Here is a 43,678-nt window from a genome sequence, read left to right on the forward strand (position 1 = left end):
TTTATATGTAATCTAGTAGAAATGAGTGAAATTGGATGAAAAAGATTTTAATCTTAACTACATCTACAGGACAAGGTCATAATCAAGCAGCAAATTCTGTTTCTCAGTCTTTTGAAGCTGCTGGTTACGTAACTATAAAACATGATTTTTTATCTAAAAGTAGTAAACTTCTAAATGACTTAATTGTAATTGGATATGAAATTTTAGCCTCAAGATTTCCAAAACTTTATGGATGGTTTTACAACTTTACAGATAAAAGTATAACTAATAAATTATTAAGAATAATATTTTTTTTCACAAAGATAAAAATTTCAAAACTAATTTATAACGTTAAACCAGATATAATAGTTGCTACGCATTCCCTTTCTGTTAATATAGTTACATCTTTAAAAAAGCAAGGATTAAATATTCCATATATTATGATTGTAACCGACTTTAAGGCACACTATACTTATATAAATCCTTATGTAGATGCATATATTACTGGAAGTTCATATACAAAACAATCATTAATAGATAAAAATATAGAATCCAATAAAATATTTCCAATAGGAATTCCTATAAAAAAAGTTTTTTATAGCTCTAATAATTCCATAAAAAAATTGAAAGATACTGAATACTTTAATTTACTACTTATGAGCGGAAGTCTTGGATTAGATACTATTTCTTTTGTATTAAAAGAGTTACTTAAAAATTCGCATAAATTAAGAATTACAGTTGTTTGTGGTAAAAATAAACACTTAGAAGAATCTCTAATAGAATACTGTGCTACTAATAAATATGAAAATAAAAAATTGCATATTTTAGGTTTTACAACAGATATTCCATACTTAATGGATTATTGTGATGTCATCATTTCAAAACCTGGTGGTTTAACAGTAACTGAAGCAATTGTAAAAAATATTCCTTTAATAATTCCATTCGCTATTCCGGGACAGGAAATGGAAAATATAGATTTTTTAGTCAATGAAGGCTATTCTATTTATATTGATAATCTAGGTAAAATTAATGATGCTATAGATAACTTAATACTTAATCCTTCAATTCTATATGAAATTAAAAACAAATTAAAACAATTATCTTCTACTTATGATCCAGATAAAATTGTTACCATATCAGAAGGTTTGATAAAAAATAAGTATGATATATAAAAATTACTTTTATATATCATACTTATTTTTTTGAATATGCCTTATTACAACATTTATTTTCTTCTTTCAATTCCATTCTTTTTAAAAATACTAATAAATTCTTTATTATCTGATGTTTTAGTTAACATATTTATAAGATTTTGTGTAACATCTTCTACACTTCCATCTCTATACATTACTTTTCTGATAGTGTATGCTACTTCTTGTTCTTCTTTAGAGAATATTAAATCTTCTTTTCTAGTTCCAGACTTGTAAATATCAATAGCTGGGAATATTCTTCTTTCTTGTAGCCTTCTATCTAAGTGAACTTCCATATTTCCAGTTCCTTTAAATTCCTCAAATATCATATCATCCATTCTTGATCCTGTTTCAATAAGTGCAGTAGCTAAAATTGTTAAACTACCACCTTCTTCAATGTTTCTTGCAGCGCCAAAAAATTTCTTTGGCATTATTAACGCTCCAGGATCTAATCCTCCTGATAGAGTTCTTCCTGTTGGTGTTATAGTTAAGTTATAAGCTCTAGATAACCTTGTTAAACTATCCATAAGTATTACAACATCCTTACCTTGCTCTACCATTCTCTTAGCTCTCTCTAATACCATTCGTGATACTTTTGCATGATTTTGAGGTTCTTCATCAAATGTTGAATATATTACATCTCCATTTATAGATCTCTTCATATCAGTAACTTCCTCAGGTCTTTCATCAATAAGTAAAACTATCAACTTAATATCAGGATAATTCTCAGATATGTTTTGTGCTACTTTTTTTAGAAGAGTTGTTTTTCCTGCTTTAGGAGGAGCAACAATAATACCTCTTTGACCTTTTCCTATTGGACAAATTATATCCATTAATCTTGATGATAAATCATTTCCATTAGAAGTTTCTAACTTTAATCTTTCTTTAGGATATATAGGTGTCAAAGTTTCAAAATATTTTCTTCCTATAGCCTTTTCTGGTTGCTCTCCATTTACTTGCTCCACAAATAAAAGTGCTTTAAACTTTTCTCCTTCTTTTGCTTCTCTAACCTTACCTTCTACTTCATCTCCAGTTCTCAAATTAAACCTTCTAATTTGAGAAGGCGATACGTAGACATCCTCACTACTTGTTAAATAATTTTTGCATCTTAAAAATCCAAAGTTATTATTTTCTAATATTTCTAAAATTCCTTTTGCTGAGTTTGATTCATTTATCATACTCTTTAATTTTTCTTGTTTAGAAACCGTTTCTTCTTTTACATTATTCAAATTATTAGTTACAGTAGGTTTTATCTCGTCCTCTACCTTAACTATCTTAGGAGCTATCTTTTCTTTTAATATCATTCCATCTTTCTCTACTATCTTAGGAGTACTTTTTAAAATTTCTTCTATTAATTCACTTTTTTTATATTTCGCTATATTTTTAACTCCTGAGTTCTTAGCAATTTCTTTTAATTTTATCAAAGTCATGCTTTCATACTCTTGTTTTATCAAATTAGCACCTCCAATTATAAACTTATTAACTTATAAATTACATCATACTAAATAGCAATTTTAATTCCAAATTTTTATATTAATAAATAATTTAGATTTGCTTCTTCTAGATAAATTTAGAATAAGTCAAAATATTTTTTTATTAGCGCATCTCCAAATAAATAACTAGTCTGTCTTCTTGTCTTTTTTATACTATACTGCGTCAGCAAATGTGCTAATAACAGTAGTATTAACTGCCTTTACTTCCTTGTCTAGTTCAAAAAATCCTAAGAATCTTTGACTAGTTATTTATTGTACAATGCCTAAGTTCTATTTTTTTAAATTACTTTTAATTTTGGGAATTTCAATAAGATTTTTCGATTAAGATATGCATAAAACTATTATTGATTACATCATAATATATATTATGTATAAAAAGCTACAAATTTTTAAGTCTGATGTACGTTATTATGTCCAATAAATATGTTTTTAAACATGAAAAACACTATTAATATTTTGATTAAGGCACATGAAATAAAATAACAATTATCTTTATTTATGATTATTATATTTATAGCCAAAGTAAAATATAAGTTTACTACTATTATAATTCCTTTTATTGTTATAGTAAATAAATATCTCTAAATATAGTCTACTATTTTATATTTAAAATATCAATTGCACTACTAATCCTCTATTGAGATTTGATTATTAAAATTATTATCTCTATTTTATTAAAAAAATAGAAGTTTCCCTTAAAAATCTAAGGAAAACTTCTTAAAATTAAATTTATTATTTTTGTTCTAAAGCAGCTCCAATAAATCCTGAGAATAATGGATGTGGTTTATTAGGTCTTGATTTTAATTCTGGATGGAATTGAACAGCTACAAACCATGGATGATCTTCTACTTCAACAATTTCAACTAATCTACTATCCGGACTAGTTCCTACAATATTCATTCCATTCTCACATATTTGTTTTCTAAATTCATTATTAAACTCATATCTATGTCTATGTCTTTCGTAAATAACTTCTTGATTATATAAAACAGAAGAATTACTGTTCTCATCTAATTTACATGGGTATACTCCAAGTCTCATAGTACCACCAAGATCTTCTATATCTTTTTGTTCTGGCATTAAATCTATTACTGGATATTTTGTATCTGGATCTATCTCAGAAGTATTAGCACCTTCATAGCCTAATACATTTCTAGCGTATTCAATAACAGCACATTGCATTCCTAAGCAAATTCCCAAGAAAGGTTTTTTATGCTCTCTAGCCCATTTTATTGCTTGAATTTTTCCTTCTATTCCTCTATCTCCAAATCCACCAGGCACTAATATTCCATCTACGTCACCTAGTATCTTATCAACATCTCCTGATTCAATATCTACAGCATTAACCCATTTTATTTCAACATTTGCATCATTAGCGTATCCACCATGACTTAAAGCTTCAACAACTGATATATATGCATCATGTAATTCAACATATTTACCAACTAAAGCAATCTTAACATCTTTTTTAAGATTCTTTATATGTTCTACCATTTGACTCCATTCAGAGTTATCAATATCTTTACATCCTAAATGTAACTTTTCACATACTAAGTTATCTAAACCTTCTTCATGTAACATTAATGGTACTTCATAAAGATTTTCTGCATCAAGATTTTGAATTACTGAATCTGGTTCCATGTTACAAAATAAACCTATTTTTCTTTTAATATCATCCGATAAGCTTTTTTCACTTCTGCAAACTATAATATCTGGTTGAATTCCTATACTTCTTAGTTCTTTAACTGAATGTTGTGTTGGCTTAGTTTTTAATTCCCCTGCTTTTCCTAAGAAAGGAACTAAAGTTACATGAATGAAACAAACATTTTCACTTCCAACATCACCTTTTATTTGTCTTATTGCTTCTAAAAATGGTTGTGATTCTATATCTCCAACAGTTCCACCAATTTCAGTTATTACAACATCAACATCCGTTTCTTTTGCTACTCTGTATACTCTATCTTTAATAGCATTTGTTATGTGTGGAATAACTTGTACTGTTCCTCCAAGGTATTCTCCTTTTCTCTCTTTTGAAATAACTGACCAATATATTTTACCTGTTGTAACATTTGAATTTTTAGTTAAATTTTCATCTATAAATCTTTCATAATGTCCTAAATCTAGATCAGTTTCAGCTCCATCATCAGTTACAAAAACTTCACCATGTTGATATGGACTCATTGTTCCTGGATCCACATTTAAATATGGGTCAAATTTTTGAATAGAAACCTTTAATCCTCTATTTTTTAACAATCTTCCAAGAGATGCTGCTGTTATACCTTTACCTAATGATGATACAACTCCACCTGTAACAAAAACATATTTAGTACTCATTATTGTCCTCCCTGCGAGAAAATATTATTTATTTTATATTGACTATTTAATTTCATAATGATATAATAGATATCACCCCATGAAAACGATCTATGGGGTATTTGTGTTGAAATAACATAGAACTTATATTAACACATAAATAAAATAATATCTAGCTTTTTTTGTGATATTATTTTATTTATATTTTTTCTATTTTATCTATATTTTCTTGAATTTCAAAATATTTTTGTCTAAAATTTCTATTTATCAACAATTTTTCTTCTGCATATCTTAAATTGTTATTTACACTTTTACAAGTTTTTACTTTTAATATCTTCATAGCATTTTCACGTTCTAAACAACTATAATTTTTTAAAAGTAATAATAATAAATATCTATTTTCTCTAAACTCTAATAGTTTTATTAGCCCTTGTTCACTAATCCCATAATAATCACATAATGCATTTAATATTCTCATGTATTTCATTTCATTTCTCATACATATAACCTCCTATTTTTAGTCTTTCCATTAAATTTAAATGTAATCATATTATGTATTAAAATAAAAAGCAATTGTATCTAAAAAAGACGATTGCTGTAAAAAATACAGAAATCATCTTTTTGCCTCAACATAGTCTTTTTTTAATGTTATTTACAAATTATACTCTTTATCTTAATTCTCATTTGTTTTTATATGTACTGAAAGATTAGTATTCATAGGAATTTGTCCTTCTATTGTCATTAAATAATTTACCTCTATTATTCCACCCTCTTCATTAATATCAATATTTAATTTTTTAGTATCAATATTAACTTGAAGCACTCCATATGGTGTTTGATATAAAGAAGTTGTTTGTTGCCTATTTTTAAAATCCATTTTAGTAGCTGTTGAACCTTTTCTTTCTAAGGTAAAAGATTTTCCTCTAACAGTTAGTATCGTTCTTGTACCGTCCATTCCTGAAATTTCAGTTTCATCATATTCAGCTTTGAAAGTATCATTATCCATATAAAAATCACCTGGAGATATTACTTCAATTAAATCGTCATTTTCCATTGAAGCATTACTTTTTATTGTAATAATCGCTCTTTTTTTCATGTTTTCCTCCTGTTGTTAGACAATTAAAAGAAAATAATAAGACAAATAATAATATAAATTCTATAATCCAACTAAAATAATGTTTATTATTTTTTATACTATCTTAATTATTTAAGTTATACATATCTAGTTCTTCTTGAGTTATTGCATTAACGCTTCTAACGTTTTTAAAATTTGTTAATGCATTTCCGTATTTAACTTCTGTACTTTCTTCATCTTTTCCTTTACTATATCTTACCGCAAATCTACAAGCTAATGTTATATCTTCTTCAGTAGGATTATTTCCTTCTGGAATTATAACCATAGCTCCATTAAATTTAGATGTGAAAAATACTATATCTTCTTTTGTTAGTATTTTTTTTAGTTCTTCTCCTTCATCTCCAGTTCTAGATACTATTATTTTAATATTATTTTTTGTCACAAAGTGTCTACCGTATTTTAATAAATCTATATCTTTTTTTGTAATATCACCTTTTCTGTTAATAACTTCCTTAAGTCTAATAGAATAGTTAGGTTCTGTTAACTTACATCCGCCTGCTGGTGATGGATAATCCTTTATATCCCATTTTTCTGCTAACTCCATTTGAATTGTTCTAGTTCTACCTGAAATATCTAATAATTCTTCTCTATTTACTAGTCCATCAAGTTCCATTTGAGTTGGATTTAAATTTTTTGCACATAAAGGACGTAATATTTTATCTGAATACCCAGACTCCTTTTTAACTATATCTAATGCTTGTCTATTTTGAGACATTGGTCTTTGATTCAATACTTCTCCAGTAATAATAAAGTCTGCATTAAATTTTTCAAGTAACTCTCCTGAATATTTCATCATCATTGAATGACAATCTATACAGGGATTCATATTTTTACCCCAACCATGTTTTGGATTTTTAACAATTCCAAGATGTTCTTCTGAAAAATCTATTGCTTCTAATCTTATTCCTATTTGCTTAGTCATTCTGATTGCATTTTCCTCATTGAAAAAATAAGATCTAAAACAAATTCCTATTACTTCTATCCCCTGATTTTTAATTAGTTTTGCTGCTAATATACTATCAAGTCCACCTGATATCATAGCTAATGCTCTTGCCATATTATTCCTCCTATAATTATATACTTAAAGTATAATTTAAGATTAAAAGATTTATATAAAAAAAGATTATCTTGCTTAAACTAATAATCATTTGATCAAAATAAATCTTTTATTACTTCGATTATTTTGAATTTTATTTTTACTTTTTCATTAGAATTTTCTTTTTCAATCTCTTGATTTATTTTATTTTCAGTATTTTCATATTGTATTTGAGCCTTAGACTCATCTACAAAACATAATGGTGGAAACATCACACACCACCAATTTCTACCTTTACCATCCCCTATAATTATTCTAAATGCTTCATAATTACCTTGGGGTAGGGTTATATTCCCATATGATTTTTCCGGAAAATTCTCTCTTGATAACTCAAGTTTGACTTTATAACTATAGTTATTATCCTTTATTACACATTCCGCAATCTTTTGAACTTCGTTCATATTATTTTTTATTATTTTTCTTGATTCTTGAAGTGAATTTGAGTTATTTAAATAAGGATATAAATAATCTATAACTTTATCTCTAATTTTCAATTTTAAATTTTGATCTTCATCAGTATCACTATTTGCAATTACATGAAATCTTATTAAAGAATCTTTTACTTCTTCATAATTCATAATTTTTGGAGTTTCCAAATTTACATCATTAGACACACTTGTACACCCACTAAGTAAATTAAAAAAAATACATATTAAAACTAAATATTTAAATTTATTTTTCATATTCTCTCCCCCTTGTAACTAAAATTCTTACCACATGGAGGAGTTTTATACATACATTAGGAATATTCAAAAAATAATAAGTCGGTATGCTAGTGTATTTTGCGTCATAAGGAAGCTCGACTCGTATACACTCGCTGAGTAAGTGATTTACACAAAATCATAGATTGCACAGTGTGAAAGTTCGAAGAACGAAATATAAAATGCTCACAGAGAAAGTTCATGTTTCCAAATATAAAATGCCCACAGGGAAAGTTCTGTTAGCCAAATACAAGATTTGGAACATCACTTTTGGACTCTCACTTTTTGGTCTCTACTCACGTCGGTAATATTAGCCTATATCTGCTATGAACTAGTATTAGCTCCTTGGCTGGAATAAAGTGAAACTTTTCATCTGGAGTTTTATACTCCCGATGAATTTAGTTGAACTTATGCCCTTAAGGGGCACCTCGTCTTAAGACAAAATGTACATTGCATTTTTGACTTGTTATTTTCTTTCATGTGCCTTAAAACTAAATCGTTCTAGTTATAAAAACATCTACATACTTTTTTTTCATATTTTCGTAACACCTTTGAGCTTTTAACATATCATCAAAGAATCCAAATACAGTCGGACCACTTCCACTCATTATACTTCCAATAGCTCCACTGTCATTAATGTCTTCTTTTATAACTGATATAACTCTATGCCGTCCTAGCGTTACATTTTCTAATAAATTTTTCATATTATTAGCAACAAATTGAAAATTATCTTTTTCAATGTTTGATATTAATTCCTCTGTTTTAGGATGAAAAACAACCTTTGATAAATCGAAAGCCTTGTAAACCTCCTTTGTAGATACTCCAAAAGGAGGTTTTACTAAAACTAAAATTTTATCTTTAAATGGTTTTAATTTAGTAAGTTTTTCCCCTATCCCTTCACACAGTGCAGTTCCTCCTACAATACAGTATGGCACATCTGCCCCTAGCTTTAATCCTAATTCCATTAATTCATTTTCTGAAACATTTATATTAAAAAGTTTATTCATAACTTTTAATACTGCTGCTGCATCAGTGCTCCCACCTGCTAAGCCAGCTGAAACCGGAATATTTTTTTCTAAATTTATACATACTCCACATTCTATCTTATAAGTTTCCTTAAATAATTTAGCTGCTTTATAAGCTAAATTTCTTTCATCAGTGGGTACATAACTCTTATTACACTTTAATTGTATTCCAGAAGAAATTTTTTCTATTTCAACTACATCATATAAATCTATACACTGCATTATCATTCTTAATAAATGATATCCATCTTCTCTTTTCCCAATAACATCTAAGGCAATATTTATTTTTGCATAAGCCTTAACTTTCATTTCTCCTTATCCTTTCTTGACATTTTAAGCACTTTAGTCATATTTTAAAAAAATAACAAGTCAGTATGTTAGTCTATTTTGTTATCATACTACGTCGGCATATTCACCTAATAGATAATCTATGGGCCAAGTATTCTTATCCTTGTGCAAAATATACATTCCATCTTTGATTCGTTACTTTCTTTTATATGTCTTAAAGAAGATAATGAGTAAAACATTCTTAGTTAATTCTAGTGATAATGTATAACTAAAAATGGATAATTATGCTTACTTATTACTTTCTTTCAAATACCTTAGTAACATTTTATCATAGGGAAAAAATCCTGTCTAATTAAGTTATTTAAGAAAAAATTTAATTTTTTTGTATCATTTATAAATTTGCTAAATTTAAATTTAAATTTGTTATTGTTTCCTTATCTTTTATGAAGTTTAAAATAGAATTTAAATCTTCATAAAATACTACAATTACATCCCCTGAATTGCTTATTGATAAAGCTTGTTTTACTGCATCTAATTCATCTAAGCATATTTGTACATTAGAATTTTTATTTTCTTTTAAGACTGCCATTTTTATCAAAGATGCTATTTCGCCTGAATTTCTACCTCTTCTGTCCTTATCTTCCTTTATTATTATCTTATCTAATTTTTTAGAACATATTTTTCCAATCTCATATGCTACATCATTTTTTCTGTCTCCAGGAATTCCTATTACTCCTATAAGTTTATTCTTGCCTTTTATATTGTTAAGTGATGATAATACTGCCTTATATCCTTCAATATTGTGACCATAATCCAATATCACTTTTTTCCCTAACACTTCATAAATATTAAATCTGCCAACATTATTATCATTTGAATTAAAACCCATTAATCCTTTTGTAATCATACAATAATCTACTTTTAATCCAACTAATGCTCCACATGCAGCCATTATATTTTCTAAATTATATTCTAATGTTCCATTATAAGAAATTGGAACATTTTTTATTGAAACTATTAAATGTTTTTTACCATTATTAATTACATATATCTTATCGTCTTCTATAAATACTGATATTCCCCCATTTAAAATATTTTGTTTTATTAAAGAATTTTCCTTATCCTTTGAAAAATATATTTTTTGTGCTTTAATTCTATGGATTATTGATTTGCTCCAATTATCATCAGCATTAATAACCACAAGACCATTTTCTTTCACTGCTTCACCAACTAATGATTTAACAAAACTTAATTCTTCCATTGAATTAACTCCGTTCAGTCCTAAGTGATCATTAGTTATATTTGTTATGACTGCTACATCTGCTACATTATAAGCTAATCCTTTACGTATAAGCCCTCCTCTAGCAGTTTCCAATACAGCAACATCAACTTCTTTATTTAATAGTATTGTTCTTGCACTATCAAATCCAGTATCATCGCCATTGTGAATACATTCATTATTAATATATATACCCTCAGTAGATGTCATTCCAACACAATGCCCCATTTGATTTAAAACATGACTTATTAACCTTGTGGTTGTAGTCTTTCCGTTGGTGCCTGTAACTGATACTATTGGAATATTTTTAGGTTCTCCATTATAAATCATTTTAAGTATCGCTTTCCCAACATCTCTTTGCTTACCTTCTGAAGGAAAATGATGCATTCTTATTCCTGGTGCAGCATTTACTTCCATAACAACTCCATGATTTTCTGAAATTGATTTTCTTATATCCATTGTGCAAACGTCGACTCCACAAATATCTAAGCCTAAAGTTTTGGCAGTATTTATACAACATTTTATATTTTCTTCACAAATTTCATTTGTATAATCTATTGCAATCCCACCAGTAGAAATATTGGCATTTTCTCTTAATAAAATCTTTTCTCCTTTTAAAGGAATAGAACTAAGTTTCAACTCATATTTACCAATACATGAAATTAATTCATCATCTATTTTAACCTTAGTTAATGGTTTTTCGTGACCTTCACCCCTTAGAGGATCTTCATTGATATTTTTTATTAACTTTTTTAAATTATCTTTTCCGTTCCCAATAACAAAAGGTGGTAACCTTAATGAAACTGCTACTACTTTATAATCAACAACACATACCCTATAATCATTACCTTGTATATATTTTTCAATTATTATGTCACTATAATTTTTTTTCAAACTATTATAGCTCTTAACTAATTCTTTTTCATTTTTAATGTTTAAAAATATTCCTTTACCTTTATTTCCATATTGAGGTTTTAAAACTAATGGGTAACCTATTTTTTCGCCTGCTTTTAATAATCCAATAATATTGAATATTTTTTCACCCATAGGAACTGGAATATTTTGATTTTCAAGTAATTGTTTCGTTAATAGCTTATCACATGAAATATCAGCACCTACACAACTTGTTTTATCACCTATTGTCGCTTCTATAATTTTCCCCATTTTCCCATACCCAATTTGATAAAATCCACTATCTCCTAATTGAGTAATTGGCATATTATATTCATTTGCTGCATTACAAATAGCTTTTGTACTAGGTCCCATTGCTTCTTGCCTTAATACCTCTTTTAAAAGAGACATTCTTCCTTCAAAATTTAATGGATTTTGTTTTATTAAAGAATTTATTAAATCTACAGCTAAGTTAGCACATTCTATAGCAGTATTTTTATACTCATATTGAAAAATACTATAATAACGATCTTCCATTATTTCTCTAGATTTTCCATAAGCAACTTCTATTCCTAAGTTATTTTGTATTGCAATTATTATGTGTTCACAAATATGTGCTAAATATGTTCCTTCTTTAAGTCTTGTAACAAATCCTCCATCTTCATCTATACCACATCTGTGTTGATATAATTCAGGTATAAGTTTTAATAAATTAAAATTAAAATTAGGTATATCTTTGCTTGGAATCTCACAATACCCTTCTAGGTCCACATCTATTCTTACACATTTTTTATGAGAATATATATTTCTTCCTTCATATATTCTTTCCTGTACTATCTTCATTACTAACTTTATCCTCCTCAAAAGGTGACTTTTTTACAAGATTGAATTTATTTCCATCAGTTAATATATGCAATTTTACATTATGCATACTTAAAATTTGATCTCCATAAAGTTCTGAAACATTTGTATATGTAATTTTGCTACCATCAATAAAATATACTGCTCCTTCTCCAATTACTTCAATTTCTCCTATCTTATTAACTATTATTGCTGTATTTTCATCTATGCCAATTCCTAAAACCTCAGGGTTCTCTGCAATTCCGGTTAATAATCTACCTATTCTACCTCTTTGTGCAAAATGTTGATCAATCATAACATTCTTTATAAATCCTAATCCCGGAGCCATCTTAAGTGTACATTTTCTTGGTGATTCTTCATCAATGCCTTGAACTATCATAGTATCACTCATAACAGATGCTCCCGCTGAAGTTCCTACAATAAATATTCCATCAGAACAAGCTTGCTTTAAAGCTGTATATACTGGGCTTCCTCCAATTAAACTTGTTATCCTTAGTTGATCTCCCCCTGTAAAAAATATTAAAGAGGAATTTTTTATCAATTCTACATTTTCCTCATTAAATGATTCTGTTCTATCATTAATATCTAATACCCTTATATTTTTAACCTTCAATTCTCCAAAAGCTCTTTTATACTTTATTGCAGCCTCTTTAGGATATTCAGTTGCAATAGTTGCAATTAATAAAATGTCTTTGTCTTTATCTATTGAAGTACATACTCTACTTAAAATTTCTTTTTTTCCTTCTTTATCTTCACCTCCTCCAATTATAATTAAATTTCCACTTAAAACTTCATTCAAACCTTATCACCTCATATCATGCATTACATATTGTTTCCACGCATAAACATAATTATTCAATAAAGAACATAAAAAAAAGCTTTAATACCACTAAAGTATTAAAACTTTTTTAGAAAATGCTATATTTTTTAGAAAATTGCTCTTCCTGGTATAATAATTTTCTTACCAACTTCAATATATTCCGGATCTTCAATATTGTTAATTTTTAATAAAGATGCTACTGTCGTATTATATTTTTTAGCTAAATCCCAAAGAGTATCTTCTTCCCCTACAACATAAATAGTTACACTAGCTTTTTTTTCTGGTGCTTCTCCATCTTGTTCGATTACATCAGATATAAATTGTTTTTTCATTTCATAACATATTTTTGCTGATAATATCACTGTAGCTTTTACTGCAATAGTATTTGCTTCTATCGTCGTGTCTATATTTTCTAAATTATTTCTTATTATTGCCTTCATTCCATCTCTAGCTCCAAATATATCAACTATTGATGTAAAAGGAATTTCTGATTTTACACTTGCTACATACTTATCTTGATCACTTGTTTTATATAAGATATCAACTTTTAGTATTCCATCTACAATAACTTTATCTATTTCAACTTGTTTATCTGTTATTATTACTGATGCATTAGATGATATTATTTGATCAGGCTTTAAATTATTTTCTTTTAATGGAATATTATCTTTAACCATTATTTCTGAACTATTAGTTCCTTGAATAGCTCCTAATTCATATTCATCTTTTCTTAGCTCAATTAAAAATTTAGGAGAATATGCATCCTTAATAACATCAATATTTTCCTTTGAAAATACCTTTACATTCGCTTTTACTAAAAATTCATTATTTATAATTCTTACTTCTCCTAAATCATCTTCTTCTAGCATCAAATCATTGTTTACTATATCATAAGAAACTGAGTACATCATTTCTGAATTAACACCCTTTAGCTCTTCCTCTTTAGATAAGTAGACATCATCCTCAATTGATATAAGTTCCCTAGAATCATCACCTTTATATAATATATTTAATTTACAGTAACAACTAAGGTATATTTTATCTTCTAAAATTTTTATTTCCTTCTTATGGAGTAACAAAGAACACTTTAAAATTTTATTAATTTGTGGCTTATCCATTCCTACTCTAATTGTAGATTTACCAGATAATTCAATTTCTTCACTTCCACTTATTCTATTAATTGTTTCTGTTTTCTTTAATATCTCAATATCATCTGTTCCTTCAATATCCTTTACAAATTCAAATTCACTGCTTTTATAAATCTCCCAATCTATTCCAAATATACCCTGTATAGATATTTTTCTTTCATTCATTATAGCAGCTTCAATATGTTCCACTTTGCACTCTACTTCGCAAACAACTTTATGTTCTCCTTGATTCAAATCAATATTACTAGTAAACTTTTCAGTGTAATTGACTGAATTTGCAACAAGTCCCTCTTCTCTAGCTAAATATAAAACTGTATACTCAACCTTCCCTTCTAATACTATCTTATCTCCAACTAGCTCCTTACTAACTATCATAGGTCTAGCTTCAACCGTTAATATCTCTTGTACATCTGGATGAGTATCTGGAATTAAGTATTCTTCTTTTAAAACAGAATTAGAATTGCTTTCTCTGATTAATTGTTCAAATCCAATACTTTCTTTTATAGCATCTATTTGTGACATACTTTATACCTCCCATAAAATTTCTACTATTTATTTATATACTTATACTTATAGATTTATGATATAAATCTAATTAATGTTTAAAAATATTTTTTAATTAATATTTCCAAGTATTAATTAAATTTAGGAGTTTTAAAATATTTGTCGTAAGTTAATTTTTTCTGTTTTTTATTAATAAATATGTTGACATATATTATAATTTGTCGTATCATAGTAATTGGTTATTGACCATATAACCTCTCATAAATTCTCAATACCCTTTTATACCATAGTTGAAAGATGGAAACCCACCATCTTTCTTTTTTTTATAACTTTTTATTTCTTATTTTTAGGCACATGAAAGAAAATAATAGACCAAAGATGTGCCTTATATTTCATAAAATACTCTATAAAAAAAACTTCGATTTTAATCGAAGTTTATATTGAAGTTGGAAATACCAATTGTACAGTCTTTGTTAATACATCTGAGTAACTATATGTCACAGTCCTTTGGGTGTCACTTTTTAACCTTATTACAAAAATACTAGGATATACACTTTCAATTACTCCATCATTAACTAAAATCTTTTTTCTTCCTCCATTAGCCTTTAAAGTAACCTTTTCTCCTATATGTCTCTCTATGTCTTTTTTTATAGAGGAAATTGTCTTAATCGTATCCATACAAACACCCTCTTTCCATCTTATATTATACATAAAAAGCATACTTTTGTCAAACAAAATTTATATTTTATCATTTATAATAGCTGTTTGTCAATGTTAAGATTTTGTAAAAAGTATCTTTTTATCGCCTTTACACCTTTTATTATCTATCTTTAACAAAATTTTATTCTTTTTAACAATTAAACTTTTTAACGATAAAATATTCTTAGTTTTATAAAATTATAAACATATTTAATAGTACTTCATTTAAACTCATTTACTAAGTATGTTAGAATAACTAAATCATAACTTTAATTATGAGTTAAATAAATGAAGACTTAGGATATCCTTCTCTATATTTTCCCCTTGTTTGTAATCCTCCAATTCCTTTTATTCCTGTTATTGTGTTTTCTATAACATCTGTAATAGATACAACCTTATCTATTCTTGTATATGCAATCTTTTCACAAACAAATACTGGATCCAGACAATGTATTAGTACTCTACTTGGAGAAGATGCAAAATTAGCACCGGCATCCAACATACACTCATAACAACTTTGACAAGCACCTGCAAAAATCACTAATTCGTCATAGCTTGAATTATAATTTCTTAATTCCTTAATAGATTCTAAATAATATCTTGAATTCCTATAATTATTCAAATCCAAATAATTCCGAGTATCTTTGAGTACACTATCATGACCTGTTATAACAACTATATCAGGCTTTATTTCCTTAACTAAATCAACTATAACGTATGGCTGTTTATCCTCAGGTACACACTTCCCTACTGCATCTAAAGATAATTGTTTATATACTTTTAGACATGTCTCCATATAATCACTATCTCCATCAACATGTAATATCTTTCCCGGCCTTCCAAACATTAATTCATCATCAGGCTTTATTTTAGGAGCTTTATTAACCTTATCTCTAAGATCTCCTCTTAATGAAATAGCTTTCTTTATAGTCGCATTTACTCTTGTATTTAAAATTTTATCCTTAGAGCCAATATGATCATCATTAACTTCTTCAAGATCTTCTGATATTGCATCAGCAATTATTCTTATGTTAATTCCTTTTAGAATAAAAATATTTTTCCCATTTTCTTTTTTAATATCAATTATTTTAAATGTTACATCCTTATCATATGACTTTCTTACAACTACATCCCCTATATCCATTTTTTCTCCTAAATATATTGTTATTAATTCATACTATGATTTTCTCATCAAAAGTTTCTACTTCTTTATATAAAAATTAGAAATAAGGGATCCTAAAAATTTAATAGTCCAATATGTTTTTTATTATACTTTGTACACAGAAGGTAAGCCCTATTAATATAAGTATAAAGAACTTAGGCACATTCAAAAAATAATAGACCAGTATGTTTGTCTATTTTGCGTCACACTACGTCGGTAAGTTCAGCCAATAGCTCGCTATTAACTGAACTTACCTCCTTGTATGACACAAAATATACGACGCATCTTTGGTCTATTATTTTCTTTCATGTGCCTTATATTAATAGGACCTTTCCTATCATATTCATTATTGTATTTTGTATTCATTTTTAAAAGCATCTAAAAATGCTAAAAACTTCTCCTTTTCTTCAATTATAGAATTTAATTTATTGGTAAATGTATTTTGTCCCCAATTTACTTCATTATAATAATATCTATTAGCTAATCTCCAATATCTTTGTGGAAATTGTAAATATGCATATAGTACTTTATATTCCTCTTTATTTAACTCAGAAATTGAATTATATGAATCAATAATAGTTTTAGCAAATTCCAAATTCCAATCTACTCTTTTTAAAACCTTTATCATAAAATTACTTATATCAAACGTTCTAACTTCTCTCTTACAATAATCAAAGTCTATAACATGTGTAACCCCCTTATCATCTAATATTATATTATGATAGGTAAAATCATGATGACAAAAACCTTTTTCTTGTTCTGCAAGCATACACAATTCATAATAGTTTGAATCCATTAATGTTGATATAGCTTTTTTACCAATCTCTTTATAAAATTCTACTGATTTTAAATAAAGCATGTCAAAGTCATTTTTAATACTTTTTTTCCTTATTATGTCCTTCATCTTGTCTAAAGACTTTGTCCTCTTTTCCATCAAATGAGGCCATCTTCCCAGATCACTCTTTAACTTAGAATTTTCTGGTGGGTCATACCCTTTAGATGCTTCATGCATGCGAGCTAAAGTTTCTGCCGCAATCCTCACTTCATCAATATTACGAAAATCACATTCTCTTCCTTCTAACCACTCAGATAAAGTATATAAATCCTCATTAACTAGTGCATATGGTTCCCCCTCTGAATTTAAATAGTACCTATCTAAACTACTAAATCCATTCTTTATTAAATGCTCCTTTGCCCCATATACGAATAACAATTTTTGAGGTCCATAGTTTATCCTTTTTAAACATCTTTCCCCCTTATTAGTCTTAAGATAGTAAACACCTTTATTAGCCTTAATTATTTCTATCTTAATATCAAATTGTCTTTCTATTTCAAATTCCCGCATCATAGTGCTCACCTCCTTTATATTTATATGTGGATATTACTTCTTTTATTAACATTTTTTATATTCTTTTAATATAATATACTAAGATAAATGCTTGGAAAGGATTAAGTAATGCGAATAGGAATAGATGGTAGAGCTGCAAAATGGTATAGGGGCACGGGTATAGGCACATATACACATGAACTCATCAGAGGTTTAAATAATATTGATTCTAAGAATGACTATTTAATTTTTATGCCTAAATTGGATTCTCTCAATAATTTAAAGAATAACTTTTCAATTAAAACTGTTGAATCTACTGCATGTGACAGCTTTTGGGATGAAATAAAAGTTCCTAATATTTTAAATAATTCAGATATCGAACTTTATCATGTTCCCCAAAATGGGATTGGAATTTCTAAAAATGTTAATTGTAAAAAAGTAATTACATTACATGATATAATCCCTTTAAGAATGCCAGAAACTGTTAGCGACAGATACCTTAAAATTTTCAATGAGGAATTACCTAACATTTTAGATGATTGTGAAGGTATAATTACTGTTTCAGAATTTTCTAAGAATGATATTGCTAAAGAATTTAAATTTCCTAAAGAAAATATATATGTTACTCCACTTGCCGCTGAAGAAATTTACAAACCTTTAAGTAAATGTCAATGTAAGAAAATTATTACTGATAAATATCATATAGAAGAAGATTTTATTCTTTATGTAGGCGGTTTTAGTCCAAGAAAAAATATTTTAGGATTAATTGAAGCTTACTCAAAACTTCCTTATGCTACAAAAGAAAAATTCAAATTAGTTATTATAGGGAAAAAAGGACCTTCTTATAATAGATATAAAGAAAGATCTGAAACTTTAGGTGTGTCTTCTCAAGTAATTTTTACTGATTTTATTCCACTTGAGGATATGCCAATATTTTATAATGCTACAGAAGTTTTGGTTTATCCATCATTCTATGAAGGTTTTGGACTTCCCCCATTAGAAGGAATGGCTTGTGGTACTCCAGTAATTGCTTCTAATGTCACCTCATTGCCTGAGGTATGTTATGAATCTGCTTTGTTAATAGATCCTAATGATATAGATGCTTTATCATATAATATTCAAAGGGTATTAGATAACAGTCTATTAAAATTAACTATGGTTAATAAAAGCTTAAATAGAAGTTCCCAATTTTCATGGGATAAAACAGCTTGTAATACTTTAAGTGCTTATGAATCAATATTAAATTAAGGACTTGACTGACTTAAAATTTATTAAAGCATTTTTTTGAAGTTATTGCCTAATTAAATTAAAAACAGCAAGATTTTAATTCCCACTTGAGGCGCATTTTACAAGCGTATTCTTAAGAATATATATATATTCTTAAGAATATTTTTTGCATATTAATACCTTACAATAATTATATAGTGTTAACTAATAAATTTTAGGAAAAGTATTTATAAATAAGTTAAGAGATATATATTATTTATAAAGATGCTACTATAATAAACAATCAATGATTTTAAACTCCCAGAGGAGTTTTATTTATCATTGATTGTTCATTGATTAAGCATTTGAAATTACTCATATCTCTATTTCTTTTATGTCTATTAACCTTTTATATACTTCTAAAAAATCTTTTCTAAATTGTTCATTATTTAGTTTTGATTTAAATCTATTTAAATAAACTTCATATTCCCATCTCTTCCTCTTATAATAATAATCTCTTGAGATAATATAGAAGTCCTTCGGAAAAGCTAACAAAATATATAATATTTCCTTTTCTTCTCTTTTTAATGGAGTAACCTTTTCATATGAATCAATTGCAAGTAGCATCTTATCTATGTCAAAAGCTGAATTTTTAATACACTTTAGAATAAAATCCCCAATATCTAGTACTCTTAAATCTAATGTTAAAAAATCAAAATCTATAATATTTACTTCTTCTTTTTTTATTAGAAAATTATGATAAGCTAAGTCATTATGACATAGTGCTACTGTTTCCCCATCTGCTCTTAAATCTTTATATTTACTTTTGCTAAGACTTGCTTTTACATTAATAATATCACTCAAATATTTGTCTACATGCGTAATAAACAAATTATCAAATTCATTTTTGTATTTATAATTTCTTACTAGCTCTTTAAAAAAAGTAAGTTCATCATATGCCCTTTGAAATTTATTTTCTAAAGATTCATCTAATAAATCTTTATTTTGCTCACTTTGTAGCACTTCTCTTAATCCTTTAGATGCTTTATGCATTAATGCCACATTTTCTGCACATAACTTAATCTCTAATGGATTTGTAAAGCATGCTTCTCTTCCATCTAAAATATCCATAACTACATAAAGTTCGCCTTTCCATTTTTTATAGGTCAAGCCATTTTTAAATTTATTATAGCTTATAATATTATTATAATTATTTTTTATATATTGTAAGCATTCATTTATTAATATTAATTTTTCCTCATCATATTCTGTTTTTTTCAGTATTTTATTACCATTATCTGTAGACATAACAAATACATTTCTTAATGGACTTATATCATTTATGTTAATTCCTAATTCATTAAAAAATTCTAAACTTAAATCATAGTCACATAAAAAATTTTTCTCAGCATATCTAATTTTATTCATAAATTTCCTCCTCTATAAGTAAAGCGAAATATTTACTAATAATATTTAATTTAAATGAATTTCTTACTTTCATATTCTATACTCTTTTTAAATTGCATTAAAAACTCTTCTTCAGTTTTTGATTTCTTATTTGCTCTATATCGTTCCCATATTCTTAAAGAATCTTTAGGATAACTATTTAACCCCTTTAAATAAAAAAAACTATCATTTGATAAATGAGATTCATATATAAAAGTCTTTATTAATTCTTCTTCATCTATTTTGCAGTTTTTTCTTTGAAGCCTTTTAATATATTTATATAAGTCCTCTTCTACTAAGTTATAAGATACATATTTAATGCTACCGATTTGAATATTGGGTTTGTTCGTTAAATTTCCTTGATCTGCTCTACCAATACAAATTTCTTCTCTATTCATACTTCTTTCTATGATGCCAAAATAATTATGATTATATATATAATCTATTACTTCTGTTGCTTGTTGTAATATTCTCTTTCCATCTGAAATAATTAATTTATCTAAATTATTTTTCATTCCGGTTTCAATTATTTTATCATAATCTTTTTGCAATCTTTTTACTTGAACCTTATAACTTTCAACTTCCTTTCCTATACTACTTCCTATTCTTGTTAAACAATTTCCCCTATATCCTAATAAAATCTTATGGAGATTAACCATTAATATAACCTGAGAAATAGCTTCTTTTTTATCTATGCTCTTGTTATATATAAAATAGTTTTCAGTAATATCTATTCCATTATTATTTAAATATTCTTTTATACCAACTTCTTTTATCTTAATCTCCTCCTTTAAAGTAGTTATCAATAAATTCTTCTCTTTCCTGAATATCTTCTAAATACAGTTTTAACTTATTAATAAAAAATTCTTCTCCCCACGATTGTTGCTCCCAATATACTTGAATGCCTAATTGCCAAAAGCTTTGAGGAAATCTAATAAATTCTCTCATTATTGGTATTTCTTTTTTGTTAATTTCAATAATTTTTTCATAGTTATTTAGTACTATATTTGCTTTTTTCTCATCCCATTTCCTACCCTTCATCACTCTTATAATAAGAGAAGATAAATCATGCAAGTGAGAATCTAATATGCAATAATCAAAATCTATTATATTTACTTCTTTCTTCTCATCTATAAGAATATTGTGATGTGCATAATCATGATGACAGAATCCTCTTAAAAACACCTCTTTTTCCATCAAACTTATATAATTATTATTTTCTAATCCTCTTATGCTTTTTTCTGCTCTTTTTATTTCATTATCTATATTATCTAAATACATTAAATCAAATTCTGACTTATATGCTTTTTGATTTATTCTGTTTTTAAAGTCTAGTATTTCATTTATCCTTGTTTTAAAAACTTCTTCCCATGAAAACCATCCAATTCTAGGCTTCATACCTTTTTTTATAGTGAAATTTTTGCTACATTCATGTAGTTCACCAAGCTTAGTGGAAATTTTAGATAATTCTATTGGATTATCATAATTACTTACTCTAGATGGAACCCATTTTGTTAAGTAACCATACTTTCCATCTATATTAATATAATCTTGTCCTAGTTTAGTCTTTATGAATTCAGGTATATTTTTAAACCCATTTTCTTGTAAGTGCTTCATTGCAGATAAAATAAAATAAAAATGAGAAAACTGATAATTAATTACCTTCATACAGTATCCCTCATCTTTTGTAATAATTTTATAACTACTTTTAACCTTATCTATTTTTTCAACTCTTATTTCATAATTTTTTTCAATATATTTCTTTACTTGAAATGTATCATCATTATTTTTCATAAAATTCCTCAAAAAATATTGTTCTTTTTTATTGTATGTTATTAAATAATTTATTGTGATTTAGATTCACAAAAATTAAAAGTAATTAATATGTTAGTTATATATGTATATTTAGAGGTGTTTTATGAAAATTGCTATAGATGCTCGTAGTGCTACCTTATATCAAGGAACTGGTATAGGTACTTATACCAATAATCTTATATCTGAAATTCTATCCACTAATTCACAAGATAAATTCACCTTATTTTGTTCTGGAAACTTTAACAAAGAATTTATTAAAGAAAATACTGATATTATATATTCTTCTGGAAAACATTCTGGTTTTTATGAAAAGTATTATATTCCAAGAATCTTGAAAGAAAAACAAGTAGATCTATATCACATTCCTCAAAATGGTATTGGATTAGAGACATCACCATCTTATAACACAATTGTTACAATACATGATTTAATACCATATATAATGCCAGAGAGTGTTGGAAAAGGATATTTAGAACGTTTTTTAAGAGATATGCCTGATATTATTTATAACTCTTCAGGTATACTAACTGTTTCTGAGTATTCAAAAAAAGACATATTAAAATTCTTTAGTGGCTATCCTGAGGAAAAAATATTTGTAACTCCACTTGCAGCAAATTCTAATTTTAAGTCTTTAAATAAAACTACTTGCAAAGAGTATGTTAAAAATACCTTTCAGATAAATGTCCCTTTTGCTTTATATATAGGTGGATTTAGTTCTAGGAAAAATGTTTTAGGCCTTATAAAAGCATTTAGTAAAACATATATGGATTTAAATATGCCTTACAAATTAGTAATAGTTGGGGGATTAAAAGATGAGGGTGAAAAACTTTTTGACTTTGTAAGAAAAAATAATTTAGAAGATAAAATTATTTTTACTGGATATGTAAAGGATGAAATTTTACCTATCCTTTACAATGCATGTGATGTGTTTGTATATCCTTCTCTTTATGAAGGTTTTGGATTGCCTCCATTAGAGGCTATGAGTTGTGGTGCACCTGTAATAACATCTAATATATCATCAATACCTGAAGTGACATCTGACAATGCTATTTTAATTAATCCTTATAGTGAGGATGATTTGAAAAATTCTTTAGTTGAACTTCTAAATAATGAAAATTTAAAACAAGAGCTTAGTGAGAAAGGACTTAAAAGAAGCTTCCAATTTTCATGGAGACAAACAGCTAAAAATACTTTAAATGCATATAAACAGATATACTTATCTTAAGGCACATAAAAGAAAATAATAGACCAAAGATGTGTCGTATATTTTTTGTATGTTTAGCCTATTAGGCATATTAAAATAAATAACAAGTAAGTCAGCTATTCTATTTTCTTTAATATGCCTTATATTCTTTCAAATTCTTAATAATTAAGCATTTGTGTTTTTATCTTTATATATTTCTCATAATCTTTAACTTCTGGAGCCTTCTCTTGCGCATTACTCATAATAACGAGAGGACTTTTCCCTTTAAAATTTTTAACTTGATCTTCAATTTCTACATTTTTATAAGTGTATAAATAGCTTGAAAAGAAATTTCCTTTTTTAATATACTTAATCGTATCTTTATTATTAGTAATTACAAATGTAATAAATTTTTGAATTAATCTTTGATTTTCATTATTTTGATCTAAAACTATTAGATTATCACCTTCTGCACAAAAAAATCTATTTGTTCCCACTTCTTTACTTGGTGGGTTAGTGCAAAACCATTCACAAGGTTTATCCAATGACATAAGTTCTTTCATTCCATTAATTGATGATATTCGTGCTAAAAATTCATTACCCTCATTTAAATTTAGAATATTATTATCTTTTAGTTGCTGTATTTTATTTTCCACTTTATTTTTAATAATATCTATACTGTTATCCTCGTCCAAGTATTGCATGATTAGTAAGCTCACTAAATCATCATAATCTTTGCCAGTAGCATTTAGTATTTTTATATTCCCATTACTTTTATTATAAATATCCTTACCAATATTTATAATATCGTTCCATGTGCTTATATCTTCACTATGATATCCATATTGATTTAACATGTCTTCTCTTAAATATAAAACTAATGGTCGTGAACTTAGTGGAACTCCTATTATATGATTGTCTATTTTAACTTCATTTAATCTAACTGTGGCAAAATTTTTAGAATATGTCTCTACTGTCTTACTTATCTCATCATAAAATTTAAAATTTTCTAGTGATATTTTTTCTAATTCTAATCTATCTAATTGAGCAATATTAGTTAACTTTCCTTGTTGAATTTGAGTATTTATATTATCTACATATTCATAATCATTTATTTCTCTCACTTGGATATTTGCCTTAATATTGTCCTCCATAAAACTATCTGCACATTCTTTCAAATACTCATAATAATCTTCGTTAACTAAAATTTCTATATTTCCTCTAACCTTTTGTTCTTTATTAGGTTCAAATAAATTAATGCTAACTATAACTATAGCTATAGCAAGAAAAAAAGTAATTCCATATTTAAATTTATTTTTCATTATTCTTACACCTCTATAATATATAATTTAAAACATTATTAAAAAAATAATAAGTTATAATTTTTATATATTTTGCTAATCATTTTTTTATTTTTAGGAGCTGTTTTAAAGTATTTTACTCTTTTTTTTATTTTCATATCTTAAATAAATTATTGCAAAAAATATTGATAATACTCCACATGTTAATTTTATCAATATATATATTGATAACACTTCTGGCGCTACACTTGCAACATATCCCATTTGTCCTCCAAAAACATATGCTCCTCCGACTGAAAAAGCTGTACAAATAACTTTTCCTCTATCATCTAAATCATCATAATTAGAGAATATAACTATTGCTGAAGCTAAACTTCCAATCAATGCTGCAATCGAATTGACATTTGTATTAAAAAGCTCACTTATTTTATTTAGAGGTTTCTTTAAAAATATTTTAATTACCTCCAACATAACATATGCACCACCAAGAAATATTGCAATTCTCCCTACTACTGTTAACACTTCATCAATAGGCATTATATTATCCAAAAGTGTTATTCCTGCTATAGAATTAAGTCCTTGAACAATTAATCCTATAATACTTATAAACATAATACCTTTGCCTATATATTGAAAAATAGTTATTAGTCTTTTTGTCATAAAAAGTATTGCAAGTGTTAAAATAACAGCAATAAATATGACTGGTAACAAATTATATAATAATATTTTTATAGGCACCTTTAAAAGAATACCGCCTATAAAAAGTCCTATTGGCATAGTTATAATTCCACATAATATACCTTTAAATACTATTTCCATTTCTTCTTTTTTAACTAATCCAATTGCAAGTGGTAATGTAAAGCTGATAGTACATCCAAAAATTGATGACATTAACACTCCAGTAAAATTAGCCATCTCACTAGATAAAGCTAAATCTTTTGATAAATTAAATCCTCCCATATCAATAGCTATTAAACTTGCTGGAAATATTGAAGGATCTAATGATAATTTCTGTACTATTGGAACTAATATTTCAGTTAAAACATTAGAAAAAAATGGAGTTATAGATAATATTCCTATCATTGATAAAGCTAGTGATCCCATAGTTTTTATTCCGTCTTCAAACACTTTTCCTAGCTTAAATTTATTTCCTTCTATATAATCAATAGCACCTAGTAAAAAGAAAAATGATACTATATATAATACTATATTTTTCATATGTCCCCCTATAAGTCACATGAAAGAAAATAACAAGTCAAATATACGATGTATATTTTGTCTTGTTGTTTTTTTGAATGTGCCTAAGTATTAAAACTATTATTAAGTATAACATAAAAAGCCTTCTTTAAAAGAAGACTTTTTATAAATAAAACTAAACTATAATAGTCTATTTTCTTAACATAATTAAATGCAATGAACTTATAAAATTATTTATTACATTCAGTGTTGCAATTATTATTACTTGTAGAAACACCTATGCACTTTCCTTCATAACTATTTGCATTTAATTGTTCATATCTTATTGTAATGTTATCTTTATATATTTTTAACATATATTTTTTATTAGGACATAAAGGTCCTAATAAAAATTGACCATATCTATCTGTAAAAGTATGAGTTAGTGGAATTGGAGTTTTATTGCATCCTGTAACTTGTAATAACTTAACTACTGCATCTGCTACAGGTGCATTAAATTCATCTATTACTGTTCCATAAATCACACATCTTTTATCCTTACATAATCTAAACACTGCATCAATTTGTTCATTTTCTCCAGTATTTAAAGAACATACGCTTATTCTTCCGCTCATTATTTTTACCTCCAAAAGTTATTTAGGCATATGAACGAAAATAACAAGTCAAAGATGCAACATATATTTGGTATCAAACAAGGACGTAATGTCAACTCATAGCGAGCTATTAGCTAATATTACCGACGCAGTATGACGCAAACTAGACTAGCATACTGACTTGTTATTTTTTGAATATGCCTTATAATAACAAAATATGAAGGCATCTTGTTTTTTGTGAATTTTTTGTTTATTTATTTATTTTTTCATATATATCAATAAATTCAACTGATAAATCTTTTAATACAATAGTAGTCATTAAATGGTCTTGAGCATGTACTAAAAGTAAAGAAAATTCAGCTTTTTGGCCTGATACTTCTCCCTGAATTAAGTTTGTTTGCGAGCTATGTGCATATCCAAGTTCCTCATCAGCTTTCTTAACTAAATCCTTTGCTCCTGCAATATCTCCCTTCTTAGCTAATGAAATTGCTTCCATGGAGTAACTTCTAGCCTCTCCACTATGCATAATTAAATTTAGTATTATTTCTTCCAAATCTAACCATCCCCTCTTTATTATAAGCTTAATTACATTTTACACTAAATTTGAATAAAAACTAAACAGTCTATTACTAATTTATTCATAATATAATATATTTATATACGTTCATAAATGACATTGATATATAAAATAAGGTGGTCTACCCAAAATGATTTATATATCATTTGAGTAAGCCACCTTATCATCTTATTATTTAGTTTTATCAGCTAATGTTACTGTTATTTCAATCTCCTTATTATCTCTAACTATACCTAGCTTAATTGTATCTCCAATGTTTTTACCAGATTTCAACTCCTTTAATTCATTAAACGTTGTAATCTTTTTATTATCAAATTTAGTTATTACATCGCCAACCTTTATTCCAGCTTTCTCTGCTGATGAAAATTCTTCAACTCCCTGTACATATATTCCTTCAGACAAGTTATATTTTTTAGCAAGATCACTCGTAATCTCTCTTACTTGAATTCCTAAATTTAATATAGGTTTTGATAATGAATCTATCTTAGTTTTTACTTCATTAATAGGAATAGAAAATCCCATACCTTCAACACTAGTTCCTCCTAGTTGAGTTCCTATTTTCATTGAATTTATTCCTATGACTTGACCTTTAGAATTAACTAATGGTCCTCCACTATTACCTGGGTTTATAGCTGCATCTGTTTGTATAAGATTTATATTTGTTCCATTCTGTCCTTGTACATTTCTGTTAACAGCACTTATAACTCCTTGAGTAAGTGTTTGTGCAAATTCTTTTGAAAGAGGTGTACCAATTGCTATAACTTGAGCTCCTGGATATATTTGATCTGAATCACCAAGTTCAGCAACTGCTGGTATAACAGTTCCACTTTCAACTTTAATCATAGCTACATCTTGTGCTTCATCATAATTTACTACTGTTGCATTAACTTCTTTTCCATTACTTAGAGTAACTTTTACTTCATTAGCTCCCTGTATAACATGATAATTAGTTAATATATCTCCTTCTTCATTTATAATAAATCCTGATCCAATTCCCTCTACTTGTTGAGGAACAAATCCATTACTTGATAACCCCTTTGTTGATACAATAACAACAGCTGGTGCAACTTTATTAAATGCATCTGTTGTTGAAAGTGTTTCTGCTGATGTATCTTCAGTAAATGTTGGTGAAACATAACTTTTTGTTGATTGATTAATAGCATTTGTGTTTTTAATCATCAAATAAGTAACTCCACTACCACTTAATCCTCCAATTATTGCAATTATCAATGCTAAAACCACATTAAAAAACATTCTTTTTTTCTTTTTGGGATTTTTATGAATCAAATTATTTTCAAATACAGATTCATTTACTTCTTCAATTTGATTTGTCTCTACATCAATAAACTTTTTATTTTCATTATCCATATAATTTCCTCCTACATATATTCAAATTCATTATTAATTACAATTAGTTCATATACTTAGTATAAAATCATTTTGTGTCAAAAACATGTCAAATATATTTCTTTCTTTAATGCTAAGGAATATTCAAAAAAATAAGATATTAATATTCACTTTTATATGCTTATTAAGGCCCATTCAAAAAAATGACAGACCAGTATATTGGTCTGTTATTTTCTTTCATGTGCCTAATATCCCATTTTTATTAAACGCTATGTTTTAACAGAGTGTTGATATTTTTATATAATAGCGAACTGACATTGAAATTTATATAACAATATCAACACGGTTTTAAAACAAAGCCTTATTAAAATAACAAGTTCTTTTTATATTTATTTTATGAACTTTTTTCTATTTTTTTAACCTTCTTTACCGTATTATTAATAGCATTGATAACAGATTCATTATCTATCATTGCATACGGTGAGTCTGATACTGCAGTTTCATATACTGTTGTCATTGACTCTTCCCCTAATTCTTTTAATTGTTCTTCTAAATTATTAGTTATTATATATAAAGGTTTTCCTTTTAACATTCCTTCACTTTGACTATGAGAATTATTTTTATATAAATTTTTAACCTCATCTGATACTGCTTTTCTGTAACTCTTATTATTTTTATGTACATTAAATTCTTCTAATGCTCCATTAGGTATGTTTTCTTCAAAAATTTTATTTTTTTCAATTATTCCTAACTTATCACATATAGTTGTTAAGTAAAAATTACTTCCTATAAATTCAAGTTCAGATTTATAATATTTCAACTTTATAGCCTTTGAATATTCTTTATTTGTAATTTCTGCTTCAGATAAAGGATTAATTAAAACCATTCCTGCTACTAACTCTGGATATTTCATTTCAAAATTTGTTGCAATTAAGCTTCCATATTCTTCTCCAACAAAAATATATGGTTCTGAAGCACCAGCCTTTCTTAATAAAGCTCTTAAGTCTTCAGCTTGTTCTGATGGTGATCTTTGTTCTCCATCATCACTAAATCCATATCCTTTCCTATTATATACAAATGTTTTCACATCAGCATTACCCTCTAAACTTTTGCAAATTTCATCCCACTGATATATATTAGTTCCTATCGACCCATCAAAAACTATTGTGTATGCTCCTGTACCTCTAATTTTATATTCTAATTTTTTTCCTTCTATTCTAACATATTTCAAATTTGCTTTAATTTTTTCACTACTCATAAAATTGCTTATTACTTGCGTTAAAAAACCAATTATTAATAGTCCTAAAATAACTATTAATGTTCTTTTACAAATTTCAAAGAAGCTAAATTTCCTTGGTTTTATTCTGTGCAAACCATTAGAATGTGATAACAAATTCATTTTCTAACCTTCTCCTAACTTTAAATTAGGTTTTGCATTTATATCAAGAGATGATATAAAACCTTTCTCATAATTAAAATATGCAGCACTTCCTATCATCGCAGCATTATCTGTACATAATACTGGTTCTGGAAACAATATTTTAATTCCTCTTAAAGATCCTTCTTTTTTTAATGTTTCTCTTAAACAAGAATTAGATGCAACTCCACCAGCTATGGCAATTTTATCAATATTCTTCTTTTTACAAGTTAAAAATACATTATCTTTTAACACATCAATAACAGCCTTTTGAAAAGATGCTGCTACATCGGCCTTATTTACTTCAACACCTTGCATTTTAGCTTTGTTTAAATAATTTAATACTGCTGATTTAACTCCACTAAAAGAAAAATCTAAAGTATCCTCATGAAACTTAGCTCTTGGAAATTCAATAGCATTTTCATTTCCTTCTTTAGCTAATTTATCAATTTTAGGGCCTCCAGGATATCCAAGTCCTAATGCTCTTGCAACCTTATCATAAGCTTCTCCAGCTGCATCATCCCTAGTCTTACCTATAACTTCAAACTCACAGAAGTCATTAACACAAACTATAAATGTATGCCCACCTGAAACTACTAATGATACAAATGGAGGCTTCAAATCCTTATGTTGTATAAAATTTGCTGAAATATGTCCCTCAATATGATTAACTCCAATTAAAGGTTTCTTAGTTGCAAATGCAAGTCCCTTAGCATATTGAAGACCAACTAAAAGAGCCCCTATAAGCCCTGGTCCATAAGTAACTCCTATTGCATCAATATCTTTTAAAGAAACGCCTGCTTCTTTTAATGCTTGTTTTACTACAAAATCTATTATTTCAACATGCATTCTTGAAGCTACTTCAGGAACTACTCCACCAAATTTCTTATGTGTGTCTATTTGTGTAGATATTACATTTGATAAAATTTCTCTTCCATTTACTACAACTGCAGCAGAAGTTTCATCACAACTTGATTCTATCGATAAAATTAATTTTTTATTCATATTTAATACCTCTTTTATATATTAAGCACATGAAAGAAAATAATAAACAAGCATACTGTCTATTATTTTTTTGAATGTACCTTAAGTTCTTCTTTTGCATTATAAAAAATAATAACACAAATATATTAATAATGTTTTACTTTTTCATAATGCCTTATATACTGATTGCCACCAATATTATACTTTATCTAACATATATTATCAATTTTTGATTGTTGTATAACTTGCCAATATACTGTATATTTTACTATATAAAAATTAATTTTTAGATACAAATAAATTAATTTTTCTTAAATTTTTATATAAATATAATATAAGGAGATTTTTAATGATAACTTATGCTAAAGTAATTGTTGCTGGCTCCCCCATTACTAAATCTAATTTTAAATTACATAACTCAAATGGACGTGCTATTTTACCTGACAGTTCTGGAAAATATCATGATAGATATGCTATATATGAACAAGAAATTGCTTTAATAGCACGGAATCAGAATCCTAATATTGTTCTTTCAGAAAGCTTAATTGCTTTATTAAAAGTTTATTATAAAAGTGAAAAACGTCATCCAGACACAATTAATATTACTAAAAGTATATTTGATGGAATAGAAAAAAGTGGGCTTATTGTGAATGATGCACAAATAACTAAAATAATTATTGAAGAATACTATGATAAAGAAAATCCTAGATTTGAATTAGAATTATTGGGAGAAAGTGAATATACTTTAAATTATACTATTTCAAAAAAAGATACTTGTAATCAACCTAAACTATATTCTTCAATTAAGAAAAATTTGTTAAAGCCAACTAAACAAAATGTATTATCACCTTCAAATATTAATAATGTTTGTAGCATCTGCAATACCATAATAAAAAATAATGATTATAAAAAAGCTGATGGTGGCAAAACATTAATATGTAAAAAATGTTTCAATAAATTATTTTAAGGAGAAATTACAATGACTAAAAATATAGATTTAATTTTTTTTGGAGATAGTTTAACTTTTGGATATGGGGTTCCTAAAAAAGATTCTTGGGTTTATAAGATTCAACAATCTACAGCATTATCAACATTAAATAAAGGATGTAATGGAGATACTACTCCTTCCATGCTTTCTCGTTACTATAATGATGTACTGATTTATACTCCACATAAAATTTTTATTATGTGTGGCTCTAATGACCTTCTTATGGGTAAAAAAGTATCTACAATAATTGAAAATCTAGAGTTAATGATTAAAGATGCCATTGAAATTAATTCTGAAGTAATTATTGGACTTCCCCCTTCAATCATTGGTACTATGGCAAATAAATTATTTTGTCCTTCTCCCTTTTATGATTATGCCGAAAAAAAAATGCTCCAATTAAATGAGGCTATAACTAACTTATGTATTAATTATAACCTTTCCTATATAGACTTTTATTCATTAACTTTAAATAATAAAGATATTTATTTAGATGGACTACATTTGAATTCTCATGGAAATTACCTTATGTATAAAAAAGCTCTTCCTTATTTTTAATGTATTTTTTTAATATAATCTGCTGCTTTTATCCCACAGTTAAGTCCATCAACTTCTTTCATTATTAGTGATAATTCACCATTTATTAAATTTCCACATGCAAAAAATCCATCAATTGATGTGTTAAAATCATTTATATTAGGTCCTAATGTTTCCTTATTAATATCTATTTTAATCATTTTAAGAAGTGTATTTTCAGGTCTAAATCCAACTGATAATAATAAAGAATCACAAAACTTTTCTGTAATATTATTATCTTTTAAATTTATAATTTTTACCCTTTCAATTCTACTACTTCCATGCACTTCAATAACTCTAGAATTTTCAATAATATTTATATTGAATCCGTCTATTATATCATCTATTTCATCATCTCTTAAAGATTCAAAATCCTCTTCAATAACTACACCCTCTACTAATCCACCTTCTATTATAAGTCGCCTTGCGACTAAAAAACCCCATTTATTTTTAGCACTAATCACAGTCCTTTTACCAGGCAAATATCCTTCTATATTAATTAATCTATGAGCATCTCCTAATGTAAATATACCTGTTAGACCATTTGTAGGAATTATAATACTTCCAGTATAAACTTCTCTAGCTCCCATAGCTAGTATTATTGCATCTGCATTTACATCGTTAATTCCTTCTTCTGAGCTTACATATGTTACTATTTTATCATCTGTGATCTTTAAAACATTTGAATTTGTTTTTATTTCTATATGTGATTCTCTTAATCTTTCTTCTATAAAATTAATATATTCCGGCCCTGTTACTTTATGTCCTAAAAATTTTTCACCAAAGCCATTATGAATACATTGGTTTAATATCCCTCCAAAGCTATTTTCTCTTTCAAGAATAAGTATGCTTTTCACTCCACTCTTTAATGCTCCCAAAGCAGCTGTCATTCCTGATATTCCTCCACCAATGACAATTAAATCATATTTTAACATGATAGTACCCTCCAAGTATAATGACTAAGGCATATTAAAGAAAATAACAAGTCAAAGATACGACGTATATTTTGTCTTAAGATAAGTTCAACTAAATTCAGGTGGAGTATAAAACTCCATCTGAAAAGTTTCACTTTATGTCAGACAAGGAGATAAAATCATCTCATAACAGGCTATGGGGTGATTTTATCGACGCAGTATGACGCAAAATAGACTAGCATACTGACTTGTTATTTATTTTAATGTACCTAAATTATAATTTTATTAAATTTGTTGATTCATTTATTATATCCACTATTTCATACATATCCACAATTTCTGTAAAGTTATTTGAAACATTTAATTTATAATACTCTAAAGATCCACGATGTATTAAAATATTCACACCTTCTTGTGATAAAAGCTTTATGTTATCTAACCTTTCAGCATTATTAGATGTATCTGCAAATATTTTTACACTTTCATTTAAAAACATAACATTTTGTGGAAGTTTTGTTGCTTCACTCAAAGCACTAAAATACTCATCCAATAAAATTTTCCCTAGTTTTTCATCTACACCAAACTTATCTGATGTTATTAATATTGAAAAGATTTTTTCATCTATAACCTCTAGGCATCCTCTTTTTTCAATCCAAATACTAAAAGATTCTTGACTTTCTTTTATTTCTACCTGATAACCTTGACTCATTGCAAGTTTAGCAATATTAGCATTATCTGTTTCATTATCAACCTTTACTAAGGCTTCACCTTCTCCAATAGAATTGAAATATTTTTTCACTTTTCTTATAGCTTTAGGAAAAGATAATCCTATACAATCTATTTCTTTCATAATTTACCCCCTAGTTTGTTTTAGACACATGAAATAAAATAACAGACCAAAGAATGTGCCTTATATCTAATACTTTAACATTATTATATCACGTTTAATTTTATATGGCTTGTTTGATTTATGTATTTATGTATAATAGAATATGTTGATTATTATAATGACAATATTAGAAGAAATAATAAATTAATATACTTATTTTTCTTAAAATTGTCTAAATTGAGGTGAATTTATGGATTATTTTAAAGACAAAATCAATTACTTCTTCAGAGAAAATATAACTAAAGATACAGTAAACAGATTTATATTGTTTTTAATTCCTTTGGTTTCTATAGTGTTAAAAGGAATTATATTTCAAGGATTTCTTACAAATGAAAATCCTTATAGTTTCAATTTTAATTCTGGATATACATCTGCTCAAAGTTTCATCAATTATTATATAGCATTTGTTTTAATATTCTTGAGTTTTTCATTATTATTTAAAGGAAAAGGTAGAATAATTTACATTTTTATAATTGATATATTATTAACTACTCTTATTATGCTTGATCTTTGCTATTTCAGAGGTTTCTTAACTGTTCCATCTATATTAATAGCAACGCAAACTGCAAATTTAGATAATTTATCTGGAGCTATATATTCAATGTTTAGTTCAATGGATTTTTTATTTATATTGGATTTTATAGTTTTAGGAATATACATTTATTTTACTAGAAATTCTTATAAAAACATAAAAAGAAGATCTTTTAAAACATTTTTATTTACTTTTATTATTCCAATATTATTCATAGGATATGTACCCTTTAACATACATATTTTAAATAATACAAAAGTGAAAGATGCGTATCTTTTTGATAATTATGATCCAACAAATACTGCTAGATATTTTTCACCTATTGGCTATCACATTTTTGACTTGTATACTGTGTACCGTGACTCTAAACCTTACAAGCTAACTAAAGAAGATAAGTCTAATATTGAAGAATTCTTCGAAATAAAAAAAGAAAATCTTCCAGATAATAATTACTTCGGTACATCCAAAAATAAGAACTTAATATATATTCAAGTTGAATCATTAGAAGATTTTGTTATAGGACGAACTATTAATGGACAAGAGATTACTCCTGTGTTAAACAAGTTAACATCAAATTCATTTTATTTTCCTAATGTTTTTGAACAAGTTAATGAAGGAACAAGCTCAGACTCTGATTTGATGGTTAATACTTCCCTATTTCCTTTAAGAAGAGGTAGTACTTTCTTTAGATATCCAAATACCAATTATAATTCTCTTCCTAATATATTAGAAGAAGAAAATTATAGTACTATCGCTATTCATCCTGATAAAGGTTCTTTTTGGAATTATGCTAGTGGTTTAACTGGAATTGGATTTGATAAATTCAATGATTCCCACGCTCTAAACATAGATGAAGCTATAGGTATGGGAATTAGTGATAAACGTTATTTTGAACAAGTTGTTCCAATGTTAAAACAACAATCACAACCATTTTATGCTTTAACTGTAACATTAACTAGTCATGGTCCTTTTGATTTACCAAAAGAATATAGAGAATTAAATCTTAATACTGAGTTAGATAAAAGTGAATTAGGTGGATATTTTGAAAGTATTCACTATACAGATAAACAAATAGGTCATTTCATAGATTTATTAGATAAAGAAGGTATGCTAGATAATACTGTTATTGCCATAATGGGAGATCATACAGGTGTTCATAAATACTACAATAATAGTGTTGAACAGTTATCAAATAAAGAAGATTGGTTTTTAAATACTGGTAACCCAACAGTACCTTTAGTAATTTATGATTCATCAATTAAAGAAGGTAAAACTTTTGATGTATATGGCGGACAAATTGATGTAATGCCAACATTACTTTATATGCTAGGTGTAGATAAATCAAAATATGAAGATACTGCTTTCGGAAGAAACCTTTTAAATACTCAAAAATCATTTGCAGTATTAACTAACGGAACTATAAAAGGTGGAGAAAACCTTACAGATAAAGAAAAAGAAATTTATAAAAAATCACTAGATTTATCAGATAAGATGATACGTGCAAATTACGCTCATAATTAGTATATATCTCACCGAAATAAGGGTCATGCATTTGTTCCGGTTGCTGATGGATTTAGCTGTGAATTTCTAACAGTAGAAGTTGAACCATTTCTGCATGCTCCCAATATATATTGGGACAAGCAAAAATGAAACTACTACTACTGAAGAAATATCTACAGCTAAATCCCCTAATGCAACACTTAACAAAAGCATGCCCCTTATTTCTAGTTTTAGGTATAATTCAAATTAGAAGTTTATCTATATTTCTTTTTTTAGAAAATTTACCAATTAGATTTATCACTTATTTGAGTGGTATTTTAATACTATATTTATCTTCTATAACAGAATCTTTAATTATAGGCAATGCTATTTTATAATTCTTGGTTATATCTACAGGTTTTAGTTCTATGCTTATTATATTCTTCTCTGGATCTTCAATTTTAGCTCTATCTCCGTCTTCTTCTATACTAGTATCTGCATAACCCTCCTTAAATAACACCACTGAATCTATCTTGGCATCTTTATAATTCCCATCAACTTTCATAGTTATTTTTGTTTTTTCTTCTGTAGCTTCAATAGACTTAATGATAGCTTTAGTTTCTTTATTTAATTGTATTTCTTGATTTACTAATTGATCTAAAGGTACGAAATTTTCATTATACATTCTGTATACATAATCTACTGTATCATAAGCATATCCCTTTTTCTTTTCATTTTCAGTAGTTTCTCTGCTTTTCTTTACTAATTTTTGAGAACTGCTATTCATTTCCTTAGGATTTATTGAACATTGATATATTGGACACTCTTTTCCATTAAAAACTTCTGTATCATCTCCTATCTCCTTTAATATAGGAGTGACAGTTATGATTTGTGTTTTCGATAAATCACTTAATATTTTAATTTTTCCTGAATATCCTTTCTTATCACCACATTCTTCACAATTATCTATATTTAATATTTTTCCATTTTCATCAGTAACTCTATAACTAATAATATCGTTAGCACCATTCCTCATATCTTTATTTTCCTCATAATAAGTACCACCATAATTTAATGTATTTCCAAATGGACTAATAACTAGTTTTTCTATTTTAAATTCATTAGCAAGTTTCCCTGTAGGAAATGAAACCTTTTTATTTATATCTATAGTTTTTGAATACTTTGAAGTACCATTCTTAGTAGTTTTAAATTTAAAATCCCAAGGTCCCTTAACATCTCCAACCCAAACAATATTTAATTCTACATCTATATTTTCTGCTAAAGTCATTTCTGATATATTTCCACATATAACAGTCTCCATAGTATTATTATCAATTTTTTTATCTGTCTCGTTATAGCCTACACTCTCTCCATTTAACTTTGGTGCTCCCATAATACCTTTATTAATAAACTTATCATTATTATCTCCTTGTATTGTCATTGTTATGGCTACTATATTATCATCTATAGCTATATCGTCAATTGTTATCTTTACCTCATTGTTATCTATAGTTTTGTTTACACTAGTTGAAAATTCCTCGAAATTCTTTAATTTATTTCCTTCAACATCATATTTAAAATCTTTAAATATAGATCCAATTATGGGAATAGCTTGAACTAGTTCTGGTTTTGTTATACTAACAATAGTTGTTAAAATAATAATTGATGCTGCCACCAATCCAAACTTCTTTATGATTTTATTTTTTCTTGATTTTACATTTTTATCTTTTTCTTTTTTTCCTCTTTCAATTCCATCTCTTATAGCTAAATCTAATTCATCAGGTATTACAATTGAGTTTTTTAATTCATCTATTTCATTCATATTAAATTAGCTCCTTCCCAAAATGAATTTTAAGTTTACTTAGTCCTTTATTTAAATAAGTCTTGGCTGTTCCTTCTGGAATTTCTAAAACTTTAGCTACTTCACTTATAGTTAAATCATTTAAATATTTTAATATAATCACTTTCTTAAGTTTTTCTTCTAGCTTATCTACTGCATATAATAAATCCAGTTTTTCATCTGATTTATTCTCTAAATGACTCATATCTTTCAATTCATTTTCTTCTAAATAAACTATTTTACTATTTTTATTAATGAAAGTTATAGCATTATTAATAAGTATTCTAGTAAGCCAAGTATTAAAATACTTAGATTCTTTTAACTTATCTATTGATATATAAGCCTTATAAACAGTCTCTTGAATTATATCTAGTGCATCCTCTTTATTCTTTACATAAGCAAATGCAGTTCTATAAAGTTGCTCTTTCTTACTATTTATTAAATAAGTAAAAGCCTCTTCATCTCCTCCCATAGCTAAACATACCTTATCTTCCATCTTGTTGCCTCCTGTATATTAAAAATAAACTAATAATTATTTTCTCTTACAACTATTAGACTTATAATTTTCGCAAATAGTTTTAAATTTTACATAAATTCTTTGATTATTCCAGATAAACAGAAAAATAGAAGGAATAATAAATTATCCCTTCTATTTTTCTGTTTATACACTTAATTTAAAAATTATTTCCCTGCTACTGAAAGTTCTTTTACGATTACAGAAGGACATCCAATACTACTCATTGGGAATTTCAAGTCACTTCCTACTTCTTCTATGTCTTTTAATAATGTAAAGAAGTTTCCTGCTACTGTAATTTGTTCTACTGGAAAGCTCTTCTTTCCATTTTCAATCATGAATCCTTTAGCAGCTAAAGAGAAATCTCCAGTTATTGCACTAGCTCCTGAATGAAGCCCTGCAAATTCTGTAATCAACAGCCCATTGTTAATTTTTTTACAAATTTCTCCTAAAGTTTTTTCTCCTGGCTTAATATAAAAATTAGTTGAGCTTACTCCTACTGGTGACGCATATGAGCCTTTAAACCCATTTCCTGTAGATTTTATTCCTGCTTTATATGCTGTCTTTAAATTGTGTAATAATGTGTTTAATTTTCCATTACTTATTATCTCTTTTTTAAATGTTGCAACTCCCTCATCATCAAATCCTGTTGTTGCAAAACCATCTTTTAAATGAGGGTCATCAATTAAAGTTAAAACTTTTGATGCAATAATTTCTCCTTCTTTTCCTTTTAATAAAGATAAACCTTTTTGTGCTTGTTCAGCATTAAAAATAGAAGAAAATGTTCCTATTAATGAAACCATTGCTTCATTGTTTATAATAATTTTATACTTTCCAGACGAAATACTTCTTCCGCCAATTCTAGAAAGTGCTTCATCTAAGCCTTGTTTTGCTAATTCACTAGGCTTTACTTCTTCTAATGAATTTGCAACAACATATCCCATACCATCATATTTTTCATCTTTATCTTTAATAATCGGCACTACATATGCTGTTAAGCTATTATTTCTATTTTTTAAGTTAAGTCCCTTTGAATTTATTATTCCATAGTTAGACTTGCCATACCCTATTCCACATCCACCAAAATTAACTACCTTATCGCATTGTTTTTTACACTCTTTCTCCATATCTAGTGCTAATGAGATAAGATCCTCAGATTTTACATTGTCTAATGCTTCTATATAACAATCTATATCCTTATATTCTTTATCACCTTCATAAATAAATTGTACATCATCATGTTCTATAGATAATGCTCCATCCTTTGCATTTTTTACAAGCATAAAAATAACATCTTGATCTAATATTTCAGTATAAGAATAACCTATCTTACCATTAATCTTTCCTCTAAACGATAATCCAAAAGTATTGTTTAAATTATATTTTTCTACTTCATTTTGATAAACATTTAAACTTAAGCTTTCTCTATCTAAATAATATATTTCACACTCATCAAATCCTGCTTTTTTAGCTTCTGTAAATAGTTTTTCTTTAAATAATTCAAAATCCAAAATAACCCCTCCTATCTTCCACCAACAGTCATTTGTTTTACTCTTATCATAGGTTGACCAACATTAGTTGGTATACTTCCTGATGATGAACCACACATGCCTTGAGCTAACTCTAAATTGTTTCCAACCATATCTATATCCATGAGTACTTGATTTCCTTTACCTATAAGACTTGCTCCTCTTACAGCTTCCTGTATAACTCCATTCTTAACTAAGTATCCTTCTTGGACTGAAAAATTAAATTCACCAGTTACAGGATTTACAGAGCCTCCCCCTAATTTCTTTGCATATAATCCAGTAGATATAGATTTAATTATATCCTCTGGAGAATCATTCCCATTTTCTATATAAGTATTAGTCATTCTTGATGTTGGTTGATATTTATAACTTTGTCTCCTTGAACTCCCTGTTGGTTTCATATTCATACGTCTTCCATTTAATTTATCAATCATGTATCCTTTTAAAATACCATTCTCAATTAAAATATTCTTTTTAGTTTTAGTACCTTCATCATCTATATTCAATGAACCCCAAGCATTTGGAATTGTTCCATCATCTATAGCTGTTATTTTAGTTGATGCAATTTGCTCTCCTAATTTATTAGCAAAAATTGAGTTTCCTTTAGCAACTGAACTTGCTTCTAATGCATGACCACATGCTTCATGAAATATAACTCCTCCAAATCCATTATCTATAGCCACAGTCATGTTACCTGCTGGACAATTTTTAGCGTGTAATAAAGTATGAGCTATTCTTGCTGCTTCCCTTCCATGGTATGCTGGATCTACGTCATCAAACATTTCAATCCCTTTATATCTACCTGGACCTTCAAAACCAGTTTGATTTTCAGAACCTTTTGATGCCACTACATTTACTCCAAGTCTTGTTCTTATTCTTCTATCTTTTACATATAATCCATCACTATTTGCGATTAATACATGTTGATCTTTATCTGAATAACTTGCAATAACTTGTGATATGTCTTCACTAAAATTTTTTGCACTACTATATGCAGTCTTTAATATATGAATTTTTTTATTGTAATCTATATCTTTGGGATAATATATTATCGGGTGTATTGTGCTTATTGACTTTTCATTAAGTAATATTGATTTATCTTCCTTTACTTCTCCTAATGCCAAAGCTGCTTTATAAGCTGTGTCTAAAAGACTACTTAAGCTATTATTATTGGTATATGCATATACACTTTTTATCCCCTTAAATATCCTAATTCCGATACCATAACTTCTGCCTCCAATTGCATCTTCTACCTTGCCATCTATTAATGATATGGCATTATTTACTGAATCATCCTCAAATATTTCAGCAAAATCTCCCCCTGTTATTAAACATTTTGATAATACTTCTGAAACAATACTTTTTGATAACATCTTATTCCTCCTTCTATAATCTTTAATTCTCTTTTACTATATTATCATACTATTTATCTAAATTCTTCTAATTTTCATATAGATAAATAGTATCCATTCTTAAGAAACTCAAATCTAAGGCACATTCAAAAAAATAATAGACCAGTATACATGTCTATTAATCCTTCCCTCTATATCCTTTCCCCAAAATTGTTTAAATAAACTTTGATGATGAAGGATCATTCTCTATTTTTGCTCTAAGTCTGCTAATTTTTACATCTATTAATTTAAAATCACTAAGATAATTATAACCCCAAACTAAATTTAAAGTCTAAAAATTTTATAATAATTTACCTATAAAAAAAGAGAGACTATCTTTAACAGTCCCTCTTTTTGTCTTATTTATAAAATTACAATACTTCATTTCATACAAAACTATCTAAGCTATATTTAACTTTTCTAATCACTTTAAGACAACAATATTGATTATAAAAATATTACACTCAACCCAAATCATTAATTAATATCAATTTATTTAATAGTTCTAAATGTATATCCTTTTTCAGTTAAATAATCTATTATTTCTGGTAATGCTTTAGCTGTTTCTCCCTTGTCAGAACAATCGTGCATTAATATTACTGCCTTTTCTTTTTCTCCAACAGTTTGTTTAACTTGTTCAAGTAATTCTGATGCTACCTTGTGTTTTCCTTCAGCATCCTTAGATAAAGAATTCCAATCAATATAATTATATCCCTTTTCAATAAACTTCTCATCTATTGGTTTTTGTCCTTTCCAAGACATGTGCCCGCCTGGAAATCTAATAGCTCTAGTTGAAAAATCTTTTCCTAGAACTGCTCTAAGTGCCTCATTACTTTTTTCTACATCATTCATAAAATTCTCAACACTTACTGTATGATTTGGATATAAATATTTATAGTCATGTGAATATGTGTGATTTCCTATAGCATGTCCATCTTCAACTTCTTGTTTTAGCATACTTTTTGTAACTTCACTTTGATTTATTGATTTACCTACAGTAAAAAATGTTGCTTTTACATTTTTCTCTTTTAAAACGCTTAATATCTGTGGTGTTACATTTTCTGATGGGCCATCATCAAATGTTAGATATACTACTTTCTTCCCATCTGCACCTTCTGGCATTTGCCCTTTGGCTTGTTGATTTAAGTACTTTTCTACAAATGCTGCATCATCAGCAAAAGGATCTTCTCCTAATGGTAAATAACCTGAATTATCTAACACAGGTTTATTGCTTTCATTATCAACATCATTTACTATTTCACTAGCTTTTACCGTTTCATTTCTTTTAGAAATTCTTTGAGCTGATAATGCACCTGTTAATACAACTACTAAAGTTACTATTCCAAATATTATAAGTTTTTTTTGCTTGTCTATATTATTTTTTCTTTTTCTATTATTAATATTATTTTTCATTTATACAAGCTCCCCCATAATTCAATATATTGTATATATAACATTTTTGATACCTTAAAAAAATTCATTTTTATAAAATTATAGCTTTTCTTTAACTTCAATACAAGTCATACCACTATAAAAAAACAGTTTGTCCCGTTCTAAGAAAAAATCTATATCTTCATTCCATAATGTTATAAATATATTATACAATATTACTTATATACTTATGTGACAAAACTATTACATAAGTAGGATTTTTAAAATTTAATTTCTTTAATCTATAAAGTTAAAATAATTTATTACATAAAAAAAGCCGATTACATCGGCTATATTATACTAATATTAAAATACAAAAATGGCTCCGCGAAGAGGACTCGAACCTCCAACCTATCGGTTAACAGCCGAGTGCTCCACCATTGAGCTATCGCGGAATAACCTTTGTCTGAAAGAATTGTTCTTTCAAAATTGCACATAAGTTTGAGTTTCCTCTAATGTATATATTTACTTAATTAATTATTGGTCAAGCCCTCGACCTATTAGTATCAGTCAGCTAAATATGTTGCCATACTTACACCTCTGACCTATCAACCTTGTAGTCTTCAAGGGGTCTTACTAGCTTACGCTATGGGAAATCTCATCTTGAAGGAGGCTTCACGC

Annotated in this window: 36 protein-coding genes, 1 tRNA gene, 1 rRNA gene and 1 pseudogene; 6 read left to right on the top strand and 33 right to left on the bottom strand. The window is 27.1% G+C overall.

The window, feature by feature from the left end; genetic code table 11:
- Positions 1 to 35 precede the first annotated feature (35 nt).
- Entirely contained in the window at positions 36 to 1,151 is a 1,116-nt protein-coding gene (locus tag BM027_RS02595; protein WP_090088518.1) for an MGDG synthase family glycosyltransferase, read from the top strand.
- 53 nt (positions 1,152 to 1,204) lie between these two features.
- On the opposite strand, the gene rho is transcribed toward BM027_RS02595, so the two are convergent.
- The 13 genes from rho to BM027_RS02660 form a co-directional block, all read right to left on the bottom strand.
- A complete protein-coding gene (rho, locus tag BM027_RS02600) occupies positions 1,205 to 2,623 on the bottom strand; it encodes a transcription termination factor Rho (RefSeq protein WP_090088520.1) in 1,419 nt (472 codons plus the stop codon).
- A gap of 771 nt (positions 2,624 to 3,394) precedes the next feature.
- A complete protein-coding gene (locus BM027_RS02605) occupies positions 3,395 to 4,996 on the bottom strand; it encodes a CTP synthase (protein WP_090088522.1) in 1,602 nt (533 codons plus the stop codon).
- A gap of 178 nt (positions 4,997 to 5,174) precedes the next feature.
- The gene (locus tag BM027_RS02610; protein WP_090088523.1) at positions 5,175 to 5,474 is read right to left on the bottom strand and encodes a hypothetical protein; all 300 of its coding nucleotides are present in this window, start codon (positions 5,472 to 5,474) and stop codon (positions 5,175 to 5,177) included.
- Between the two features lie 174 nt (positions 5,475 to 5,648).
- Positions 5,649 to 6,071, bottom strand: coding sequence for a YwiB family protein (locus BM027_RS02615; RefSeq protein WP_090088525.1), 423 nt, complete (start codon positions 6,069 to 6,071; stop codon positions 5,649 to 5,651).
- Between the two features lie 103 nt (positions 6,072 to 6,174).
- Positions 6,175 to 7,167 carry a DUF814 domain-containing protein gene (locus BM027_RS02620; protein WP_090088527.1) on the bottom strand — a complete coding sequence of 331 codons (993 nt, stop codon included), beginning with the start codon at positions 7,165 to 7,167 and terminating at the stop codon, positions 6,175 to 6,177.
- 95 nt (positions 7,168 to 7,262) lie between these two features.
- A complete protein-coding gene (gene spoIIR, locus BM027_RS02625; protein WP_090088529.1) occupies positions 7,263 to 7,889 on the bottom strand; it encodes a stage II sporulation protein R in 627 nt (208 codons plus the stop codon).
- 509 nt (positions 7,890 to 8,398) lie between these two features.
- Entirely contained in the window at positions 8,399 to 9,241 is an 843-nt protein-coding gene (gene ispE / locus BM027_RS02630) for a 4-(cytidine 5'-diphospho)-2-C-methyl-D-erythritol kinase (RefSeq protein WP_090088531.1), read from the bottom strand.
- Positions 9,242 to 9,611: 370 nt separating this feature from the next.
- Positions 9,612 to 12,233 (bottom strand): cyanophycin synthetase, encoded by a 2,622-nt coding sequence (gene cphA, locus BM027_RS02635; RefSeq protein ID WP_090088533.1) that lies wholly within the window; start codon positions 12,231 to 12,233, stop codon positions 9,612 to 9,614.
- Positions 12,205 to 13,050: a cyanophycinase gene (locus BM027_RS02640; RefSeq protein ID WP_090088535.1), complete on the bottom strand. Its 846-nt coding sequence runs from the start codon at positions 13,048 to 13,050 to the stop codon at positions 12,205 to 12,207. Before BM027_RS02640 ends, cphA begins: the two co-directional genes overlap by 29 nt.
- A 128-nt stretch (positions 13,051 to 13,178) precedes the next feature.
- Positions 13,179 to 14,741, bottom strand: coding sequence for a DUF3794 and LysM peptidoglycan-binding domain-containing protein (locus BM027_RS02645; RefSeq protein ID WP_090088537.1), 1,563 nt, complete (start codon positions 14,739 to 14,741; stop codon positions 13,179 to 13,181).
- 417 nt (positions 14,742 to 15,158) lie between these two features.
- Complete coding sequence (locus BM027_RS02650) at positions 15,159 to 15,401, bottom strand: Veg family protein (protein WP_090088539.1); 243 nt, start codon at positions 15,399 to 15,401, stop codon at positions 15,159 to 15,161.
- A 301-nt stretch (positions 15,402 to 15,702) separates the two neighbouring features.
- Positions 15,703 to 16,566, bottom strand: a complete 864-nt coding sequence (gene yabG, locus BM027_RS02655; RefSeq protein WP_090088541.1) for a sporulation peptidase YabG — start codon at positions 16,564 to 16,566, stop codon at positions 15,703 to 15,705.
- Between the two features lie 364 nt (positions 16,567 to 16,930).
- Positions 16,931 to 17,932, bottom strand: coding sequence for a CotS family spore coat protein (locus BM027_RS02660; protein WP_090088542.1), 1,002 nt, complete (start codon positions 17,930 to 17,932; stop codon positions 16,931 to 16,933).
- Between the two features lie 108 nt (positions 17,933 to 18,040).
- Here BM027_RS02660 and BM027_RS02665 point away from each other — a divergent pair, with 108 nt between their 5' ends.
- Positions 18,041 to 19,159, top strand: a complete 1,119-nt coding sequence (locus tag BM027_RS02665) for a glycosyltransferase family 4 protein (RefSeq protein ID WP_090088544.1) — start codon at positions 18,041 to 18,043, stop codon at positions 19,157 to 19,159.
- Positions 19,160 to 19,492: 333 nt separating this feature from the next.
- Here the strand turns inward: BM027_RS02665 and BM027_RS02670 are convergent, their stop codons facing one another.
- From BM027_RS02670 to BM027_RS02680, 3 genes are read right to left on the bottom strand one after another with little or no spacing between them, the layout of a single operon-like run.
- Entirely contained in the window at positions 19,493 to 20,545 is a 1,053-nt protein-coding gene (locus BM027_RS02670) for a CotS family spore coat protein (protein ID WP_090088546.1), read from the bottom strand.
- A 50-nt stretch (positions 20,546 to 20,595) separates the two neighbouring features.
- The gene (locus BM027_RS02675) at positions 20,596 to 21,366 is read right to left on the bottom strand and encodes a spore coat protein (protein WP_090088594.1); all 771 of its coding nucleotides are present in this window, start codon (positions 21,364 to 21,366) and stop codon (positions 20,596 to 20,598) included.
- Positions 21,341 to 22,357, bottom strand: coding sequence for a CotS family spore coat protein (locus tag BM027_RS02680; protein ID WP_090088548.1), 1,017 nt, complete (start codon positions 22,355 to 22,357; stop codon positions 21,341 to 21,343). Before BM027_RS02680 ends, BM027_RS02675 begins: the two co-directional genes overlap by 26 nt.
- Before the next feature lie 124 nt (positions 22,358 to 22,481).
- Between BM027_RS02680 and BM027_RS02685 the strand changes: the two genes are divergently transcribed.
- A complete protein-coding gene (locus BM027_RS02685; protein ID WP_090088549.1) occupies positions 22,482 to 23,603 on the top strand; it encodes a glycosyltransferase family 4 protein in 1,122 nt (373 codons plus the stop codon).
- A 137-nt stretch (positions 23,604 to 23,740) separates the two neighbouring features.
- Here BM027_RS02685 and BM027_RS02690 read toward each other — a convergent pair whose 3' ends face one another.
- The 7 genes from BM027_RS02690 to tsaD all read right to left on the bottom strand — a co-directional run bounded on the left by BM027_RS02690 (position 23,741) and on the right by tsaD (position 30,998).
- Positions 23,741 to 24,883 (bottom strand): extracellular solute-binding protein, encoded by a 1,143-nt coding sequence (locus BM027_RS02690; protein WP_090088551.1) that lies wholly within the window; start codon positions 24,881 to 24,883, stop codon positions 23,741 to 23,743.
- A 105-nt stretch (positions 24,884 to 24,988) separates the two neighbouring features.
- A complete protein-coding gene (gene eutH, locus BM027_RS02695; RefSeq protein ID WP_090088553.1) occupies positions 24,989 to 26,080 on the bottom strand; it encodes an ethanolamine utilization protein EutH in 1,092 nt (363 codons plus the stop codon).
- 209 nt (positions 26,081 to 26,289) lie between these two features.
- A complete protein-coding gene (locus BM027_RS02700; protein ID WP_090088554.1) occupies positions 26,290 to 26,673 on the bottom strand; it encodes a carboxypeptidase-like regulatory domain-containing protein in 384 nt (127 codons plus the stop codon).
- Between the two features lie 229 nt (positions 26,674 to 26,902).
- Complete coding sequence (locus tag BM027_RS02705; RefSeq protein ID WP_090088556.1) at positions 26,903 to 27,205, bottom strand: PTS lactose/cellobiose transporter subunit IIA; 303 nt, start codon at positions 27,203 to 27,205, stop codon at positions 26,903 to 26,905.
- Between the two features lie 195 nt (positions 27,206 to 27,400).
- Positions 27,401 to 28,597: a S1C family serine protease gene (locus tag BM027_RS02710; protein WP_090088558.1), complete on the bottom strand. Its 1,197-nt coding sequence runs from the start codon at positions 28,595 to 28,597 to the stop codon at positions 27,401 to 27,403.
- Between the two features lie 373 nt (positions 28,598 to 28,970).
- Positions 28,971 to 29,975 carry an alpha/beta fold hydrolase gene (locus BM027_RS02715; RefSeq protein ID WP_090088560.1) on the bottom strand — a complete coding sequence of 335 codons (1,005 nt, stop codon included), beginning with the start codon at positions 29,973 to 29,975 and terminating at the stop codon, positions 28,971 to 28,973.
- A gap of 3 nt (positions 29,976 to 29,978) precedes the next feature.
- Entirely contained in the window at positions 29,979 to 30,998 is a 1,020-nt protein-coding gene (gene tsaD, locus BM027_RS02720) for a tRNA (adenosine(37)-N6)-threonylcarbamoyltransferase complex transferase subunit TsaD (RefSeq protein ID WP_090088561.1), read from the bottom strand.
- A gap of 328 nt (positions 30,999 to 31,326) precedes the next feature.
- On the opposite strand from tsaD, the gene BM027_RS02725 reads away from it, so the two are divergent.
- Together BM027_RS02725 and BM027_RS02730 are read left to right on the top strand one after the other, a co-directional pair.
- Positions 31,327 to 31,944 (top strand): RusA family crossover junction endodeoxyribonuclease, encoded by a 618-nt coding sequence (locus tag BM027_RS02725; RefSeq protein ID WP_090088563.1) that lies wholly within the window; start codon positions 31,327 to 31,329, stop codon positions 31,942 to 31,944.
- A gap of 12 nt (positions 31,945 to 31,956) precedes the next feature.
- Positions 31,957 to 32,520: a GDSL-type esterase/lipase family protein gene (locus tag BM027_RS02730; protein ID WP_090088565.1), complete on the top strand. Its 564-nt coding sequence runs from the start codon at positions 31,957 to 31,959 to the stop codon at positions 32,518 to 32,520.
- Here BM027_RS02730 and BM027_RS02735 read toward each other — a convergent pair.
- Together BM027_RS02735 and yedF are read right to left on the bottom strand one after the other, a co-directional pair.
- Positions 32,517 to 33,473 carry an NAD(P)/FAD-dependent oxidoreductase gene (locus BM027_RS02735; RefSeq protein ID WP_090088566.1) on the bottom strand — a complete coding sequence of 319 codons (957 nt, stop codon included), beginning with the start codon at positions 33,471 to 33,473 and terminating at the stop codon, positions 32,517 to 32,519. The genes BM027_RS02730 and BM027_RS02735 overlap by 4 nt on opposite strands.
- Positions 33,474 to 33,726: 253 nt before the next feature.
- Positions 33,727 to 34,302 (bottom strand): sulfurtransferase-like selenium metabolism protein YedF, encoded by a 576-nt coding sequence (yedF, locus tag BM027_RS02740; RefSeq protein ID WP_090088569.1) that lies wholly within the window; start codon positions 34,300 to 34,302, stop codon positions 33,727 to 33,729.
- Between the two features lie 229 nt (positions 34,303 to 34,531).
- Here yedF and BM027_RS02745 point away from each other — a divergent pair, with 229 nt between their 5' ends.
- The gene (locus tag BM027_RS02745) at positions 34,532 to 36,394 is read left to right on the top strand and encodes an LTA synthase family protein (RefSeq protein ID WP_090088570.1); all 1,863 of its coding nucleotides are present in this window, start codon (positions 34,532 to 34,534) and stop codon (positions 36,392 to 36,394) included.
- 280 nt (positions 36,395 to 36,674) lie between these two features.
- On the opposite strand, the gene BM027_RS02750 is transcribed toward BM027_RS02745, so the two are convergent.
- From BM027_RS02750 to BM027_RS02785, 8 genes and pseudogenes are all read right to left on the bottom strand, one after another.
- Positions 36,675 to 38,174: a DUF4179 domain-containing protein gene (locus tag BM027_RS02750; RefSeq protein ID WP_090088572.1), complete on the bottom strand. Its 1,500-nt coding sequence runs from the start codon at positions 38,172 to 38,174 to the stop codon at positions 36,675 to 36,677.
- 1 nt (position 38,175) lies between these two features.
- Positions 38,176 to 38,688: a sigma-70 family RNA polymerase sigma factor gene (locus BM027_RS02755; RefSeq protein ID WP_090088574.1), complete on the bottom strand. Its 513-nt coding sequence runs from the start codon at positions 38,686 to 38,688 to the stop codon at positions 38,176 to 38,178.
- A gap of 185 nt (positions 38,689 to 38,873) precedes the next feature.
- Entirely contained in the window at positions 38,874 to 40,217 is a 1,344-nt protein-coding gene (locus tag BM027_RS02760; RefSeq protein WP_090088576.1) for a TldD/PmbA family protein, read from the bottom strand.
- Positions 40,218 to 40,228: 11 nt separating this feature from the next.
- On the bottom strand, positions 40,229 to 41,608 hold the full coding sequence (locus BM027_RS02765) for a TldD/PmbA family protein (protein WP_090088579.1): 1,380 nt from the start codon (positions 41,606 to 41,608) through the stop codon (positions 40,229 to 40,231).
- Between the two features lie 193 nt (positions 41,609 to 41,801).
- A pseudogene (locus BM027_RS18420) lies at positions 41,802 to 41,903 on the bottom strand (winged helix-turn-helix domain-containing protein); the annotation flags it as partial.
- Positions 41,904 to 42,118: 215 nt separating this feature from the next.
- Positions 42,119 to 43,039: a polysaccharide deacetylase family protein gene (locus BM027_RS02775; RefSeq protein ID WP_090088581.1), complete on the bottom strand. Its 921-nt coding sequence runs from the start codon at positions 43,037 to 43,039 to the stop codon at positions 42,119 to 42,121.
- Between the two features lie 338 nt (positions 43,040 to 43,377).
- Positions 43,378 to 43,452 (bottom strand) — tRNA-Asn (locus BM027_RS02780).
- A gap of 85 nt (positions 43,453 to 43,537) precedes the next feature.
- A 23S ribosomal RNA gene (locus tag BM027_RS02785) occupies positions 43,538 to 43,678 on the bottom strand; the annotation flags it as partial.

The organism is Clostridium uliginosum (assembly GCF_900112485.1).
In the GTDB taxonomy this organism is placed as follows: domain Bacteria; phylum Bacillota; class Clostridia; order Clostridiales; family Clostridiaceae; genus Clostridium; species Clostridium uliginosum.

Excerpts from the sequence above, each read along its gene's own strand:
- BM027_RS02595 (WP_090088518.1), top strand. The coding sequence starts at position 36 with ATGAAAAAGATTTTAATCTTAACTACATCTACAGGACAAGGTCATAAT.
- BM027_RS02605 (WP_090088522.1), bottom strand. The coding sequence starts at position 4,996 with ATGAGTACTAAATATGTTTTTGTTACAGGTGGAGTTGTATCATCATTA.
- BM027_RS02610 (WP_090088523.1), bottom strand. The coding sequence starts at position 5,474 with ATGAGAAATGAAATGAAATACATGAGAATATTAAATGCATTATGTGAT.
- BM027_RS02615 (WP_090088525.1), bottom strand. The coding sequence starts at position 6,071 with ATGAAAAAAAGAGCGATTATTACAATAAAAAGTAATGCTTCAATGGAA.
- BM027_RS02620 (WP_090088527.1), bottom strand. The coding sequence starts at position 7,167 with ATGGCAAGAGCATTAGCTATGATATCAGGTGGACTTGATAGTATATTA.
- spoIIR (WP_090088529.1), bottom strand. The coding sequence starts at position 7,889 with ATGAAAAATAAATTTAAATATTTAGTTTTAATATGTATTTTTTTTAAT.
- ispE (WP_090088531.1), bottom strand. The coding sequence starts at position 9,241 with ATGAAAGTTAAGGCTTATGCAAAAATAAATATTGCCTTAGATGTTATT.
- cphA (WP_090088533.1), bottom strand. The coding sequence starts at position 12,233 with ATGAAGATAGTACAGGAAAGAATATATGAAGGAAGAAATATATATTCT.
- BM027_RS02645 (WP_090088537.1), bottom strand. The coding sequence starts at position 14,741 with ATGTCACAAATAGATGCTATAAAAGAAAGTATTGGATTTGAACAATTA.
- BM027_RS02650 (WP_090088539.1), bottom strand. The coding sequence starts at position 15,401 with ATGGATACGATTAAGACAATTTCCTCTATAAAAAAAGACATAGAGAGA.
- yabG (WP_090088541.1), bottom strand. The coding sequence starts at position 16,566 with ATGGATATAGGGGATGTAGTTGTAAGAAAGTCATATGATAAGGATGTA.
- BM027_RS02660 (WP_090088542.1), bottom strand. The coding sequence starts at position 17,932 with ATGATGCGGGAATTTGAAATAGAAAGACAATTTGATATTAAGATAGAA.
- BM027_RS02665 (WP_090088544.1), top strand. The coding sequence starts at position 18,041 with ATGCGAATAGGAATAGATGGTAGAGCTGCAAAATGGTATAGGGGCACG.
- BM027_RS02670 (WP_090088546.1), bottom strand. The coding sequence starts at position 20,545 with ATGAATAAAATTAGATATGCTGAGAAAAATTTTTTATGTGACTATGAT.
- BM027_RS02680 (WP_090088548.1), bottom strand. The coding sequence starts at position 22,357 with ATGAAAAATAATGATGATACATTTCAAGTAAAGAAATATATTGAAAAA.
- BM027_RS02685 (WP_090088549.1), top strand. The coding sequence starts at position 22,482 with ATGAAAATTGCTATAGATGCTCGTAGTGCTACCTTATATCAAGGAACT.
- BM027_RS02690 (WP_090088551.1), bottom strand. The coding sequence starts at position 24,883 with ATGAAAAATAAATTTAAATATGGAATTACTTTTTTTCTTGCTATAGCT.
- eutH (WP_090088553.1), bottom strand. The coding sequence starts at position 26,080 with ATGAAAAATATAGTATTATATATAGTATCATTTTTCTTTTTACTAGGT.
- BM027_RS02700 (WP_090088554.1), bottom strand. The coding sequence starts at position 26,673 with ATGAGCGGAAGAATAAGCGTATGTTCTTTAAATACTGGAGAAAATGAA.
- BM027_RS02710 (WP_090088558.1), bottom strand. The coding sequence starts at position 28,597 with ATGGATAATGAAAATAAAAAGTTTATTGATGTAGAGACAAATCAAATT.
- BM027_RS02715 (WP_090088560.1), bottom strand. The coding sequence starts at position 29,975 with ATGAATTTGTTATCACATTCTAATGGTTTGCACAGAATAAAACCAAGG.
- tsaD (WP_090088561.1), bottom strand. The coding sequence starts at position 30,998 with ATGAATAAAAAATTAATTTTATCGATAGAATCAAGTTGTGATGAAACT.
- BM027_RS02725 (WP_090088563.1), top strand. The coding sequence starts at position 31,327 with ATGATAACTTATGCTAAAGTAATTGTTGCTGGCTCCCCCATTACTAAA.
- BM027_RS02730 (WP_090088565.1), top strand. The coding sequence starts at position 31,957 with ATGACTAAAAATATAGATTTAATTTTTTTTGGAGATAGTTTAACTTTT.
- BM027_RS02735 (WP_090088566.1), bottom strand. The coding sequence starts at position 33,473 with ATGTTAAAATATGATTTAATTGTCATTGGTGGAGGAATATCAGGAATG.
- yedF (WP_090088569.1), bottom strand. The coding sequence starts at position 34,302 with ATGAAAGAAATAGATTGTATAGGATTATCTTTTCCTAAAGCTATAAGA.
- BM027_RS02745 (WP_090088570.1), top strand. The coding sequence starts at position 34,532 with ATGGATTATTTTAAAGACAAAATCAATTACTTCTTCAGAGAAAATATA.
- BM027_RS02750 (WP_090088572.1), bottom strand. The coding sequence starts at position 38,174 with ATGAATGAAATAGATGAATTAAAAAACTCAATTGTAATACCTGATGAA.
- BM027_RS02755 (WP_090088574.1), bottom strand. The coding sequence starts at position 38,688 with ATGGAAGATAAGGTATGTTTAGCTATGGGAGGAGATGAAGAGGCTTTT.
- BM027_RS02765 (WP_090088579.1), bottom strand. The coding sequence starts at position 41,608 with ATGTTATCAAAAAGTATTGTTTCAGAAGTATTATCAAAATGTTTAATA.
- BM027_RS02775 (WP_090088581.1), bottom strand. The coding sequence starts at position 43,039 with ATGAAAAATAATATTAATAATAGAAAAAGAAAAAATAATATAGACAAG.